The sequence below is a fragment of the Elizabethkingia argenteiflava genome (assembly GCF_009904105.1).
GTDB classification, from domain to species: Bacteria; Bacteroidota; Bacteroidia; order Flavobacteriales; family Weeksellaceae; genus Elizabethkingia; species Elizabethkingia argenteiflava.
In genome coordinates this window covers 1-46,254 of sequence record NZ_JAAABJ010000610.1, presented here as the reverse complement: position 1 = coordinate 46,254, position 46,254 = coordinate 1, and the positions used below count along the sequence as shown (strand labels likewise).

34 protein-coding genes and 3 pseudogenes are annotated in these 46,254 nt (G+C 36.7%); 15 read left to right on the top strand and 22 right to left on the bottom strand.

Features of this window, described 5'->3' with window-relative positions; translation table 11 throughout:
• From GNY06_RS10405 to GNY06_RS10375, 7 genes are all read right to left on the bottom strand, one after another.
• On the bottom strand, positions 1–289 hold a 289-nt coding region (locus tag GNY06_RS10405; RefSeq protein WP_317163785.1), incomplete at its 3' end, for a glycoside hydrolase family 19 protein.
• 58 nt (positions 290–347) lie between these two features.
• Entirely contained in the window at positions 348–494 is a 147-nt protein-coding gene (locus GNY06_RS10400) for a hypothetical protein (RefSeq protein ID WP_166520012.1), read from the bottom strand.
• A 793-nt stretch (positions 495–1,287) separates the two neighbouring features.
• Positions 1,288–3,018, bottom strand: coding sequence for an acyltransferase family protein (locus GNY06_RS14905; protein ID WP_317163787.1), 1,731 nt, complete (start codon positions 3,016–3,018; stop codon positions 1,288–1,290).
• 348 nt (positions 3,019–3,366) lie between these two features.
• The gene (locus GNY06_RS10390) at positions 3,367–3,507 is read right to left on the bottom strand and encodes a hypothetical protein (RefSeq protein ID WP_166520010.1); all 141 of its coding nucleotides are present in this window, start codon (positions 3,505–3,507) and stop codon (positions 3,367–3,369) included.
• Between the two features lie 381 nt (positions 3,508–3,888).
• Complete coding sequence (gene carB, locus GNY06_RS10385) at positions 3,889–7,074, bottom strand: carbamoyl-phosphate synthase large subunit (RefSeq protein WP_166520009.1); 3,186 nt, start codon at positions 7,072–7,074, stop codon at positions 3,889–3,891.
• A gap of 5 nt (positions 7,075–7,079) precedes the next feature.
• A complete protein-coding gene (gene carA / locus GNY06_RS10380; protein WP_166520008.1) occupies positions 7,080–8,168 on the bottom strand; it encodes a glutamine-hydrolyzing carbamoyl-phosphate synthase small subunit in 1,089 nt (362 codons plus the stop codon).
• Positions 8,169–8,252: 84 nt separating this feature from the next.
• Positions 8,253–9,143, bottom strand: a complete 891-nt coding sequence (locus GNY06_RS10375) for an aspartate carbamoyltransferase catalytic subunit (protein ID WP_166520007.1) — start codon at positions 9,141–9,143, stop codon at positions 8,253–8,255.
• A 336-nt stretch (positions 9,144–9,479) separates the two neighbouring features.
• Between GNY06_RS10375 and acs the strand changes: the two genes are divergently transcribed.
• A complete protein-coding gene (gene acs, locus GNY06_RS10370; RefSeq protein ID WP_166520006.1) occupies positions 9,480–11,396 on the top strand; it encodes an acetate--CoA ligase in 1,917 nt (638 codons plus the stop codon).
• 407 nt (positions 11,397–11,803) lie between these two features.
• On the opposite strand, the gene GNY06_RS10365 is transcribed toward acs, so the two are convergent.
• Positions 11,804–12,916 carry a M12 family metallopeptidase gene (locus tag GNY06_RS10365; protein WP_166520005.1) on the bottom strand — a complete coding sequence of 371 codons (1,113 nt, stop codon included), beginning with the start codon at positions 12,914–12,916 and terminating at the stop codon, positions 11,804–11,806.
• Between the two features lie 1,258 nt (positions 12,917–14,174).
• On the opposite strand from GNY06_RS10365, the gene pheA reads away from it, so the two are divergent.
• Positions 14,175–15,023 (top strand): prephenate dehydratase, encoded by an 849-nt coding sequence (pheA, locus tag GNY06_RS10360; RefSeq protein WP_166520004.1) that lies wholly within the window; start codon positions 14,175–14,177, stop codon positions 15,021–15,023.
• 251 nt (positions 15,024–15,274) lie between these two features.
• Here pheA and GNY06_RS14330 read toward each other — a convergent pair whose 3' ends face one another.
• From GNY06_RS14330 to GNY06_RS10340, 5 genes are all read right to left on the bottom strand, one after another.
• Positions 15,275–15,463, bottom strand: coding sequence for a T6SS effector amidase Tae4 family protein (locus GNY06_RS14330; protein WP_166520003.1), 189 nt, complete (start codon positions 15,461–15,463; stop codon positions 15,275–15,277).
• A 5-nt stretch (positions 15,464–15,468) separates the two neighbouring features.
• Positions 15,469–15,699: a T6SS effector amidase Tae4 family protein gene (locus GNY06_RS15295; protein WP_166520002.1), complete on the bottom strand. Its 231-nt coding sequence runs from the start codon at positions 15,697–15,699 to the stop codon at positions 15,469–15,471.
• Positions 15,700–15,701: 2 nt separating this feature from the next.
• A complete protein-coding gene (locus tag GNY06_RS10345) occupies positions 15,702–16,286 on the bottom strand; it encodes a hypothetical protein (protein WP_166520001.1) in 585 nt (194 codons plus the stop codon).
• Positions 16,287–16,497: 211 nt separating this feature from the next.
• On the bottom strand, positions 16,498–16,623 hold the full coding sequence (locus tag GNY06_RS14675; protein WP_262885040.1) for a hypothetical protein: 126 nt from the start codon (positions 16,621–16,623) through the stop codon (positions 16,498–16,500).
• Between the two features lie 276 nt (positions 16,624–16,899).
• Complete coding sequence (locus GNY06_RS10340; RefSeq protein WP_166520000.1) at positions 16,900–18,180, bottom strand: replication-associated recombination protein A; 1,281 nt, start codon at positions 18,178–18,180, stop codon at positions 16,900–16,902.
• A gap of 89 nt (positions 18,181–18,269) precedes the next feature.
• On the opposite strand from GNY06_RS10340, the gene yidD reads away from it, so the two are divergent.
• The 3 genes from yidD (at position 18,270) to mscL (ending at position 20,232) form a co-directional block, all read left to right on the top strand.
• Positions 18,270–18,512: a membrane protein insertion efficiency factor YidD gene (yidD, locus tag GNY06_RS10335; RefSeq protein WP_166519999.1), complete on the top strand. Its 243-nt coding sequence runs from the start codon at positions 18,270–18,272 to the stop codon at positions 18,510–18,512.
• A 418-nt stretch (positions 18,513–18,930) separates the two neighbouring features.
• Complete coding sequence (gene lgt / locus GNY06_RS10330; RefSeq protein ID WP_317163786.1) at positions 18,931–19,752, top strand: prolipoprotein diacylglyceryl transferase; 822 nt, start codon at positions 18,931–18,933, stop codon at positions 19,750–19,752.
• 42 nt (positions 19,753–19,794) lie between these two features.
• The gene (gene mscL, locus GNY06_RS10325) at positions 19,795–20,232 is read left to right on the top strand and encodes a large conductance mechanosensitive channel protein MscL (protein ID WP_166519997.1); all 438 of its coding nucleotides are present in this window, start codon (positions 19,795–19,797) and stop codon (positions 20,230–20,232) included.
• 101 nt (positions 20,233–20,333) lie between these two features.
• Here mscL and leuB read toward each other — a convergent pair whose 3' ends face one another.
• From leuB to GNY06_RS10305, 4 genes are read right to left on the bottom strand one after another with little or no spacing between them, the layout of a single operon-like run.
• Positions 20,334–21,455, bottom strand: coding sequence for a 3-isopropylmalate dehydrogenase (gene leuB, locus GNY06_RS10320; RefSeq protein WP_166519996.1), 1,122 nt, complete (start codon positions 21,453–21,455; stop codon positions 20,334–20,336).
• Positions 21,448–22,044: a 3-isopropylmalate dehydratase small subunit gene (gene leuD, locus GNY06_RS10315; protein WP_166519995.1), complete on the bottom strand. Its 597-nt coding sequence runs from the start codon at positions 22,042–22,044 to the stop codon at positions 21,448–21,450. Before leuD ends, leuB begins: the two co-directional genes overlap by 8 nt.
• A gap of 10 nt (positions 22,045–22,054) precedes the next feature.
• A complete protein-coding gene (leuC, locus tag GNY06_RS10310; protein WP_166520015.1) occupies positions 22,055–23,431 on the bottom strand; it encodes a 3-isopropylmalate dehydratase large subunit in 1,377 nt (458 codons plus the stop codon).
• Positions 23,418–24,593 carry a 2-isopropylmalate synthase gene (locus tag GNY06_RS10305; protein ID WP_166519994.1) on the bottom strand — a complete coding sequence of 392 codons (1,176 nt, stop codon included), beginning with the start codon at positions 24,591–24,593 and terminating at the stop codon, positions 23,418–23,420. The genes leuC and GNY06_RS10305 overlap by 14 nt, the downstream gene beginning before the upstream one ends.
• A gap of 145 nt (positions 24,594–24,738) precedes the next feature.
• On the opposite strand from GNY06_RS10305, the gene GNY06_RS10300 reads away from it, so the two are divergent.
• The 7 genes from GNY06_RS10300 (at position 24,739) to GNY06_RS10270 (ending at position 32,092) form a co-directional block, all read left to right on the top strand.
• On the top strand, positions 24,739–26,280 hold the full coding sequence (locus tag GNY06_RS10300; protein ID WP_166519993.1) for a hypothetical protein: 1,542 nt from the start codon (positions 24,739–24,741) through the stop codon (positions 26,278–26,280).
• 48 nt (positions 26,281–26,328) lie between these two features.
• Positions 26,329–28,260, top strand: a complete 1,932-nt coding sequence (thrS, locus tag GNY06_RS10295) for a threonine--tRNA ligase (protein ID WP_166519992.1) — start codon at positions 26,329–26,331, stop codon at positions 28,258–28,260.
• A 37-nt stretch (positions 28,261–28,297) separates the two neighbouring features.
• Positions 28,298–28,822 carry a translation initiation factor IF-3 gene (infC, locus tag GNY06_RS10290; protein WP_166519991.1) on the top strand — a complete coding sequence of 175 codons (525 nt, stop codon included), beginning with the start codon at positions 28,298–28,300 and terminating at the stop codon, positions 28,820–28,822.
• An 88-nt stretch (positions 28,823–28,910) separates the two neighbouring features.
• On the top strand, positions 28,911–29,108 hold the full coding sequence (gene rpmI / locus GNY06_RS10285) for a 50S ribosomal protein L35 (protein WP_166519990.1): 198 nt from the start codon (positions 28,911–28,913) through the stop codon (positions 29,106–29,108).
• A gap of 128 nt (positions 29,109–29,236) precedes the next feature.
• A complete protein-coding gene (gene rplT / locus GNY06_RS10280; RefSeq protein ID WP_166519989.1) occupies positions 29,237–29,581 on the top strand; it encodes a 50S ribosomal protein L20 in 345 nt (114 codons plus the stop codon).
• Between the two features lie 538 nt (positions 29,582–30,119).
• Positions 30,120–31,037: a nucleotidyltransferase family protein gene (locus tag GNY06_RS10275; protein WP_166519988.1), complete on the top strand. Its 918-nt coding sequence runs from the start codon at positions 30,120–30,122 to the stop codon at positions 31,035–31,037.
• 56 nt (positions 31,038–31,093) lie between these two features.
• A complete protein-coding gene (locus GNY06_RS10270) occupies positions 31,094–32,092 on the top strand; it encodes a phosphotransferase (RefSeq protein ID WP_317163784.1) in 999 nt (332 codons plus the stop codon).
• Positions 32,093–32,151: 59 nt separating this feature from the next.
• On the opposite strand, the gene dgt is transcribed toward GNY06_RS10270, so the two are convergent.
• The 4 genes and pseudogenes from dgt to gcvP all read right to left on the bottom strand — a co-directional run bounded on the left by dgt (position 32,152) and on the right by gcvP (position 43,118).
• Positions 32,152–33,516 (bottom strand): dGTP triphosphohydrolase, encoded by a 1,365-nt coding sequence (gene dgt, locus GNY06_RS10265; protein ID WP_166519987.1) that lies wholly within the window; start codon positions 33,514–33,516, stop codon positions 32,152–32,154.
• A 394-nt stretch (positions 33,517–33,910) separates the two neighbouring features.
• Positions 33,911–35,344: pseudogene (locus tag GNY06_RS13800) on the bottom strand (glutamate synthase subunit beta).
• Between the two features lie 2 nt (positions 35,345–35,346).
• Positions 35,347–39,835 (bottom strand): annotated as a pseudogene (gltB, locus tag GNY06_RS10245) (glutamate synthase large subunit).
• A gap of 424 nt (positions 39,836–40,259) precedes the next feature.
• Positions 40,260–43,118: an aminomethyl-transferring glycine dehydrogenase gene (gene gcvP, locus GNY06_RS10240; RefSeq protein ID WP_166519985.1), complete on the bottom strand. Its 2,859-nt coding sequence runs from the start codon at positions 43,116–43,118 to the stop codon at positions 40,260–40,262.
• A gap of 217 nt (positions 43,119–43,335) precedes the next feature.
• Between gcvP and GNY06_RS15290 the strand changes: the two are divergent.
• Positions 43,336–44,207: pseudogene (locus GNY06_RS15290) on the top strand (IS982 family transposase).
• Positions 44,208–44,452: 245 nt separating this feature from the next.
• Positions 44,453–44,914 (top strand): BlaI/MecI/CopY family transcriptional regulator, encoded by a 462-nt coding sequence (locus GNY06_RS10225; protein WP_166519983.1) that lies wholly within the window; start codon positions 44,453–44,455, stop codon positions 44,912–44,914.
• Between the two features lie 53 nt (positions 44,915–44,967).
• Here the strand turns inward: GNY06_RS10225 and GNY06_RS10220 are convergent, their stop codons facing one another.
• Positions 44,968–45,246, bottom strand: a complete 279-nt coding sequence (locus tag GNY06_RS10220) for an RNA recognition motif domain-containing protein (RefSeq protein WP_166519982.1) — start codon at positions 45,244–45,246, stop codon at positions 44,968–44,970.
• A gap of 490 nt (positions 45,247–45,736) precedes the next feature.
• Between GNY06_RS10220 and GNY06_RS10215 the strand changes: the two genes are divergently transcribed.
• On the top strand, positions 45,737–46,254 hold a 518-nt coding region (locus GNY06_RS10215; RefSeq protein ID WP_166519981.1), incomplete at its 3' end, for a transposase.

Here is a 46,254-nt window from a genome sequence, read left to right as displayed (position 1 = left end):
TGATCACCTGTCTGGTGGCTAGGAGTGAGGGCTTAGCGGATAGCTTGTTTTTTTTCCAGTAATAGAGAGCTGAAGTAAATTTATAAGGCAAGTGTTCCAATAGCTCGGGTTGGCTTACCACATCGATACCTGTGGCTTGGGCTAATTGAGTATAGTTACTCCTCCCTGTTAATTGGATGGCTCCCCTACCGATATACTTGGCTCCGTCGCCATCGTAGAGATTGCCAAGGCCTTTTTTAAACAGGCGGTCATCATAGACAAGGTTGGCTAATTTTGTGGGGTTTCTCAAATAATCGTAAGGATTATATCGAGACTTAAAAGCGCTGGGAAAAACTTTTACCAAACGCTCAGCAGAGGTATAATATAGGTTTTCCTGTATTTATTTTCTTTGCGAGCGTTAATACTTCTATTGCTTTTTGAAGCTCGGCGTTTTTATATTTTCTCCCAAATGCATCGACTATATCTTCTATTTTTGATTTTCTTTTTGCTTTCATTACTTGGATTTTATGAGCTTATTCTGAGCATTAAGAGCTTTTACTGCTGTTTACCATTTTTCAAATTTTATAGTTTCAGATGCAGAGTAAACAGTATTAGTTTCCAAAACTCTGTAAATAGAGTTATCCTCTAAAACTACTTTAGGTATAGTATCATTAGAAGTTACATATGCATAGCCCGATGCTTCTACGGTTGCATAGTTGAATGCTCTTACGGTTGCATTTCCGGAGGCTTTTACCGTGACATCGTCGTAAGCTTCGACGGTTGAATTATCCCAAGCTATTACGGTTGCATTACCCGATGCTATTGAACTTGTTTAAACTATTAGTTTTCTGAGGAATAAAATAACAAAAGCAATATAATGCAAATAATTCCATGTTATTACAGAAGTTTCAAATCGTATTAATAATGCTTTGAAACTATCCAGCCAAGAATTATATAAACGAAGGTTCAAAATAGAGAAAGTGTAATAGCCCCGACTTAATCTGACAGTTAAGTCGGGGCTATTACAGCTAAACCTATTTATAATCAAAAATATTCTGGCTGTAATCTGCATTTATGACTTGGCATGTCTTTAGAATTAGTTGTGAAATGCTTTTAAACTTTATTTTTGTGATATAGCACAACCTCAAAAGTTAATCCACTGTCAATAAAGACACTGATTTAGTTTTTAGGATAAAAAAATCGTTTTCCCCTCTTATACCTCAATATAAATTATGCTTTTTTATTTATAGTATCAAGAGCAACATAAAACATCTAAAAGATCGGAGGATTATTAGCCTTGAGAAACTTTTACTTTATTGCCCAGTTTAAGCCTTCCATAAATTTAAGTTCGTTTTTCTCTGCATATTTAAGTGAGCCAAATACATTGAGATGAGCGTTGTCATAATACATTAAGGTATCATTATGAAACGGTGCATCATTAAAAAAGCTTTTATTTTTACTAAAATCTACAAATTTCACATTTTCTCTTGCTGAGAAATTATTTAATATTGATGGGGGCATTTGATTAAACTGAATTGTGTACTTTATATTCCTTGATTGATCTTTGATGAAGTCTTTATTTGATCTGACTGGGTTTTTATCTAAAGTTGGATAATCCGAAAGCAACAAGACTCTTTGATTAGGCTTAAGATTATTTATCATTTTATTCACCGCTACCGCCCATCTATCCGCTTCTTTTGAGTAGAAACTAATAATGATGATATCCGCCATCTTAAACTCTCTACTAATGATTGGATTCAATTTTTCTTGGATTTTCCTCCTCCCTTTATCCTCAATACTTGACGGATCAATAAAAGGTATAGTAGGATAAACATTATTTGTCAATGTCCTGAAAGAAAAGCCATTCTTTTTTCCTATTGTATCAACGAAAGGTTTTAATGTTAAGGCATGGCTATCACCTACGAATAAGATTCGTTTCCCTATCTCATTTTTCCCACCATACACCTCTACCTCTTTAAAACCTCCAGCGTGTGAATTCAATCCAAAACTAGGGAAAATATAAATCGATGGAATATTCGAAACTCTTAATTTCACTTGAGATGTAAAAAAGACCATCAATACATTGAGAACGATCATAAAGGAAAATGGTAAATAAAATCTTAACCTCTCTTTACTTCTCAACGGCCTTTCGATAAGATAATAGGAAAGCAAAGAAGCTATCATAGTGGCTAATAGAATAGATACAATTTCAATAAAACTAAATTCATAGGATTGAGTATAATATCTGTAGAACGCCATGATAGGCCAATGCCATAAATATACTGAGTACGAGATCTCTCCTAAATAGCTTAAATACTTGTTGGATATATAGTGATTAATTTTACTATCCTGAGAAATAAGTATCAATACTGCACCTATACATACTACTAAAGCCAAAATTCCGGGAAAAGGTGATGCTTCATTGAAAACAATAGCAGACACAATTAATATTAGCAATCCAAAACCACTCAAATAGTTAGAATGATTCTTCACCCAACTCTTATTTTCTATTTTTGAAAAAGCTGCAATAACCCCTATAAAAAATTCAGAGGATCTAGACACCAAAGAAAAGTACATTGAAGCTTTATTAGCATTATAAATTTCCATAGTACTCCAACCTATAATTATAATTGAAGTTATATAAAGTGTGATTAATAGTGTTCTCAAATTTCTAATAACAAGCAATATTAAGGGAAGAAATAAATAAAACTGCATCTCCACTGCCAGCGTCCAAGTGTGTAAGAGAGGGTTTTCATTACTCAATGCCCCAAAGTAATCGTCTACATTAGCAAAGTGATGGTTAGAATTGAACAAAAATGTCCAAAAGTATCCCAGTTTATACTTCCCAAGATCAGAAGGAACAAATACGAAAAGAAACAACAGCCAACAAATTATTAACATGCAATAATAGGCTGGAACTATCCTCTTGATCCTGTCTATATAAAAACCTAAAAGACTAAATGTATTTTTTTGGATTTTTGAATGAATTATCTTAGAAATAAGAAACCCTGATATTACGAAAAAAATATCCACTCCAATAAAGCCTCCTGGGAGATAATTAGAAGATAAATGATTAGAACAAATAAAACGGCAAGAGCTCGCAAGCCCTGAATATCACTTCTAAATTTCATATGTAGTATTTTAGAGCCTAAAATACATAATTTAAAATGTTTCTATAATTAAGTTTTTTTTTCTAAAAAATAAAGTATTAATAACGTTTTCCAGTATTTAACACAAGTGAAGACTCCTGAAAAATCAAAAGTATTCTTGCTATAATCACCGGTCATCACCTACCGCATTGCCAATAATCAAGATTTATAGTATCATTGATGTGTTTTTCGAGTAATAGAGAAGAGGAGTAAATTTATAAGGCAAGTGTTCCAATAGCTAGGGTTGGCTTACCACATCGATACCTGTGGATTGGGCTAATTGAGTATAGTTGCTTCTCCCTGTCTCCCCTACCGATATACTTGGCTCCGTCGCCATCGTAGAGATTGCCCAGTCCTTTTTTAAACAGGCGGTCATCATACAACAGATTTGCCAGTTTGGTGGAATTTATAAGGTATCGATAACTCAAGATAAAATACCTTATGTTTATTACATGGATTAGTATAGTAATCACAGAAGAAAATGACCATAACATCTTATTTTTTTACTTCCCTATAGTTCTCCAGATTTAAATCCTAATCTAAAAAATGAAAGCAAAAGAGAAGTGTTAGAAAAAATCAGGTCTAACTCTCATAAGGTTTTTCAAAATGTATAACATCTCTAATTATAATGAAAAAAATCAAGGTGGGTACAAATCCACCTTGATTTTTTGTATGCCATTTTTTAGATAGGAGCCTATCATCTAAAATTAAAAGAGTTCCCCCTATAACAAGAGTAGCTCTTTTACAACACTTGTTGCTACTACATTTCTAACATCTGAAAGGTCATAGATTCTATTACTTTTATCAATGCTTCAACTGTATCCATAGAAGTTAAACAAGGAACCCCGTTTTCTACACTAGCTCTACGAATCCTAAAGCCATCTCTTTCGATCTCCTTGCCTTTAGTCATCGTATTCACTACAAATTGAATTCCGCCCTTTTGTATTAGATCTATAAGATCTTCCTCTGCAGAATCATCTACTTTATTGACTACCTCTGCAGAGATACCTCTTTCTTTAAAGTACCGCGAGGTTCCTTTTGTCGCATAGATTTTATATCCTATATTTAAAAATCTAGAGGCCAATTCAAAAGCTTCTTCCTTATGTTTATCCGCGACGGTAAATAATACAGATCCGTGAAGAGGCACCTTACCTCCCGCTGCAATAAGACCTTTATAAAGCGCTTTTTCCAGGGTGGTATCTTTTCCCATCACTTCGCCAGTAGATTTCATCTCAGGTCCTAAGGTAATATCTACCTTTCGTAATTTACTGAATGAAAATACGGGAACTTTTACAAATATTCCTTCTTTGCTAGGTACCAATCCATTTTTATAACCTTGTTTTTTGAGACTCTCCCCTAAGATAACTTTAGTGGCCACCTTGGCCATGGGAACCTGAGTAATTTTGCTCAAAAATGGAACCGTACGACTGGAACGCGGATTTACTTCTATCACATAAACCTTTCCCTCATTTAATACATATTGAATATTCATTAACCCCACCACATTTAGTCCCTTTGCTAAACGAATGGTATAATCTACCAAGTCATCTAGATTTTGTTGACATATATTCTGAGAGGGATATACCGCTATAGAGTCTCCTGAATGCACACCGGCTCTTTCTATATGCTCCATAATACCTGGTATCACTACCGTTTCCCCATCCGATATAGCATCTACTTCCACCTCTTTACCCGTCAGATAGCGATCTACCAATATCGGTTGTTCAGGGCTGGCATGCACGGCATTCTCCATATAAAAATTTAGATCGCTTTCATTATATACAATTTCCATCGCCCGACCTCCCAATACGTAGCTAGGTCTTACCAAAACCGGATAACCGATTTCAGCTGCTATTTTAACAGCCTCTTCTTTAGAAAAACATGTTCTTCCCAAAGGTTGGGGGATACCAAGCTGCCGAAGCGCATGTTCGAATTTATCTCTATTTTCGGCTCTATCTAAATCTTCTAATGAAGTTCCCAATATCCGAACGCCGTGTTTGGCTAATTTATCGGCTAAATTAATCGCGGTTTGCCCTCCAAACTGTACGACCACGCCTTTGGGTTTCTCTAAATCTATGATATTCATTACATCCTCTTCGGTTAAGGGCTCAAAATATAACTTATCCGAAATTGAAAAATCTGTAGAAACCGTTTCGGGATTATTATTAATAATAATCGCTTCATAGCCCATCTCTTTTATAGCCCATACAGAATGCACAGTAGCATAATCAAACTCCACTCCCTGACCAATTCGAATCGGTCCGGATCCCAATACAACAATTTTTTCTTTATGACTCACTACACTTTCATTCTCCTCCTCATAAGTACCATAAAAATAAGGTGTTTCAGATTCAAATTCGGCCGCACAGGTGTCTACCATTTTATAAACAGGGATAATCCCATTCTCTCTTCGGAATCCATAGACCTCATCGGGACTCATCTTCCAAAGGTGGGCAATATTAACATCGGAAAAACCTAATTGTTTAGCAGCTCTCAATACACTAATATTTTTAATGTTCTCTGCTATTTTTATTTCAAAATCAACCAATTTTTTAAATTTCCAAATAAAGAATTTGTCGATTTTACTCCACTCTACAATTTGTTGCCAATCATAACCCCTCCTTAAAGCTTCTCCGATGATAAACATTCTCTCATCATCTGCTATACGTATTCTTGCTTCGATTTCAGCAGGCGTTAAAGATAATGCATCTTTCGTCTTGAGTCCTAAATGCTGAATTCCTGTTTCTAGGGAACGAATAGCTTTCATAATAGATTCCTCAAAATTACGACCAATAGCCATCACCTCTCCGGTCGCTTTCATTTGGGTAGAAAGCGTTCTATCAGCCGTTTCAAATTTATCAAATGGAAAACGTGGAATTTTAGTGACTACATAATCCAATGCAGGTTCAAAACAAGCATATGTTTTTCCGGTCACCGGATTCATCATTTCATCCAAGCTGAGCCCGACAGCAATTTTAGCGGCTAATTTTGCAATAGGATAGCCTGTGGCCTTAGAGGCTAAAGCAGAAGAACGGCTAACCCTAGGATTCACTTCAATAATATAATAATTAAAAGAGTGCGGATCTAAAGCTAGTTGAACATTGCACCCACCTTCAATCCCTAAAGCCCGTATAATTTTTAGAGAAGCATTTCTCAACAGCTGATATTCTCTATCCGAAAGTGTTTGGGAAGGAGCAACTACTATGGAATCCCCCGTATGAATACCTACAGGATCTATATTCTCCATATTACATACTACAATAGCATTGTCCCGAGCATCCCTCATCACCTCATATTCTATTTCCTTAAATCCGGCAATGGATTTTTCAATAAGACACTGTGTTACGGGACTGTATTTAAGCCCATTGGCGGTAATCTCTCTCAGTTCTTCAGGCGTAGTAGCGATCCCTCCTCCTGTTCCTCCAAGCGTAAAAGCAGGTCTCACAATTACGGGATAACCTATATTCTGCGCAAAATCTAGAGCGCCTTGTACAGTGGTAACAATATCCGAATCTGGAACAGGCTCATTTAGCTCCCTCATCAATTCGCGAAACAAATCTCGATCTTCGGCCTGATTAATTGCGGAGAGTTTAGTACCCAATACCTCTACATGACACTCTTGGAGTACGCCTGCCTTTTCCAATTCTACAGCCATATTAAGACCGGTTTGTCCTCCCAAAGTAGGAAGCAAAGCATCGGGCCGTTCTTTTCGGATAATTCTACTTACAAATTCTAATGATATAGGTTCTATATAAACTTTATCTGCAACTTCGACATCGGTCATAATGGTCGCTGGATTCGAATTAACCAACAAGACGCGATAGCCCTCTTCTTTAAGCGCCAAACAGGCTTGGGTTCCAGCATAATCAAATTCAGCTGCCTGACCTATAATAATAGGTCCGGAGCCGATTACCAAAATCGTTTTTATATCTGTGCGTTTTGCCATCTTATTTAGTAAACTTCTTTTTTAGATTTAAATTTCTTCATCATGTCGATAAACTCATCAAATAGGTAATTTGCATCTTCCGGGCCCGGACTGGCTTCAGGATGGTACTGTACAGAGAAACAAGGATATCTTTTATGTCTTACTCCCTCATTCGTTCTGTCGTTAAGCGCAATGTGGGTTTCTTCCAATTCTGTATCTTTTAAAGATTCCCGATCGACGGCATATCCATGGTTTTGGGAAGTAATACTTACTTTATTGGTTCTGACATCTAAAACAGGATGGTTCCCCCCCCTGTGTCCAAACTTTAGCTTAAAAGTTTTGGCTCCACAGGCTAAACTTAACAGCTGATGCCCCATACAAATTCCAAAAATAGGAATCTCTCCGATCACGCTTCGTATCATTTCCAGAGCTTGAGGCACATCCTGAGGGTCTCCTGGTCCATTTGAGAGCATAATACCATCCGGATTCATCAATTTAATTTCCTCTGCATTTATATTTTGTGAAACAACTATCACATCGCAATCTCTTTTGGTCAACTCTCTTAAAATCCCTAATTTGGCACCGAAATCTACTAATACAACCTTCAATCCCCTTCCTGGGCTGGCATAATTATTTTTGGTGGAAACGGTTTCGATCTGATTGGTGGGAAAAACATCTGCTTTTAACGCCTCTATGACATCCTGTTCAGAAGTCTTATAGTCTACAATCTTCCCCTTTACCACCCCTTTACTACGAATTAACCTGGTCAATCGCCGGGTATCAATACCGGAAATACCCCCTAAATTTTTACGTTTAAAAAATTCATCTAAATCCATCTGACTACGGAAGTTAGAAGGCAGATCACAAATCTCCTTTACAATAAGTCCTTTTAGAGCAGGTTCAATTGCTTCATAATCATCTCTATTAATGCCGTAATTTCCAATTAAAGGATACGTCATACAAACAATCTGTCCGCAATATGAAGGATCAGAAATCAATTCCTGATAACCTGTCATGCTGGTATTAAAAACTACTTCTCCTTGAGTCTCTACAGGGGCTCCAAATCCGACTCCATGGAAGACCTCACCACTTTCTAGTATTAATTTTTTTTTCATTTTTCTCTTTTCATTATAGCTGGAATTCGCAAGTACGCTGTCTTATTTATTACTCTTATTTCAACACTACAGCTGATATAAAAATTATTTAAATGTATAACCTATAGCTTCTAATTCATTTTTTAAAATTGCCATTCTGGCGAAAACTCCATTTTTCATTTGGGTGAAAATTCTAGATCGCTTACACTCTACCAATTCACTGGCGATTTCAACACCTCTGTTGATGGGAGCAGGGTGCATAATAATAGCCGTAGGTTTCATTTTCTGCTCCCGTTCTAATGTCAATCCGTATTTCCGATGATACTCATTTTTACTATATGCCATTTTATCGGTATGCCTCTCATGTTGAATCCTAAGCAACATCAATACATCCACTTCCCTTATCAATTCATCTAAAGATTCATAAACACCATTAATAAGAACACCCTCATCAAACCAGCTGGAAGGGCCCGAAAAACTGACCTTTGCTCCTAATCTCCTTAAAGCCTGAGCATTCGAGTTAGCCACTCTACTATGTTTAATATCTCCCACTATACCGATTTTTAATCCTTCAAAAGTGGCGAACTCCTGTTTTATGGTTAATAAGTCCAACATACATTGACTGGGATGGTTTCCCTTGCCATCACCCGCATTTACGATAGGAATATTTATACCTTTCAGCTGATCGAAATAATAATTTTCTTTATGACGAATTACCGCAAGATTTACTCCGATCGCCTCCATCGTTTTGACGGTATCGTATAGACTCTCCCCTTTATTCATCGAACTGGTCATAGCTTCAAAGGGTACTACCTGTAGACCTAATTTTCGTTCCGCAACATCGAAGCTGGTTTTGGTACGGGTGCTATCTTCAAAAAACATATTGGAGCAAAAACAATCTCCTACTACTTTTGCTTGTTTTCCATCTGCAAATTGGACAGCTTCTGTAAGTATTTCTTCAATTTTTTCTGTACTTAGTTCCGCTATTGTAAGCATATTATTTGGTTATTTATATATTATATTGTTAAACATAAAAAAAACGAAGACTAAAAAAGCCTTCGTTTGAAAAAAAATATCTTTATGGCTGGTAAGCCATCAAAATTCATATATTGTACTTGCACCCGTAAAGTAGGTTTCAACGTTTCCATTGGCTGCAAATATACATTTTTTTTCACACTAAACAAGAATAAATACTGAAGAGATGAGAATTAAATTGGGCGATTTATCCCTTTATTAAAGAATTTATCAAAAAAAGTGATTTAATTTAGTTTTCTCAATTCATTATTTAAAAAAAAATAATAACTTCCTATTGTTATTTTTTAAAACACCACCATGAGTAACAATTTCAAAATCAATAATCTTCCCGAGTATTTTAAACAATATAAAAAATCGATTAAAAATCCAAAAAAATTCTGGAACGAAGTCGCTGATAATAATTTTGTATGGTACCAACGTTGGAGCAAGGTATTGAAATACAATATGGAAGAAGCTCGCATTACCTGGTTTAAAAATGCAAAATTAAACATTACCAAAAACTGTCTAGATAGACACCTCAATAAAAGAGGAGATAAAACTGCGATTATATGGGAGCCCAACAACCCTAGCGAAGAAGCTCAATATATCACTTACAAAGATTTACATCAAAGGGTATGCAAAATGGCAAATGTACTCACAGAATTAGGCGTTCAAAAAGGAGATCGAGTTTGTATTTATCTTCCCATGATACCTGAGCTTGCCATCACCATGCTCGCCTGCGCAAAAATGGGCGCTGTACATTCAGTTATTTTCGCCGGATTTTCAGCTTCTGCTATCGCTTCTCGAGTGAAAGATTGCGGCGCAAAAATCATTATATGTGCCGATGGAGGCTACAGAGGAAATAAGACCATAGACTTAAAAGGTATAGTAGATGAAGCTCTAGCTCAACATCCTTCTGGGGTAGAAAGCGTTTTAGTCGTCAGGCGTACCCACCACACGGTGAATATGAAAGATGGGAGAGATCTATGGCTAGACGACTATTATTCGAAGGCGTCCTCTGATTTTGTGACCAAAATAATGGACGCCGAAGATCCTCTATTCATTCTATATACTTCCGGATCCACGGGCAAACCTAAAGGGATGCTCCATACCTGCGCAGGCTATATGGTCTACACGGCTTACACTTTTAAAAATGTATTTGATTATCAAGAAAATGATATTTATTGGTGTAGTGCAGATATAGGTTGGATCACCGGACATTCTTATATTCTGTATGGCCCGCTCTGCAATGGGGCCACTACAATTATTTTTGAAGGCACCCCCACTTATCCACAGCCTGACAGATTTTGGGAAATCATTGATAAACATAAAGTCACACAGTTTTATACCGCACCTACAGCCATACGTTCTTTAGCGAAAGAAAATTCAGACTGGGTAAAGCAGCACAATCTCAGCACTTTAAGAATTATTGGATCTGTAGGAGAACCTATTAACGATGAGGCTTGGCATTGGTATAACGATCATGTGGGAAATAAAAAATGTCCTATTGTAGATACCTGGTGGCAAACGGAAACAGGTGGGATTCTAATCTCTCCTATTCCCTTTGTCACTCCCACCAAACCAACATATGCGACGCTACCCCTCCCCGGTATTCAACCGGTTCTTATGGATGATAAACGCAATGAAATCACAGAGAATCAGGTTAGTGGAAACCTCTGTATTCGTTTTCCATGGCCAGGTATCGCCCGCAGTATTTGGGGAGATCACCAACGTTATATAGACACTTATTTTTCAAGCTTTCCCGGAAAATATTTTACCGGAGACGGAGCCCTAAGGGATGAAGTGGGCTATTATCGCATTACCGGTCGCGTAGATGATGTTATTATTGTATCTGGTCACAACTTAGGCACTGCTCCCATAGAGGATAGTATTAACCTTCACCCCGCTGTGGCGGAATCCGCTATCGTTGGTTATCCTCACGATGTAAAAGGAAACGGATTATATGGCTATGTTATCTTAAAAGAAACTGGAGAAACCCGACATAAAGTAAATCTTAAAAAAGAAATTAATCTCTTAATCTCAGATACTATCGGACCCATCGCAAAACTGGATAAAATACAATTTGTCTCTGCGCTTCCTAAAACGCGATCTGGAAAGATTATGAGAAGGATACTCCGAAAAATTGCAGAAGGCGATTTCAACAACTTTGGCGATACCTCTACCCTACTAAACCCAGAAATTATAGAAGAAATAAAGAGAGAACGTATAGAATAAACCTTTTTTATATCGAACAATAAAGAAGCTTTAGCTTAAAAACCGAAACCTATTTTAACTGAGAAGACTACAGAAAAATATCACCCTACCATAGATAGTCATTGAATACTTTTTTATAGTAGCTGCAGAAGGTATTTTTACAAAAGTTTCATTCTTCAATTTAAGTTCAAGGACCCCTTTTTAACAGCTTCTTCACGAGAGCAAGCACTCAATAACAATGTAGCTACTGCCCATAAAATCATACTGAAATTTTTATTTTTTTCATCATCTATACAATTATGAGATTAGAATATAAAAATATTTTCTCTGTAATAGCCTAAACCTCACTTTTAGAATAAACTCACAATCTCCTCCATACAATAAGGTCCTAGATTAGAATAAACCATAGGACCTATATGATTCATCGATTAGTTTACGTGGACTCTACCTCCCAGTGGTGGTATTGGATTTCCATTATTGAGCTTAGCTTGCAAGGCTAAACGTTCTGTTGAAGACATAATCGTATTATCCGGTTTGTAAACGATATCGTCTAATTCGCGATAAGAGTCTGACCTAGGTATATACGGCAGATAAAGATGGTTAGCGAGCACTCTATCTGACATAGATAATACACGAGTAGACCCCCAAGTACTTCCATCCTTCCTGGTCATCACTGGAATATTCGGATTGTACACGAAAGCGGGATCGGATATATAAGAAGAATACATCATAATTGAACTGTAATCAACTGCTTCGAATAGAGTAGCAGGTGAAACCTTATCGAAATTATGCCATACTTCTCGGCGGAGATTTCCCCAATTAATATTCATAAAATCGTCCCTATTTGGAGCGCTTTGTTCGTGAAAAAGCCCCACAGCATGTCCTATCTCATGTATCGCTGTAGCGGCGTCTTGGTTTTGAGCCAAATTAAGCACCTGCCTACCTCCGATTCTGCCCACATACGAATTGTTAACATTTGCGTTTACAAACTCAATATAATCATGACTACTACCATCCGGTCGTCTAGTCGACTGTCCTGTCATATTGTAAAATCTGACATTGGTATGAGCTTGCCAATGAGCCATAGCTTCATTGATTATTCGATGTCTGTCCTGGGTTAGGTTAGGAGCTAATACATACCGAACCAATCCCCATTGGTTATTACCTCTGGGATATATGCCTACTGCAGCCTTAGGATCACCTGCCTTGGTACTGGCTTTTTGCCCTTGAATTGCAATAGGCAAATGGGTATTGGGATCCACATAGGTAGCAGGATTCTTTTTATCTCCTTTTAATAGGAGTCCAGAAAAATAACCTTTACTACTCACCTCTTTTACCTGAGAAGGTGAAAGAAGAATATCACCTAACCAGATATAATCATCACCTACTTTTTCTAGAGTAGCGCCAGAAGGTGTTTGAATAAGAATCTTACCCCTTTCCGAGGTATTCGTCACACTATTGGTCTCTGTTTCCTCACGAGAGCACGAACTCAAAAACAAAGACACACTCAATAATAATACCAATTTTACATTTTTTTTCATCAGATTTGTTTTTAATTGTTAAAAAAACAAATATACATATATTTATGTTATAAATAATAATAAACAAAAGTAAAAATAAGTGATAATCAATAATTCAAAAACACTATAAATTTTATGAAAAAATAAAAAAAATAGATTATTAATTAATTATATAATAAAAATATAACACTAGAATGAGTTCAAGTAAAAGGGTCGGAATTAAACTCAATAGAGCTGATCCAAAATATAAATTCAGCTTTCTGCCACGACATATAATGAAACATCGGATAAACTCCTACGAAGCGTAAGAGATTCTATGATTAGGATCTATTGCGTAAACATTTGGACTAAGCACAAAAAAACAAGGGCTATATGATGATTAAAGTAAATACCTTACCCCTCACCAGATTACACGGCTTACACCTGTAAATTATATGCCCCGTGAAAAACTGGGGAATATTCTCTTTGGACTTACTTAGTCGTAAACCCATATTTTATAAGATACAGTAGGGATAAACTTTGCTCTTATACCTCTTAAAAGAGAGGGATAAGGGCATCCAAATGCCCAACCCAATAGAATTTCATCTTTTTTTAGCGGACATCGTGCTCCTGTCTGGTACATTTCAGAGCACCTTATAAACGAATAATAGAAGTGCAATCAAAAGCGATATTGTGTTGTTATTTTTTGATCATATCTATACTCACTGGATAAAAAAAATAACAAATACATATTTTTAATTAATAAATAAATATTTATAAAAAATAAAAACAAAAATATTCTAAAAACGAACAAAAAAATATTTTCTTAGATAAAGACAGCAAATTACTTAAAAAATACATTTTCAAAGTAATTGTGAGAAAAACATCAACCTTTCCCATCAATCGTCGAGCTAAAAATAAAAAACACAAAACAAAAAAAGTAAAAAACGGAAAGACCTTAAAGCATATACAGGATAAAACAGACAGAAGGAAACAGCTTATTACAATGAGAATATAGAAATTGTGACATTTGAAAACCGGGTATATAAACCTATGGAAAGAAAAAAAAGCTTACTGCTTAAATAAATTCAACTCCAATACTGATGTATCGTAGAAGTACAAAATTTAGTACAAACTGGTAATCAGATCTATCACATCCTATGATAATCGAGAGTGTAGAAACAATAAAGCTAATCATAAAAACATATACTCTATACTCACTGTATTATAAAGGAGATCATTTTTACTTAAGAAAAGAATAAGCCTGATTATAATTCAAATAAATAATTACATTTGTGATATGAAAATAGCATTTCTAGGACCTCACGCCTCCTTCACTCAGCTGGCTGCTACGCAAATATTTCCAGATCAGCAACTCATTCCTCAGTTCAGTATTTTAGATTGTTTTCTAGCCGTAAAAAGCAATTTAGTAGACAAAGCTGTAATACCTTTAGAAAATTCTATAGAAGGTACGGTCTCCATGACCTTAGATTATTTATATGATACCCCTCAACTGACTATCGAAGCGGAGGCAATAATGCCTATCGCTCATCAGCTGATGATCCACCCCCTACAACACAATCACAATACTCTAGAAAAAATATATTCTCACCCCCAAGCTTTAGCCCAGTCCTTTCATTTTCTCAATACAAATTATGCTGGAACCCCCTTACAGGACTACGCCTCCACGGCTGCAGCTGCGAAAAAAGTATCGGAAACTCCAGAACAAAAAATAGCGGCTGTAGCCAACTCCTTTGCAGCTAAATTATATGGTCTAAAAATTATTAACCACAATATCCAAGATTTTGAACAGAATCATACTCGTTTTATCGTCATTTCTAAAAAGAAAGTGAAGTGGAACGCTGTATTGAAAAAAGTAGGAGAAAAAACAAGCATTTTAGTGACGCTTCCAGAGGATTATGCCGGAGGCTTACACCAAGTACTATCGGTATTCGCATGGAGAAAGCTCAATTTAAGTAAAATAGAATCTAGAACCTTAAAAAAAGGACTGGGTAAGTATTTTTTCTTTATTAATATTGATGGCCCCCAAAGAGAAGTACTGATTAAAAACTCTTTTGAAGAATTAAAAAGTATAGGTGTTGATGTCAAACCTTTAGGACACTATGCTGAATATATCCTAGAAAGCTAAAAACCATACTCCAGAAACCTATATTTAAATCTTCTTTTATATCATGCATGATCCAAAAGAAAAAAAGTCTATACAATAAAAAAAAATAAAATTTTTCATGGTGTTACAAACAGAATAACCAGCATGATTCTACTTCATTTTTTTGTATTCAACAGGAGTTTGAATAGGTGAAAAGTTAATTTGTTCAATACACCAAGTTTACTATCCGTATCGCTTTATTTCAAGGGTACTCATCGTCTCGGGCATACACCTCACGATAATCGCCAAAACCATATTTCTACTCCTCTGCTTAAAAATGAAGCTTCTCCACCTTGCATTTTGTAGCCGTTCCATAGATCAATATGGTCTGTTGGACCCCAACCATCTTTTATAGAAACAATGCCTTTCTTTCCGTAAAAGTCGTCACTTGACAGCTTTGGGTGATCTTTTCTTTTGTACACTCTCTTTATTCCAAATATTGTGTGTGTGTTTTTGAAATCCAGTCCGCAAGCTCCTGTGCCCGCAAAATATGTCTTGGATTATGGTCAAACCAACAGCGGGCTCCTCTGAACGAGCTTAAATCAACCTTGCTTTTTTCCAAAGCAATTCCCATTCTTATAGCACATCGATTTTGAAAATTGCAGGGATAGGATTCTCTCCCAGGGTGATTGTCCCATAAATCATAAAACTTGATCATTATTATCGGTATTTAGGGTTATGTGATTGCTTATATGTTTCTCTGGTATGGGCAAAATCCCAAAATTCTTTTTCATCTGCTCCCGGATCAGCACACGTGAATATTTCTTCCAAAACTCTTTCCGTAACAATAACACTGTCTTTCTTGATGAGGATGCCCTGAAGAGCCTCTCCACAGATCTTACTGTAATCATTAGTATCACGAAATCCAAAATATTTTTTCACATCCGTGCCTACGGTATCTCCTAAAACAATTAGGGTATGAGCTACCTTTACATCAGGATAGGCAAACGACTGAACTTTTCCATCCTGTTTTAAAAAGTAACAGGGCGGGGAAAGTTTTATATTCCCCTTCACGACACGGTCTTTTGCTTCGATTTTTATTTCTGCCTGATCTCCATTTTGCAATAATTTAAAATTGATCCCATCAAGAGAAAACGTGTCTGTCACTTTTAAGATCTTCTTATTTTCCTGTGTTGTATTTTCTTTTTGATCTTCAACTTTTGAGGTCTCTGCATCATTTTTACAGGAGGCTAATAATATTCCTACAAAAAAAAGCACCATTGTTTTTCTGCTAAATTTCATCATAAGTCTAATTTAAAATTAGATAATACAGATCGAGTCTAAAGCTTCAATGGAGAGTTAACATCCTATTAATGAAGACGCAACGAACTACAATTACTCAAATCTACAAAAAGAAACAATAGAAGAAAAGATTAAGCATTCTATTCTTGTCAAAAGATGGGGGTTTCCCAGATTGTTTAATGCAACTTATGTCTTCGATGGTATCGTTCATAAATTAAAACTGGGAGCCTATGGAGGATTGCTTATTGATGTAGAGCGCATTAAAGTCTCTTTCAGCTGGTAATGCTTTATTACGATTATCGAAAAGTGTAGTTCGGAAGTTTTCCGCAAGATGTTGCATACTTACCTGTCTATACAAAAAATCATCTGAACAAAGAACGATTGAATCTGGACAACATGCAATGCACTGTATGGTGAAACGATTAACTGAAAACAGTAGCTATACACACCGAAAAAAAAATGAGAAACTCTAGCCCCTACTGAGAGTGAAGCGCGCTCATTAAATGCATGGAAGATGAAATTGTAATGACGACTTTGCTAATGAGAGAATTTTACACCGAATGTACCCATATAAAGCCTATCAAAAAGCAAATTTCACCAAGCAAAGTCTTTCTCTCTATTTATATTTTTCCTTCCATTTCTTACTCATTTCAGTTTCAATTTTTTTCTCCGTAGAGTTATCCCCAGGGATATAAAAAGCAGTACCCACAATCTTCTCTGGCAAAAATTCTTGCTCAACAAAATTACCCTTATAATCATGCGAATATTTGTACTCCTTTCCATAATCCATTTCACTCATAAGTGGAGTGGGCGCATTTCTCAAATGCAAGGGTACGGGTAAGTCACCTGTATTTTTAGCTAACTTCATAGCGGTATTAATAGCAGTATAGGTCGAGTTACTTTTAGGAGAAACAGCTAAATAAACCGCACATTCACTTAAAATAATTCTAGCTTCAGGGTTGCCTATAACATTAATTGCCTGAAAACAGTTATTGGCCATCATCAACGCATTAGGATTGGCCAAGCCTATATCTTCCGCAGCACAGATTAACATTCGCCTCGCAATAAATTTAATATCCTCTCCTCCTACCAGCATTCTGGCTAACCAATATACGGCTGCATTGGGGTCCGAACCTCGAATAGACTTTATAAAAGCGGAAACTATATCGTAATGCTGTTCTCCATTTTTATCATAGAGCGCCATACTTTCCTGCAATACATTGAGTACATCCTCATTCTCGATTTCATGTTTTGTACTATTGATAAATTGATTTAGCACAATCTCAATCGCATTAATCAACTTACGAGCATCTCCCCCCGAGTACTGGATAAACAAAGATTTATTTTTTATGGAAAAGTGAGTCCTAAAGTCACGATTGTATTTTTCAATTGCTTTAATGGATAACTTTTCAAGTTTTTCATACTCAAGAGCTTTAAGAACATATACCTGACACCTGGACAGTAATGCTGAAACGACTTCAAAACTAGGATTCTCAGTAGTGGCTCCTATCAAGATTACCCAAGCTTTTTCTACCGCATGCAATAAGCTATCTTGCTGACTCTTACTAAAGCGGTGAATTTCATCAATAAATAAAATAGGGCTCTTCCCAGAAAAAAGATTCTGTTGCTTTGCCTGATCAATAACATCCCGTACCTCCTTTACCCCTGAAGATACAGCACTGAGTTTAAAAAATTTCCGACCAGACTGCTCGGATATAATCTCCGAAAGAGTCGTTTTCCCTGTCCCCGGAGGTCCCCAAAGGATGATAGAATTAAGGGTATCATGCTCTAACATCTTCCGTATAGGACCTTTAGGCCCAGTTAAATGTTCCTGCCCTATAACCTCATCTAAACTCTTAGGCCTTAACTTCTCGGCCAATGGTATATTTACACTCATGAAAAATCAATATAAAAGCATCAATTTCATGCTTTAATTTTCCAAATTTAAATAAATTTCATCTATTTTTGTGAGTATTAAAATTGAAAATGTTAAATAGAATTCTTATTTTCCCTTTTATCATCTTGATAAGATTTTATCAGTATGCTATATCTCCATGGTTGGGGAAAAATTGTAGATACAGCCCTACATGCTCACACTATGCACTATTAGCACTACAACAGCATGGATTCTTAAGAGGAGGCTATCTTAGCATTAAGAGAATTTTAAGATGCCACCCTTGGGGAGGCCAAGGTTATGATCCTGTGCCTGACAAGAACCGAATAAAATAATAAAATACTCAGAATGAACAAGATATTCTTTAAAATCTACCTATTTATTTTCGCACTTTTTACCCAAGGGCTTTTCTCTCAAAATTATGCTCAAGACTTGTCGGACGGTGTACTCATGCTCAATGAGAAAAAAGTATCCGTGAAAATATTTGCAACTACCTCAGGAGCTAATTTTGTAGCGTTTTTAAAAACAAGCGCTCCCTACAATACACTGGTGATTCTTAACCCTATCATTAACGAGTACGCTCATACCAACGTTTTTGAAGAATATAAAACACAAGGCTATCAGCTTTTAGATGAGCACTTTCAGCCTACCAATACGGACGATACTAAACATTATAAATATTTTTACAAAGCTCTGGCTCCTCAAGACATTATTGAATCCGGAACTTCGGCCCGACTGGAAACCCCCTACAAAATATGGAATCCCGCTATAGGTATATCTTTAGGTCCGGTGACTCTACACTATTACAGCTTAATGTTTGTACTGGCTTTTGGATGTGGGCTTTTTCTGATGAAAAAAATATTCATCATCGACGGTGTCGACTTAAAATATCTGGATTCTCTTTTCACCTGGACCGTTATCGGCACTATATTGGGGGCTCGTCTAGGCCATGTGATCTTTTACCAGCCCGAGTTATTTAAACAAGATTTCTGGTCTGTTTTTTTACCCATCCAAACAAAACCCACTTTCAAATTCACGGGTTTTTCAGGACTCGCCAGTCATGGCGCAGCCATTGCCCTGATTTTAACTACCCTTTATTATTCTTTCCGCATTATTAAAAAAAATCCTTTATGGGTTTATGATAGAGTGGGAATCACAATCGCATTGGCCGGAACCTTCATAAGAATGGGAAATTTTTTCAACTCAGAAATTATAGGAAAACGCGTCGCTGAAACGTCTCCTTTCGCTATTTTATTTCCACAACAAAGTAGTGAATATGGACTCACACTCCCTCGCTATCCAAGTCAACTTTTCGAAGCGGCTGGTTATTTATGTTTATTTATTATCCTGTGGTGTATCTATCGTTATACCAATAAAAAATACCACCAAGGTTGGTTATTCGGTTTATTTTTAATACTACTGTGGACCATCAGATTTTCTGTAGAATTTCTAAAAGAGCCTCAAGGGGACGAATTCATCCAATTTGCAGGCCTCAATACAGGACAGGTTCTAAGCATTCCTTTTATACTGGTGGGGTTTGTTATTATGATCGTTTCAAAAAGAAAAAATTATTAAAAGACATCTAATTTACTTATATTTATATTAAAAAAAGAAAAAATGAAAATTATCAATGAATTTAAAGAATTTGTGCTAAAAGGTAATGCTTTTGATCTTGCGGTAGGGGTAATTATTGGGGGTGCGTTCAATAAGATTGTGACGGCTATTACTGATGACCTCCTTTTACCTCTTGTTGCGGCCATCATAGGAAAACCAGATTTTAGCAGTTTTTATTTTGCTTTAGGAAAAGGGGCCGAACTCATTCCGGAGGGTACCAGCTTAGAAAAAGCCAGACAAATTGCCCCCGACACAGCAATCTTTGCATATGGTAATTTTATTACTGTTGTTGTAAATTTCTTACTATTGGCGATCGTAATATTTTTAATGGTAAAGAGCATCAATAAAATCAAGAAAACCCAATTCGAGGAGCAAGCTGCGGAAGCCTCTTCTACAGATCAACTTCTAATAGAAATTCGCGATGAATTAAAGAAAAAATAAGGTATAGAAAATTTATTAATTTTTCTGTAAATAATAAAAAACCTCCGAGATGCTCGGAGGTTTAAAAAATAAATCCTAATAATAAAATCGACTTTAATATATTAAACTATAGTAGATTTTCCAATCTGAATATTTTCGTAGTTATAATAACTACCTTTCTGCGAATTTCGAATAAACTCCGCCACAAAATCACCCACCTCAGCAGTAGAATAAGCCCGCTCAGGATTGAGATCCTCTGTTACGCACCCCTTAGATATAACGGTGGCTACAGCTTTTTCAACAACTCTGGATTCAGCATCGTACCCCAGATGTTCCAACATCATCGCCACACTTAAGATAGAAGCAAGAGGATTAGCAATCCCCTTTCCCGCAGCCTGAGGATAAGAGCCATGAATAGGTTCAAATAATGAATATTTTTCCCCTATCGAGGCCGAAGGCATCAGACCAATAGATCCACCGATCACGCTGGCTTCATCAGAAATGATATCACCAAACATATTCTCGGTTAAGACCACATCAAACTGCTTTGGATGCAAAATCACTTGCATTGCAGCATTATCTACGAAAATATATTCCAAGGTAACATCGGCATACTGATGGGATATTTCTTGGCATATCTTCCTCCACAATCTGGAGGTATCCAAGACGTTCGCCTTATCAATCAAGGTCAATTTTTTACGACGCTTTCTTGCGGCCTGAAAAGCCAGGTGTGCTATTCTCTGAATCTCGAATCTGTTATAACTACAAACATCATAAGCATACTCTCCTTGTTCCTCCGTAAACTTCTCTCCAAAGTAAATACCACTAATCAATTCTCTGTAGATTACCATATCGGTATCCTTAATCACTTCTTTTTTCAATGGACTGCTCTCGACTAAGGTATCAAAAATCTTCAAAGGCCGTATGTTCGCGAATAAACCTAGTTCTTTTCTCAATTTCAATAAGCCTTGCTCTGGTCGCAGCTTAGCCTTGGGATCGTTATCAAAATGAGGATCGCCTATCGCGCCAAACAAAACAGCATCTGAATTTTTACAAATTTCCAGAGTTTCATCGGGCAATGGATTACCCGCATTAAAAATAGCTTTCGCCCCCACTAAGCCCTCATTAAACAAGAATTTACACGCATAAATTTCCGAAACAGCCCCTAAAACCTTAAGACTTTCTTTAATCACTTCCGGACCTATTCCATCACCAGGAAGTACTGCAATTTTTATTTCATTCATATGTTATTTGTATGTGTTTTTTTTCAAAAGCTTCAATGTGTTTTTTCTTGCTCATTAAAAAATCGAGGTCATCATAGCCATTTATCAAACAAATTTTCTTGTAAGCATCCAGCTCAAAACGCTCAGATTTATCATTAAAACCCACCTCTTGTTTTTCTATATCCACAAAAACCTGAGTGGTAGGATTTTCGGTTATGCTTTGTAATAAGTCCGCTAAAAAATTATCAGATACTGTTACAGGTAGTAAAGCATTATTTAAAGCATTCCCTCTAAAAATATCCGCAAAATAGCTTGATATCACCACTCTAAATCCATAACCTGATAGTGCCCAAGCGGCATGCTCTCGGCTGCTACCACACCCAAAATTATGACCTGCCACCAATATCTGCCCTGAATATCGAGGATTGTTGAGAATAAAACTTTTATTAGGTTTATTATCCTTATCAAACCTCCAGTCTCTAAACAGATTTTGACCAAATCCTTTTTTATCGATACTTTTAAGAAACCTTGCAGGAATAATCTGGTCAGTGTCTATATTTTCCATAGGTAAAGGGATAGCCATAGAAGTGATATAAGTGAATTTTTGCATTTTATTCAATCTAGATGTTTAAAATTTTTCCTTTTACAGCTACCTTAGCCGCTGTTAAGGGACTTGCAAGCAAAGTTCGTGCTCCCTGCCCTTGCCTTCCTTCAAAATTTCTATTAGATGTGGATACACAATATTCTCCTTCAGGGATTTTATCCTCATTCATAGCCAAACAGGCAGAGCATCCTGGTTGACGAATCCGAAATCCTGCTTCGGCGAAAATTTTATCTAAACCCTCGCTGCACATTTGTTTTACCACTTGTTGGGATCCCGGAACTATAAGCGCGTGAATATGATCTGCCTTTCTCTTACCTTTGATATAGGCAGCTACGGAACGAAAATCCTCTATTCTAGCATTGGTACAACTCCCTATAAACACATAATTTACAGGAATGTCACTAATCGACTGACCTTCCTGAAAACCCATATATGCCAAAGCCTTTTCTTGGGATTTATTCTCTGGACGCGGAATAGATTCAGAGAGATTAATTCCCATACCGGGATTGGTTCCGTAAGTAATCATAGGCTGAATATCTTCTCCCCTAAAATGATATTCTACATCAAAAACAGCATCCTCATCAGATTTTAAACTTTTCCAATATTTTAATTGGGAATCCCATTTTTCTCCTTTAGGCGAAAATTTTCTATCTTTTAGATAGGCGTAGGTGGTTTCATCAGGAGCGATCATTCCTCCACGAGCCCCCATTTCTATACTCATGTTACATATCGTCATGCGCCCCTCCATAGACATTTCCTCAAAAACATTTCCAGCATATTCACAGAAGAAACCGGTTCCGGCATCTGTACCTATTTTTGAGATAATATAAAGAATAACATCCTTAGGCTGTACTTCTACATTTAATGTTCCATCCACCCTAATTCGCATTGATTTAGGTTTCTCCAATAACAGACACTGACTGGCCAATACCTGAGCGACCTGACTGGTGCCTATACCAAAAGCGATGGCACCAAAAGCACCATGCGTAGAAGTATGGCTATCCCCGCAAACAATACTCATACCCGGCTGGGTAATCCCCAGTTCAGGTGAAATAACATGAACAATACCCTGATAAGGATGCCCCAATCCATAAACTTCTATATGATTTTTTTCACAATTCTCCATAAGCTGTTCAATCTGTTTCTTGGATAATTGATCTCTTATAGGCTTATCCTGATTCAAAGTAGGCACGTTATGATCCACCGTAGCCGTAATCTGTTGAGGACGAAAAACCTTTAACCCCTTAGCCTCCAATTCGGCAAAGGCTTGAGGACTCGTCACTTCATGAATCAAATGCCTATCAATGTAGATCATCTGTGGACCTTGGGGAATGCTATCTACTACATGAGAATCCCAGACTTTATCAAAAAGTGTTTTCTTATCTGCGCTCACAACTGACACCTTGGTTATAATTATTTAGAATAAAATTTAAATCCTCCTCATTCACCTCTTTTTTAAGATCTGCTATTTTTAGAAATTCAATATACAGGTTGTCCAATTCGGTTTTGGTTACATTAAATCCCATATTCTTAAACTTATAGGCCAAAGCTGAGCGTCCGCTCCTGGCGGTGAGAATAATTGAGGATTCGATTAGGCCTACTTCTTCGGGATTGATAATTTCGTAAGTAACTCTATTTTTAATTACGCCATCCTGATGTATTCCCGAACTGTGAGCAAAAGCGTTAGCTCCTACAATGGCTTTATTAGGCTGCACCATCATTCCCATCATATCAGCAGTTAATAAACTGAGTTCGGTTAACATTTTGGAATTAATAGCGGTGATAAAGTTCAATTTTTTATGTTGTCTAAAAATCATAACTACCTCTTCCAAAGCTGTATTTCCGGCTCTTTCTCCTATTCCATTTATAGTACATTCTATCTGCCGCGCTCCGTTTAATACACCTGCTAGTGAATTGGCAGTTGCCAAGCCCAGGTCATTATGACAATGGCAGGATATCATCACTTCATCTATACCTTTGACATGCTCTTTTATATATTTTATTTTAGCTCCATATTCCTCTGGCAAGCAGTAACCTGTGGTGTCTGGAATATTCAATACCGTTGCACCGGCTTGTATAGCAGCTTCGCATACTTTTGCCAGATACACATTATCGGTTCTCCCCGCATCTTCTGCATAAAATGCTACATCGTCTACAAAACTTTTAGCATACTGTACAGCTTCTACGGCACGCTGTATAATTTGATCATGCGTAGCATTAAATTTATATTTTATATGGTAGTCAGACGTTCCTATGCCTGTATGAATCCGAGGGTTTTTAGCATATTTTAAAGCTTGTGCTGCGGTCTCTATATCTTTTTTATTGGCTCGGGTAAGCGCGCATACTTTTGCATTTCTTACTCGTTTTGAAATCTGATAAACCGATTGAAAATCCCCAGGACTTGAAATTGGAAACCCCGCTTCGATAACATCCACGCCCAGCTCATCAAGCTTAGATGCAATCACTAATTTCTGTTCCACATTCAATTTACATCCGGGCACCTGTTCGCCATCTCGTAAAGTTGTGTCAAAAATTTCAATCTTGTCGGCTTTCATAGGGAAGTTTTATTTACTTTTGAACCAAAAGTATAGCAATGTGATATTTAGTCTTCTTCATTTACAAAAAAATTACAATATTCATTCTTACTCCAATAACATATAACATATTGTATACCAATAAAATAATTATTTATTTTTTACAATGGCAGATTTGCAAAAAGATTTTCTCTTCGTTCTTATAAAATCTCTTTCTACCTCTGAAAAGAGACAGTTTAAACTATATGTTAATCGCTTAGGTGTAAATACTGAAGCTAAGTTTTTACTTTTGTTTTTGGAATTGGATAGAATGAATGAATACGATGAGTCTATCATATTGGCTAAAAAAATATCGACCAAACAGCAATTATCAAATCTAAAAGCACATCTGTATAAACAAATCTTAGTCAGCCTAAGAATGAACCCCAGTCTCCAAAATAACAGAATTCATCTGCGGGAACAGCTAGACTTTGCTACCATACTCTATCAAAAGGGACTTTACAGACAAGCCCTCAAAGTCTTGGATAAGGCGAAACAAAATGCCTTAGAAATGGATGAAAAAACATTAGCTATAGATATTATAGATCTTGAAAAAGTAATAGAATCCCAATATATTACGCGAAGTATTGAAGGCCGTGCAGATGAACTCATTAGGCAATCTCAAGAATTAAGCATTCAAAATACTTATTCTACCAACTTATCTAATTTGTCGTTAAAGCTATATAGCGAGATGTTGATCAATGGATATGCCCAAAATACCCAAGATGAAGAAAAAATCATCAGGCTTTTCACAGAACAGATAAAGGACATCCAATTTTCTAAACTTAATTTCCGAGAAAAACTATGGTTTTACAAGGCACATGTATGGAAAAATCTTTTGTTACAAAATTATAAAGGCGCTTATAAATATGCCAAAAAGTGGGTGGAGTTATTTTATGAAAATCCAGAAATGATTAAAAATCATCCGGTGTGGTACATTAAAGGAAACTCCAATCTGATGAAAATACTTTTTATAAATGGACAGGTACAAAAGCTAGAACAATACTTTGAAAAATTCCAGATCACCATTTGTACCCCTCCCTTTACGGTAAACGGGAATCTACAGTCCCTAACTTTTTTAAATGTTTATAATACAATAATGAATATACATTTCATTAAAGGTGAGTTTTTTAAAGGAACCAAGCTCATCCCGGAAGTGGAACTAAAAATGAAAAAATTCCGGGATAAAATAGATGATCACCATTTTCTTATTCTCTATCTTAAAATGGCAGCTTTGTTGTTTGGATCAAAACAATACGAAGCCTCCCTAAGGTACGCCCATCGAATTATTCAAACTAAATCTGGCATACAAGAAGATCTGGCATTTCATACCCGCGTGCTAATGTTAATGGCAAAGTATGAGTCGGGTATGGATGAGGATTACGATGAATTTGTTATACAAACTGAGCGTTTTGTAAGCAAAATGAAAAATCCCAATCGGCTACATCACCAAATCATCTGTTTTTTCCAACAATTGAATCAGGTTTTTTTCTCGGAACAAAACCTGATTTTTGCAGATTTTCATAATGTACTCCAAGCTTGCCACCAACACGATTTTTACAAAAGAACACTGTTGTATATAGATATCCAAAGCTGGGTAGAATCCAAGGTAAAGCATCTAGATGTTATGAACATTATAAAACAAAAGGTAAAGCCCCCAAAACCATAGTATATTTTTGCCCATTTTTTTTTAATTTTGCATACATTTTTTTCAACTATGATAAAGATAACTCTTCCGGACGGAAGCATTAAGGAATTCGAGGCTCCGATAACTCCGCTTCAAGTAGCGCAATCCATTAGTGATGGATTAGCGCGCAATACGATTTCGGCATTGGTCAATGGCAAACAAGTAGAAGTAAGTACAGCCATAACCAAAGATGCCAAGGTTCAGCTTCTGACCTGGAATGACGATATGGGTAAAAAAGCATTCTGGCACTCCTCTGCCCATCTCTTAGCACAGGCTATTTTGGATTTTTATCCCTCGGCTCATCTTACTATAGGACCCGCTATTGAAAATGGCTTTTACTACGATGTCGATTTTGGAGATCAAGCTTTTTCAGAAAAGGATTTTGAAAAGATAGAAAAGAAAATGTTGGAAAATGCAAAGAAAAATTCAACATTTAAGCTCTATCCTATTTCTAAAGCTGAAGCCTTGGAAACTTATAAAGCGAATCCTTATAAAACAGAATTAATCGAAAACCTAAATGATGGTGAAATCACTTTCTGTTCTCACGATAATTTCTTTGATCTCTGCCGTGGAGGGCATATTCCAGCTACAGGCATCGTAAAAGCAGCAAAAATTCTGAATGCTGCAGGCGCATACTGGCGTGGAAATGAAAAAAACAAGCAATTAACCCGTGTATATGGTATTACCTTCCCTAAACAAAAAGACCTTACGGAATACTTGGCACGTCTAGAAGAAGCTAAGCGTAGGGATCACAGGAAATTAGGAAAGGAATTGGGTATCTTTACTTTTTCCGAAAAAGTGGGGGCAGGTCTTCCACTGTGGTTACCGAAAGGTGCCGCTTTAAGAAAAAGATTGGAGAATTTCTTATCTGAAGCTCAAAAAAAGCAAGGTTATGAGTTCGTTATTACGCCTCATATCGGTCATAAGGAATTATATGTTACTTCAGGACATTACGAAAAATACGGAGAAGATAGCTTCCAACCTATTCATACACCGCATGAGGGAGAAGAGTTTTTATTAAAACCCATGAATTGCCCTCACCACTGTGAGATCTATAAAGCTCAGCAATGGTCGTATAAGGATTTACCTAAACGCTATGCTGAATTTGGTACAGTCTACCGCTATGAACAAAGTGGTGAACTACATGGCTTGACCAGAGTTAGGGGCTTTACTCAGGATGATGCTCACCTCTTCTGTACACCCGATCAGCTACTGGAGGAGTTTGAAAAGGTAATCGACCTGGTACTCTATGTCTTTTCTTCTTTAGGGTTTAATGATTTTACAGCACAGGTGTCCTTAAGAGATCAAGAAAACCGAGAGAAATATATTGGTACTGAATCCAATTGGGAAAAGGCAGAAACGGCTATTCTCCAAGCCGCAACTCAAAAAGGCTTAAAAACGGTTATTGAATATGGTGAAGCCGCTTTTTATGGTCCTAAACTAGATTTCATGGTTAAAGACGCCTTAGGTAGAAGCTGGCAACTGGGGACGATTCAGGTAGATTATAATTTACCCGAAAGATTTGATCTGTGGTATACAGGAGCCGATAATGAGAAACACAGACCGGTTATGATTCACAGAGCTCCCTTTGGATCTATGGAGCGGTTTATTGCCATTTTGATTGAGAATACTGCCGGAGATTTTCCTTTATGGCTTAGTCCAGAACAATTTATTATTTTGCCAATTAGCGAAAAATATGTAGATTATGCAAAAAAAGTTTCGCAATTGTTAGAAAATCACGATATTTGCGGTCTGATTGACCAGAGAAATGAGAAAACGGGTAAAAAAATCCGTGATGCAGAGCTCAGGAAGATCCCTTATATGCTTGTAGTTGGTGAAAACGAAGAACAAAGCGAGAGCATCTCTGTAAGGAGAAGAAGTCAGGGGGATTTGGGTGTCATGTCAGTCGAAGACTTCATAAAAAGAGTAAAAGAAGAAATAGCTAACCATTTAAATCAGTAATACCATAGCACTAAGAAGACCAAACAACAGACCACCGATGCGCAAAAAAGAAGATGCGCATATGATAAATGAAAAGATCAGAGCGAAAGAGGTTCGCTTGGTGGGAGACAATGTAGAGCCTGGCGTATTTCCACTTGCTACTGCTCGTAAAATGGCAGAAGAGCAAGAGTTGGATCTAGTCGTTATATCCGATAAGGCAGAGCCTTTTGTGTGTCGTATTTTAGATTATAAAAAATTCTTATACGAACAAAAGAAAAAACAGAAAGAGTTAAAGGCCAAGCAAGTTAAAGTTGTTGTAAAAGAGATTCGATTCGGTCCTCAAACCGATGATCATGACTACGAATTCAAAAAGAAACATGCAGAGAAATTCCTGGAAGAAGGCGCTAAACTAAAAACATATGTTTTCTTCAAGGGACGGTCTATTGTTTTTAAAGATCAAGGAGAGATTCTCCTCCTGAAGCTAGCTCAAGATCTAGAACACATTGGAAAAGTAGATCAGCTTCCTAAACTGGAAGGAAAGAGGATGATTATGATGATGAGCCCTAAAAAAGCTATAAAATAATTTTAGAAATGTATTAATACAGTAGCCTTTATTATTGCAAGACTGTATTTCTCTATAAAATATTGATAACAAAATAAAAAAGCAAAAAATGCCTAAATTAAAAACTAAATCAGGAGCTAAGAAACGTTTTGTTCTGACTGGTTCAGGAAAAATCAAAAGAAAACACGCTTTCAAAAGCCACATCTTGACTAAAAAAGAAACTAAGCAGAAGAGAAATCTTACGCAAACAGGTCTCGTTAGCCAAGTAGACAAAAAAAGCGTGCTTAAGCAATTAGCCATCAAGTAGTTTTTATAAATCTCAATTCGGTTTATAAGAATTCTAATCAATTCAAACACAAGTTTAACCCTGAAGCGGAGCCTATCAAGTGTAACTTATAGTTTAGTTGCCGCCCTCTTCAAAAAAACAATTAAATTATGCCTAGATCAGTAAACGCGGTAGCCAGTAGAGCACGCAGAAAAAAAATCATGAAGCAGGCTAAAGGTTTTTTCGGTAGAAGAAAAAACGTTTGGACTGTAGCTAAAAACGCGGTAGAGAAAGCCATGCAATATGCTTACCGCGGCAGAAAAGAGAAAAAGAGAAATTTTAGAGCTTTGTGGATCACCAGGATTAATGCGGGATGTAGAGAACAAGGAATTTCTTACTCTAAATTCATGGGAGACTTAAAGAAAAACAACATTGAGCTTAACAGAAAAGTTCTGGCTGACCTTGCTATGAATCACCCTGAAGCTTTTAAAGCTGTTGTAGATCAAGTAAAATAATTAATCATTATGTTATCAATAGAACTCTCAGAAAACTGAGAGTTTTTTTTGTATATTTATGGTCTAAAAGGAAATATTCATCTACAGACCACCCTTTAACGGTGAATATAAAAAAGGATAAAGTTAAAACTATAAAATAAATTATAGGCTGTAGATCTTCGAAAGAAGAGTTTTGAGTCTATTACATATATGATAGCTGTTAACCAACGAAATCAATTGCTCAGATTATTTTCTTTTGATATCCAGAATCCAATCTTGGGTAAATATTTAGGAATAGAGGAAAAAAAAGTGTTTATAGTCATCTGTAATCCTAATAGTTATTGGGATTTCTCCCTGAATCATTTCTTAAAAACAAATCCACTTTTAAAATTTAGACTACAAGAAATTACAGCTACAAGTTCTAGCATTAAAATTTTCTGGACCAATATTTGTAGTGTGATATTCGGAACAACGATTCCTCTGCTTGCGGCGGCTTTATATAGAACACATATATTAAAAACATCATATTTGCAAAAAGCAACAATACACTTACGAGATCATGACGACTAAAACGAATGCAACTTTACTGGTCCTCGCAGGGGGCTTAGGTAGTAGATACAAAGGAAGAAAACAAGTAGCACCGATGGGACCCTCTGGGGAATGTCTTATGGAATACTCCATCTACGATGCTAAAAATGCTGGTTTTAACCAGTTAGTGCTGGTTATTAATGATTATTTTAACCAGGAGACTAAAGATTATTTTCAATCCATAGCCGATAAGGCGGACATTAAATTGGATTTTATTGTACAAGCTCTGGATACTTTACTGCCTGAAAAACATCGGGATAAACTCACCAACAGAGTAAAACCATGGGGAACCGGACATGCTATATTAATAGCAAAAGACGTCATCAAAAACCCTTTTGTCGTAATAAATGCAGATGACTATTACAATAGGAAAGCCTTCGAAAAAGCTTATTTACTGATTAAAAATGGGCAGATTAATGAAGGTCAATACGGTATGGTAGCTTATCCGCTATCTGCAACTTTAAGCGATAATGGGAGCGTTTCACGAGGGGTGTGCACCATACAAAATGGTTTTCTGAAGAAAGTGGTAGAGCACACCAATATTGCTAAAGAAAATGGTATTATCTTCCATACCGATACCTCGGGAAATAAAACAGAGTTGGTTCCTTCTACACCCGTCTCTATGAATTTCTGGATTTTAGATACTTCCATTTTTAAAGTTTTAGAAGCTGAATTTGATCATTTCTTAACCCACCTGAGTTCAGAAAAAGCAGAGCTTTTTATACCTTTTGTTATTGATGATATGATACATCAACAAGACTTAAAAGTAATAGCAGAAGCCTCTGAAGATAAATGGTTTGGCGTAACCTATCCCGAAGATAAGGATTTTGTAATTAAATCCGTTCGGGAAATGGTCGATAGTTGCTACTATCCTGCTTCACTTTGGTAGTGCAGCACTACATCCGGATTTTACAATCTTTTATACCTTTAAAAGAGACTTATAATGTGTCCATCATTCCCATTAATGATGGACACATTAATATCACCCTGCGCGTAGTGATTAATGAGCAGGGAGATTACCGCCAATTTATCTTACAGAGAATTAATCGCTCCATCTTTCATAAGCCTGAGCTCATGCTGCATTCTCTGAATATAGTAAACAGGCATCTTCAAAATTCCGACTACCCCTATGAAGTTTTGGAAATTATTCCCAATCTTAATCAGCAACTTTTTACGGAAGACCAAAATGGGGACTTTTGGAGAATGACCAAATTCATCTCCCATACTTATTGCACAACAAAAGTAAGAGACTTTTCTCAAGCTTATGAAGCCGCTAAGACATTCAGTATTTTTTATTCTAAACTATTCACATTATCTCCGAAATTAATACAAGCCTCTATTCCGGAATTCGTTAATTTCAAAAAAAGAATAAATGATTACAAAAACGCTTTGAATCATGCTACAGAACAGAGAAAACATAAAGCTTCACAAGCTCTCAATTTTATCAACCACCACTTATATTTATTAGAAAGCTTTATTGAAAATCAGCAGAATGATTATTTTCCCGAACGGATTATCCACGGGGACCCAAAGATTAGTAACATATTATTTGATAATCATACGCATAAGGGGCGATGCGTAATCGATCTAGATACCCTCATGCCTGCTACTCTTTTATACGACTTCGGAGATATGGTAAGATCCTATACCAATCTAAAAGATGAAGACGACACTCAGCCCGAAGATATTTTTAGTCCAGCCTATTATGAGGCCGTAAAAACAGGCTTTCTTTCGAATACCTCAGATGTCTTAACGCCTATAGAAAAAGATAATCTGGATTATGCAGGGCAAGTCGTGGTATTTATTCAGGCCATTCGCTTCGTAACAGATTTTTTAAATGGAGATATTTATTACAAAATTAAGTACCCTAATCATAATCTAAATAGAACCAAAAATCAAATCAATTTATTAAGAGAATTATTTAAAATAAAATCTGTTTGCTAATACGCCTGTATTTATACCGCTAAGCGTACTCTGTTTTCACTATCCTATTCTGCATACAATTAAACCGTCATTCCTATATCGATCCCCTTAATTTTACGGTACAGATCTGTAGCGTAATTATCCGTCATACCAGATATATAATCGATAACCCCTAAAACTTTTTGGTAGTCGGAACCGCCTTCATACACAAACTGAGGCGGTAAAAGGCGCAATGCCATTTTATCGTAATTTTTGCGAGAAGATTCTTTTTTTAGGATGGAGGGGATAAAATGATCGAGTAATTCATACATAACGTTATAACCTGCATTCTCAATTTCGACTACGGCGCGATGCTGATAAATATTTTTAATGGAGTAATACTCAATTTTTTCTAAGGCATCACAGTTTTTACCACAAATATCCAAAAGAGATTGATTAAGGCTCCCGTCTAATATTGCCCCTATATTCTGGATATAAATTTCTTTAGTTTTGTTAATCAAAGAATTGATTGCTTTTGCCCTGAGATAGGAAATGCGTTCATTTTCATTGGTTATTTGCTCAAGTTTTCTTTTAATTCGAGGCATATCATCTGCATTTACAGATTCTATAAGGCTTTTAAAAAGGGCTTCACAAGGTTCTGTTTTTACAATGCCTAAGCGATGCGCATCCTCCATGTCGATAATATTGTAACAGATATCATCCGCCGCCTCTACCAGCCACACAAAAGGATGTCGCCTGTAAATTTTAGGTTTCTTCGACATTTGAATTAAATTAACCGAAGCAGCTATGGCTTCAAAAGTCTTTTCTTCACTTTGAAAAAAACCTATTTTTTTACGCTGCAAATCTAGTTTACTAAAATCTTTGGCCGAAGATTCACACGGATATTTAGCAATAGAAGCCAAAGTGGTATAGGTAAGTTTTAGACCGCCTTCATCTTTGCCCACCTGCTGTTGGGTTAAGACTCGAATAGCATTTGCGTTGCCCTCAAAATTAACAAGATCACTCCACTCTTTATCTGAAAAATGCGATTTTAAGCTGTTTTCGTTCCTTTCAAAATAGCTGGCAATAGCATCTTCTCCGGAATGTCCAAAAGCCGGGTTTCCGATATCGTGACACAGACAAGCCGCAGCAATAACATTATTCAAATTATATCGGTAAAAAAGCCTGCTCTCTTCTATTAATTCTTCTTTGAAACTATCTGCTAAATATTCCCCTATGACACTGCCTAGAGAACGACCTACAGAAGCCACCTCTAAAGAGTGCGTTAGTCTGTTATGAACAAAAACGCTGCCAGGTAGCGGAAATACCTGGGTTTTATTTTGAAGTCTTCTAAAGGCTGAGGAAAAAATAATTCTATCAAAATCCCGCTGGTATGCACTTCGAGGGGCTATTGTGTTCTGTTCTGCACCTGACCTTCTAGCTGTAAAAATTGTATTTAAATCCATTACAGCTCCAAAAGTAAATCTAATTTTAAATAAAAAAAATTTTTAAGACCCTATTTACATTTTATTCAACAATTCTACTCTATGAAATGCTCCATCCACTACATCATAATCCAGTCATCCTATTGTATGGAATAATAAAATTTAATCTATTAACACGGAAAAAAGTCCCAAAGCACACTTTTTAAATTTGCCTATATACAAAATATTTAGGCCTGATTTTCGATGTTTTAATTTAATAAATCGAGATTAATTTTTCTATTGAACACAAATATATTCAAATATTGAATAGAGGTGAGGTTGGTCAGCTTATTTAAACATGATATACTCATTACAAGCATAGTAAGAGTTTTTCTTAATTGCCCGCTCAATTAAGATCGGTTCTAATGCTATTATTTTATATTTTTTGAAGATAGGCATCTACCTGCTCTGCACATCGGCGCCCTTCTGAAATTGCCCATACCACTAGGGATTGTCCCCTACGGGCATCACCACAGGCAAATATTTTTTCTTTATTCGTTCTATATTCCAGCTCATTTCCTATTAAATTAAGTCTCGGATTTAATTGGATATCTAAGGATTCCACCAAACCTGTATGCTGCACATGTAAAAAGCCCATAGCTAAAAAAGCAACATCACAATCAATAATAAACTCGGAATCTGGTTTTTCTACAAAAGAGGTATAACGCTTTGTTACGGGACCCCTCATCCATTCTACTTCTGTAGCTTTTACACCTTTTAAATTTCCCTTATCATCTTTTAAAAACTCTTTACAGTTAATCATCCACTTTCTTTCACATCCTTCCTGATGAGAAGATGTCGTCTTCAATATCATGGGGAATATAGGCCATGGCATGGTCTCGTCTCTTTGTTTGGGGGGCATAGGCATAATCTCGATCTGCAAAATCTGTCTGGCTCCCTGTCGATTAGAGGTTCCTATACAGTCGGAGCCTGTATAGGAACCGCCTATTATCAATACTTTTTTATCTTCAACATAAATTTTATCTTCACTATAAGGAATACCACTAACCCTTTTATTGCTCTGCTTTAAAAACTCCATCGCAAAATAAACACCCTTGGCATCTCTATTCGGAATAGGTAAATCCCTGGGAACCGTACATCCGAGCGCTAATATAATTGCATCGAAATTCCGTTCTAATTCCTCAACCGAATAATCTACGCCCACCTCAATACCGGGTTTAAAGATCACTCCCTCCTCCTTCATTAGGTTAATTCTCCTCTGCACAATTTTTTTATCCAACTTAAAATCCGGAATTCCAAATCTCAACAATCCTCCTGCTTCTGAATCTCTCTCAAAAACGCTTACCCTATATCCCATTTTATTTAATTGATCCGCTGCCGCTAAACCAGAAGGACCTGAACCTACGACTGCCACTTTCTTATGCGTACGGGGTATCTCAATTTGCGGTTTCACATAGCCTTCAGAGAAGGCTGTTTCTACTATATTTTTTTCTATTTCTTCTATAGTAATCGGTGCATCGTGTATTCCCAATACACAAGAACCCTCACAAGGAGCGGGGCAAACTCTTCCCGTAAATTCGGGAAAATTGTTGGTGGTTTAAAGTATATCATAAGCTTTCTTCCACTGATTTTTGTATACGGCATCATTAAATTCAGGAATGATATTTCCCAAAGGACAAGCACTCTGACAAAAGGGAATTCCGCAATCCATACACCGAGCAGCCTGGTGGTTCAGTAATTCTGAAGAGGGAAGAGACTGAAACTCCCGGTAGTGCTTTAACCGGCTTTCTACAGCTTCTGGCAGGGGTAAATCCCTATCATATAATAAAAATCCGTCTATCTTTCCCATGACTAAGATTTTGTTTCTTGGTTTTCTTTTTGCTTTTGTAAAGCCTTTTTATAGTCTCTCGGATATACTTTGATAAAGTCATTCAAAGCCTGTTCTAGATCACTCAATAAGTATTGACCAATTTCGCTTTGCGTAACAGCTACATGCTCCTAAATAAGATGCTTTACCAGCTGATTATCCGATGTTTCCAAAGTTTCTAAATCAGTCATATCCGGATTAAAATTTTTGTCTAAAGCTCTATTATGATCCCATATATAAGCGACCCCACCACTCATTCCAGCCGCAAAATTCCGTCCTACATTGCCTAAAATAAGCACTACACCACCGGTCATATATTCGCAACCATGGTCGCCTACACCTTCTACCACAGCAATAGCTCCTGAATTACGCACACAAAAATGCTCTCCAGCTATCCCATTAATAAAAGCTTTTCCGCTAGTAGCTCCATACAGCGCGACATTTCTTTTCGTGCGCTTTTATACGAGAACCTTGGGGTAATTTAACTGCGAGTTTGGCCCCCGAAAGCCCCTTACCAAAATAGTCATTGGCATCTCCCTCCAGTATCATGGTAATACCTCTATTACAGAAAGCCCCAAAGCTTTGGCCTGCTGTTCCTTTAAAGGTAAATAATAAGGCATCCTCTGGCATTCCCTGAGATTTATATTTTTTAGTGACCTCATGAGAGAGTAATGTACCTACTGCCCTATCCGTATTTTTTACTGGAAAAGAAGCCTGTATCTGACCGCCATTCTGCAAGGCCTCCTGAGCAACTTCCAACATTTTCCAAGATATAGAATTCTCCAACCCATGCTGTTGATTTTCGGACTTCACCATCGGTAAATCATTTTCTATTTTTTGCAAGAAATCATGAATATCTATATTTTGATGCTTCCAATGTTTTGGTTTTTCTTTTTTAGTAAGACATTGATATTGACCTACCATCTCGTTAATTGTCCTAAATCCTAGGGTCGACATTAATTCTCTAACTTCCATTGCTAAAAAGGTAAAATAGTTCACCAGCGCTTCTACATTTCCTGAGAATTTAGCGCGCAAATTGGGATCCTGTGTAGCGATGCCTACTGGACAAGTATTGAGTTGACATTTTCTCATCAAAATACAACCCTGCACGATAAGTGTAGAGGTGGCCACCCCCCATTCCTCAGCTCCTAATAGCGTGGCTATTACAATATCCCTGCCCGTCTTTATCTGACCATCGGCTTGCAGCGTGATACGCTGTCTGAGTTTATTTTTAATTAAGGTCTGATGGGTTTCTGCCAAGCCCAATTCCCAAGGTAAACCAGCATGTCGTATAGAACCTAAAGGGGACGCACCGGTGCCTCCGTCATATCCTGAGATTAAAATATGATCAGCTTTTGCTTTGGCTACCCCTGAGGCGATGGTACCTACCCCTGCTTTAGATACCAGCTTAACGCTAATTCGAGCATGCCTATTGGCATTTTTAAGATCATAAATCAATTGTGCTAAATCTTCTATCGAATAAATATCATGATGTGGTGGTGGAGAAATTAACCCCACCCCCGGAGTCGCATAACGCGTTTTTCCTATCCATTCATCTACTTTGTCTCCAGGGAGTTGTCCGCCTTCTCCAGGCTTAGCCCCTTGGCCCATTTTAATTTGGATTTCATCTGCCTCAGAAAGATATCTACTGGTAACCCCAAATCTCCCTGAAGCTACCTGCTTGATAGCCGAACGCATACTATCACCATTTGGCAAACTTTCATAGCGCTGTTCATCCTCTCCACCTTCCCCCGTATTGCTTTTTGCACCAATACGGTTCATGGCAATGGCAATGGTAGTGTGCACTTCCCAGGAGATTGATCCAAAGGACATCGCCCCTGTAGCAAAACGCTTCATGATGTTTTCAATGGGCTCGACTTCCTCAAGAGCTATAGGAGTTCTATCATTCTTAAATTCTAGCAATGCTCTTAAACTTATGGGACTATCACTTCCTTTATTAATGGCTCTGGAATATTTTTTAAAAATTTCATAGTCATTACGCCATGTCGCTTGTTGTAATAGATGAATTGTATTGGGGTTATACTGATGTTTCTCTCCGGTGCTTCTCCACTGATAAACCCCTCCTTCAGGTAATAAACCGCTTTTGGTTACAGTATGAAAAGCTTGTGGATGTTTGATCAATGCTTCTCTGGCAATCTCATCAAAACCTATACCTTCGATTCTAGAGACAGCCCCTGTGAAGCAACTATGAACGACCGTTTTATTAATTCCTATAATCTCAAAAATTTGAGCCGCTTGGTAAGACTGCAAAGTTGAAATTCCCATTTTAGAAAATATTTTGAGTAATCCATCGCCTATGCCTTGTATATAATTCTTCTGAAGTTGTTCTAGACACCCCTCTATTTCTCCAGAAGAATGGAGTTTTCGAATAGAGGCTAACGCCAGATAAGGGTTAATGGCTGTAGCTCCAAATCCCAATAAAACTGCGAAATGGTGAACTTCCCAAATGTCTCCCCCCTCAATTAATATTCCTATTTTGCGACGAACTCCTTTACGCACCAAATGATGGTGCACTGCAGAACAAGCCAATAAAGTAGGAATAGCCGCATGATCTGAGTCTATAGCTCTATCAGACAGGATAAGCACATCAAATCCATCCTCTACTGCATCCATAGCATATCTACAGATGCGGTCGACACCTCGTTTGAGGCTACCGGGCTTTCCATCTGCTTTAAAATAGGTATGGATTGTTTTAGCCTGAAAATTTTGAATATCTATACTTCGAAGTTTTTCTAACTGCTCATTATTTAGAATGGGTTGTGTCAGTATGATAGAATAGGCAAATCTTTTATCTTCCCAGAGAATATTTCCCTTTCCTCCAATAATCGTCGTTAAAGACATTACCATACGCTCTCGAATGGAGTCAATAGGCGGGTTGGTGACCTGTGCAAAGAGCTGTTTAAAATAGGCGCTTAAATGCTGCGGCTTTTCACTTAATACGGCTAAAGGCACATCAAAACCCATAGATCCTACAGGTTCTTTTCCCGTAAGCGCCATAGGTTTTATAATTTGATTTATATCTTCACGAGCATAACCAAACGCATATTGATATTTAAAAATATATTCGGGAGGTAGTTTGGTAAAACGTATTCTAGGATCAGGTAATTCTTCTAAGTGAATCTTATAGCTCTCCAGCCATTCTCTATAAGGTTGAGAATGGCAAATCTCTTTTTTTAGAGTCTCATCACTAATGATAGCCCCTTTAACGAGATCCACCAAAAACATTTTTTCAGGCTGTAGCCGCCCTCTTTTTATAATTTTTGAAGGATCTACAGCTAAAGCACCTGATTCAGACGCCATAATGACCATTCCATCTGAAGTCACACAGAATCTAGAAGGTCGCAAGCCGTTCCTATCCAGAGTAGCACCAATGACTTTTCCATCCGTAAAAGAAATAGATGCGGGCCCATCCCAAGGCTCCATGACACAAGCATGAAATTCGTAAAAATATTTTTTATAGGCCTGCATCGTCTCATTTCCGTCCCATGCTTCGGGAATTAACATCATCATCACATGGGGTAGTGATCTGCCTGCATGCACCAGCATTTCGACCATATTATCCAAGCAAGCTGAATCTTACTGTTGAGGGGTCACACAAGGTAAGAGCATATCGATTTCCTGAGCGGTAAAATAAGGACTTGTAAAAGTTTTCTGTAAAGACTTCAGCCAGTTTAAATTTCCCTGTACAGTATTAATCTCTCCATTATGCGAGATATACCTAAAAGGTTGGGCCAAACTCCAGGAGGGAGAGGTATTGGTAGCAAATCGGGAATGTACCATACCGAAAGCAGATGTAAGCTTAGGATTGGTTAAATCTATAAAATAATGGCGAATCTGAATACTTCTTAATTGCCCCTTATATATTAATTTCTTACAAGAAAGCGAGGCTATATAAAAACCTATAGGATGGTTTTGTAAAATATTGTTAATTTGGGTTGTGATATAATTTCGGAAAACAAATAATTTTCTTTCAAACGTATCTGCATCATCAGCATCAAAAGGTTTTTCAACAAACATCATTTCCATTATAGGCTCTGCTTCTATTGCCAATTGCCCCAATTCGATGTTGTTTACAGGCACAGGTATATACCCTAAAATATTTATATTCAAGCGTTCTGAAGCACGTTGAATAATATTTTTACATTCATCTACTAAGACTTTATTTTTTGGAAAGAAGAGCATTCCCACTCCATAGTCCTCCAATTGTGGCAAATTTATTCCATAAGTGAAAGCTGCTTCTTTAAGAAATTCATGAGGGATCTGAATTTGTATACCCGCCCCATCTCCTGTATTACTCTCATAGCCGGTAGCGCCTCTATGCTCCATATTCTCGAGCATGGTGAGGGCATCTGTAATCACCTGGTGACTCTTGATCCCCTTAATATTAGCTATAAAACCAACCCCACAAGAATCAAATTCAAATTCAGGTCTATATAGTCCATAATTCTCCATCGCTATTAATTTTCACAACTAAAATTAAGGATTATATCCTATAAATATATTTTTTTTATATTTAAAACTCATTTAACACACTTAGATTATTAATTTTGCTTTGAAAAATGTTTTTTAAAGCAAAATTAATATACGGATGTTTTGTTTAAACATTTTTAAAAACTCCCTGGCTACATGGATTGTATAAAATACTGATTATCAATATTAAAGCATAGATGAATCTCGCAAAGAATAAAATAATGATTTGAACAACAACGCTCTATATACTTTCTTTTATTATAAAAATGAACCCTGAAAACACTGGAAGGATCTACTTCTCTATCTAATTAAAAATATTTTTTAAATGAACGAATTAAATAGATCTAAGTCTCCATAAAAAAAGCCTAAAACTAGGTTTTAGGCTTTTTTTGTTTCATTCCTGAGCTTATATATAAGCTTCTATAGGGGTACAAGTACAAATTAAATTTCGATCTCCATACGCTTCCTCAATCCTAGCCGTAGCAGCAAAAAATTTATTATCTCTTACCCATTCCAATGGATAAGCTGCTTTTTCTCTGGTATAAGGTTGATCCCATTTATCTGAAATCATCAGTTCCATAGTATGGGGCGCATTTTTAAGAACGTTGTTCTTAGGGTCTGCCACTCCTTCTGCAATTTCATCAATCTCTTTTCTGATGGAAATCAAAGCTTCTGCAAAACGATCTATTTCTCTTTTACTTTCGCTTTCGGTAGGTTCAATCATCAAAGTTCCAGCAACCGGAAAAGAAACGGTAGAAGCGTGAAAACCATAATCCATCAAACGCTTTGCAACATCTGCGACTTCTATACCCAAGGATTTGAAAGGTCTAAAATCGACAATGCATTCATGGGCCACACGTCCATTTTGATTGCTATACAATATAGAATAGTGTTCTTTTAATATATCCTTAAGATAATTGGCGTTTAGTATAGCGTGTTCTGTTACTTTCTTAAGGCCTTTAGCTCCTAACATTTTAATATAAGCATAGGATATATTTAAAACCAAGGACGATCCGTAAGGAGCAGCTGAAATGGCCGCAATAGCCTTATTCCCTCCTGTTTTAATATTGGGATTAGAGGGTAAAAAATCGACCAAGTGCTTCGCTACACATATAGGCCCCACTCCTGGGCCCCCACCTCCATGAGGAATAGCAAAAGTCTTGTGAAGATTTAGGTGACAAACATCTGCCCCGATGCTTCCAGGGCTTGTAAAGCCTACTTGAGCATTCATATTAGCCCCGTCCATATAAACCTGTCCCCCATTATCATGAATAAGCTGAATAATATCCTTTACATTCTCATCAAAGAAGCCATAGGTAGATGGATAGGTAATCATAATAGCCGCAAGATGGTTCTTATGCTGTTCTACTTTCATTTTTAAATCTTCAAAATCAATTTCTCCATTTTCAAGATTTTTTACCACGACCACCTTCATCCCTGCCATAGCAGCAGAGGCCGGATTGGTGCCATGAGCAGATTGGGGAATGACCACTACATTTCTATGGGCTTCACCTCTGGACTGATGGTATTCCCGAATTACCATAAGCCCTGCATACTCACCTTGTGCACCTGAATTGGGTTGAAGCGAAGTTGCCGCAAAACCAGTAATTTCAGCTAAATCTCGCTCTAATTCTTCAATCAACTGCTGATAACCTAAAGCTTGTCCTTTAGGTACAAAAGGGTGAACAGCGCCCCATTCTCTCCAGGAAAGCGGAAGCATTTCAGCCGCTGCATTTAGTTTCATCGTACAAGAACCCAAAGATATCATCGAGTGGGTTAGAGAAAGGTCCTTTCTTTCTAGTTTCTTAATATACCGCATGAGCTCTGTCTCGGTATGATAAGTATTGAAAACCTCATCCTGAAGTATTTCAGTCGTCCGGATGAGATTTTCTGGTGTAGACCACTCTTCGGTAAATATTAGTTTTACAGAGGCTAAACCTCTAAATCTCGCGAACTCATCTACCAACACCTGCAGATTGCTTAAAGTAGATGTTTCATTAAGAGCTGCACTTAGGTATCCGGGCGTAAAGTAATTAAGATTAATTCCTACTTCCTCTAACTGGGTTTTTAAACGTTGTTTTTCTTCTTCCTCCATTTTAACTTTAACGGTATCAAAGAAAGGAGCCTTCACCACATCATACCCCAATTGATCCAAAGCTTTATAGAGAGCGTTCGCTTTATAATGTACTTGGCTAGCTATAAAATCCAATCCTTTAGGTCCATGGTATACCGCATACATACCGGCCATTACCGCTAATAAAACTTGGGCAGTACAAATATTAGACGTTGCTTTTTCGCGCTTAATATGTTGTTCTCTGGTTTGCAAAGCCATCCTCAGTGCAGGTTTGCCATACATATCCTGAGAAATCCCTATAATTCTACCCGGGATATCTCTTTTATATTCTTCTCTACATGTAAAGAAGGCCGCATGAGGTCCCCCATATCCCATTGGAATTCCAAAACGTTGGGAGGTTCCTACCGCACAATCCGCTCCCATCTCGCAAGGCGACTTTAGTTTAACCAAGGCTAATGGATCACACGCCATGACCACTTGGATATTCAAAGTTTTAGAATGGAAAATCAATTCAGTATAATCCCCCACTTCTCCATTTTTACCAGGATACTGCAATAATATTCCATAGAAAGTCTCATCTAGGGTAGTAGATTTCTCATCCCCTTGAATAATCTCTATGCCTAAGCCAGATGCTTTTGTTTTCAGAACGGCTAGTGTCTGAGGTAATACCAGCTCCGAAACGAAAAACTTATTTATTCCTGCTTTTTTCTGCTCTTTTGTTCTATTGGAAAAAAACATATGCATTGCCTCCGCTGCTGCGGTACTCTCGTCTAGTAAAGAGGCATTGGAAAGAGGGAAACCTGTAAGTTGAGCCATTAGGGTCTGAAAGTTAAGCAGCGCCTCCAAACGCCCTTGAGCAATTTCAGCTTGATAAGGAGTATAAGCGGTATACCATCCCGGATTTTCAAAAATATTTCTTTGAATGGCGGCTGGTAAAATAGTGTCGTGATACCCATACCCGATATAATTGTCAAACTGTGCATTTTGCCCGGCCAAAGCTTTAGAGTGACCCAGCATTTCATATTCTGAAAGCGCCGGAGATATATCCAAATCCTTTTTTAAGCGTATCGGCTGAGGGATGGTTTGTGAGATGAGCTCCTCAATGCTTTTGACCCCAATTTTCTTCAACATTTCGGATTTGTCTTTTTCGCTCATGCTAATATGGCGGTTGACAAATTGTTGTGTGTCCATATAACTTTTATTAGATTTATTTTCGAACCTCAAAGGTTCGTAAAATTACAAATTTTTCGAGCTATATTCAATACCTATTTATAGAGGGTAACTAAACTAGTTTTTATTGATTTGATTAAATTTTAACCTGTTGTGCATTTAGGGAATAAAAAAAGAAAAAGATTGTTCATTTGATTAAAAGACCATATATTTAATTGATTACCATTATATTAAATATATGAACAATCTTATTCAAAACTACAAAATTATTTTAAAAGAATTAACCAATATCTGTACACATATTGATTCATCCAGGCAAATCAGGATTCCCAAATGGTCTGATCTGGAGCTTGTAGCGCTTAATATTACTGCGGAATATAGGTCTATTAACTTTGAATTACAACTATTTAGATGTATTTCGGGAACAGATTTGGAAGATAAAATAGAAAGAAGTGTATACAATAGAAGAAAAAGAAAACTTTTCTGCTACATAGAGGAAATAAGAGAGACCCTAAGTTGTAAATTTTCAGGTTTCACAGCTATTTTTGTAGTGGATTCCACCCCTGTTGCAATTGGTAAAATGAGTCGGGCAAAATAATTTGTTCCACCGAGCCAATAAAGCCCGAATTTGGATATGCTACGGCACAGAAAATAGGTTACTTTGGCTTTAAACTTCATGCAGTTTGCGATAAAAATGTCATCTTGCATTCGTTTGATTTTTCACCAGCAAATGTTCATGATGTAAATGACCTGCACCATATAAAAGAAACTTTCCAAAACTGCCTTTGAATAGGAGACAGGGCTTATATAAGCAAAACTCTTCAGGTGAATTTATTCCATCATTCCAACATCAGTCGTTCAGTACCTAGGCGTAAAAACCAACAGCATGTTGCCCAGTTTTCAACCACAAAAGCAAAGATTAGAAAACGAATTGAAACCAATATTTCACAACTCTGCGGACAATTTTCCATTCATATCCATTTTGCAAAAACATTTCAGGGTTTATCCACCAGAATAGCTTCAAAAATAACTTATTTTACCCTGATTCAATACCTCCATTTTTTTGTCTTTAACAGAAGATTAAACAGGTTAAAAGTGAATCTGTTCTAAATGTACAACAGGTTAAATTTGAAAAAGATTACTAGCAGGTGAAGCCTCTTTGACTCTATTTCTTTGCTAATGAGTTTGACCTGTAGGAAATAAAAATCATTCTATTCACGAGGTTATAGGGCGAATATTTGCTGGGTTTTAAAGAAATGAAAATAGAGGAGATAATCGTCTATTATATGGGAATAATCACTCTTATAGCTTTTATTTATTAGAATTAATCCCTACTTTTGATTAAAATATTTTTTATGAAAAGTCTGACACCTGCGGAGGAAACACTTATGCATACTTTATGGACCATAGAACAGGGTTTTCTTAAAGATGTTATGAAAGCCTACCCGGAACCAAAACCTCATCACAATACCATTGCTACTGTATTGAAAATTTTAGTTGAAAAAGGGTTTTTAAAGGTAAAAGCATTTGGAAGACTACACCGATATGAAATAAAAGTTACAAAAGAACAATACTATCAACAACTCCTACGTCTTTTTATAGATGAATACTTTCAATCGTCTCCCCAACTTTTATTAGCAGAAATGTTTAAACTTGAACTTCTGGTAGAAGATCATCTTCATCCTTATTTATCGGCAAGTATAGAAGGCGGGACTTCAAAAAAAACAGAGAAGAAAAAAGAACAGAAGAAAAACAGCAAAACAACAGACAAGAAGAAAAAAGAAAAATTGAAGAAAAAGAAAAAAATAAAATCCTAGAAATTTTATAAAATAAAGAAGCGGCAATTAAATTGCCGCTTCTTTATTTTAGCTTAGTATCTATTGTTAAATGATCTTCTTGGCTTTTCCTCTTTAGGTCTAGCCTCAGATACATTTAGATTCTTTCCCTGGAACAGCGCTCCATCTAAAGATTCAATTGCCGATCTAGCTTCATCACTATCAGGCATTTCCACAAACCCAAAACCCCGAGAACGACCGGTTTCTCTATCCATAATAATCTTTGTAGATTCAATGCTTCCGTATGAAGAAAAAAGTTCTTGTAACTGAGTCTCTTTAACTGAATAGTTAATGTTAGAAATAAAAATGTTCATTATAAAAAAAATTAAAATTGTCGATTAATAAAATTTAAAGTAATCAACAAACGAATGAACATCGTATTGATTTCCATAAATAATGTGGGCAAGATACAACAATTTTATCGAAAATGATAAATTACTTCCAAAAGATTAAAAGATTGTTTTCAAAAGAATATATTCGAAAGCTTATTTTTGATTACTCATTTTATAGACAAAGTTATAATGTGCTTATTATAGCGGTTTTATAAGTTTATTTTTAAAAATATCATAAGCTTTACTATTTAAAATTTCGGATAAAACATGACCTTGACGTGAAGCCGAAATATAAATTTCTGTATTATTAGCTTCTCATACTCTAGGGGGTACTCCTTTTCAATCCAAGAATAGATCAATCTAGCTTTTTTATATAGGTTTACCTGTTGTGCATTTAGAGAATATACTGGAAAAAGATTGTTCATTGGATTGAAGAACGGTATATTTAATTGGATGTCAATTAGTTAAATATATGAACAATCTTATTCAAAATTACGAAACTATTTTAAGAGAATTGACAAAAATCTGCAGTCATATCAAAACTACTAAGAAAATAAGAGTTCCAAAACTCTCTGATTTGGAAATTTTTGCACTCAATATCACTGCGGAATATAGGTCTATAAACTCTGAATTATCACTATTTAGAACCATTGAAGGGACAAAATTGGACGCAAAAATAGAAAGAAGTGTGTTTAATAAAATAAAAAGAAGACTTTTTCCTTTTATTGAAAAAATAAGAGAAACATTAAGTGGAAAATTCTCTGATTTTACAGATGTCTTTATTGTAGATTCTACGCCCATAGAGATCTGTAAAATCAGTAGAGCCAATCGTTCTGGGATTTGTTCTACAGAAGATCTTAAATCCACTTTTGGCTATTGTGCAGCACAGAAAACACGGTATTTTGGCTATAAACTTCATGCCGTATGTGACAAAAACGGGATCTTTCATTCGTATGATTTTTCCCCTGCAAATGTCCATGATGTGAACGA

What these genes read in the sequence shown, in the direction of transcription:
- pheA (WP_166520004.1), top strand. Translation starts at nt 14,175, where the DNA reads ATGAAAATAGCATTTCTAGGACCTCACGCCTCCTTCACTCAGCTGGCT.
- gcvP (WP_166519985.1), bottom strand. Translation starts at nt 43,118, where the DNA reads ATGGACACACAACAATTTGTCAACCGCCATATTAGCATGAGCGAAAAA.
- GNY06_RS10400 (WP_166520012.1), bottom strand. Translation starts at nt 494, where the DNA reads ATGAAAGCAAAAAGAAAATCAAAAATAGAAGATATAGTCGATGCATTT.
- rplT (WP_166519989.1), top strand. Translation starts at nt 29,237, where the DNA reads ATGCCTAGATCAGTAAACGCGGTAGCCAGTAGAGCACGCAGAAAAAAA.
- GNY06_RS10365 (WP_166520005.1), bottom strand. Translation starts at nt 12,916, where the DNA reads ATGAAAAAAAATGTAAAATTGGTATTATTATTGAGTGTGTCTTTGTTT.
- GNY06_RS15295 (WP_166520002.1), bottom strand. Translation starts at nt 15,699, where the DNA reads ATGATCAAGTTTTATGATTTATGGGACAATCACCCTGGGAGAGAATCC.
- yidD (WP_166519999.1), top strand. Translation starts at nt 18,270, where the DNA reads ATGTTAAATAGAATTCTTATTTTCCCTTTTATCATCTTGATAAGATTT.
- GNY06_RS10275 (WP_166519988.1), top strand. Translation starts at nt 30,120, where the DNA reads ATGACGACTAAAACGAATGCAACTTTACTGGTCCTCGCAGGGGGCTTA.
- acs (WP_166520006.1), top strand. Translation starts at nt 9,480, where the DNA reads ATGAGTAACAATTTCAAAATCAATAATCTTCCCGAGTATTTTAAACAA.
- thrS (WP_166519992.1), top strand. Translation starts at nt 26,329, where the DNA reads ATGATAAAGATAACTCTTCCGGACGGAAGCATTAAGGAATTCGAGGCT.
- GNY06_RS10340 (WP_166520000.1), bottom strand. Translation starts at nt 18,180, where the DNA reads ATGAGTGTAAATATACCATTGGCCGAGAAGTTAAGGCCTAAGAGTTTA.
- mscL (WP_166519997.1), top strand. Translation starts at nt 19,795, where the DNA reads ATGAAAATTATCAATGAATTTAAAGAATTTGTGCTAAAAGGTAATGCT.
- GNY06_RS10305 (WP_166519994.1), bottom strand. Translation starts at nt 24,593, where the DNA reads ATGAAAGCCGACAAGATTGAAATTTTTGACACAACTTTACGAGATGGC.
- GNY06_RS14675 (WP_262885040.1), bottom strand. Translation starts at nt 16,623, where the DNA reads ATGCAACATCTTGCGGAAAACTTCCGAACTACACTTTTCGATAATCGT.
- rpmI (WP_166519990.1), top strand. Translation starts at nt 28,911, where the DNA reads ATGCCTAAATTAAAAACTAAATCAGGAGCTAAGAAACGTTTTGTTCTG.
- infC (WP_166519991.1), top strand. Translation starts at nt 28,298, where the DNA reads ATGCGCAAAAAAGAAGATGCGCATATGATAAATGAAAAGATCAGAGCG.
- GNY06_RS10220 (WP_166519982.1), bottom strand. Translation starts at nt 45,246, where the DNA reads ATGAACATTTTTATTTCTAACATTAACTATTCAGTTAAAGAGACTCAG.
- GNY06_RS10345 (WP_166520001.1), bottom strand. Translation starts at nt 16,286, where the DNA reads ATGATGAAATTTAGCAGAAAAACAATGGTGCTTTTTTTTGTAGGAATA.
- leuD (WP_166519995.1), bottom strand. Translation starts at nt 22,044, where the DNA reads ATGCAAAAATTCACTTATATCACTTCTATGGCTATCCCTTTACCTATG.
- GNY06_RS10390 (WP_166520010.1), bottom strand. Translation starts at nt 3,507, where the DNA reads ATGATGACCGCCTGTTTAAAAAAGGACTGGGCAATCTCTACGATGGCG.
- GNY06_RS10225 (WP_166519983.1), top strand. Translation starts at nt 44,453, where the DNA reads ATGAAAAGTCTGACACCTGCGGAGGAAACACTTATGCATACTTTATGG.
- carA (WP_166520008.1), bottom strand. Translation starts at nt 8,168, where the DNA reads ATGAAAAAAAAATTAATACTAGAAAGTGGTGAGGTCTTCCATGGAGTC.
- GNY06_RS10375 (WP_166520007.1), bottom strand. Translation starts at nt 9,143, where the DNA reads ATGCTTACAATAGCGGAACTAAGTACAGAAAAAATTGAAGAAATACTT.
- carB (WP_166520009.1), bottom strand. Translation starts at nt 7,074, where the DNA reads ATGGCAAAACGCACAGATATAAAAACGATTTTGGTAATCGGCTCCGGA.
- GNY06_RS10300 (WP_166519993.1), top strand. Translation starts at nt 24,739, where the DNA reads ATGGCAGATTTGCAAAAAGATTTTCTCTTCGTTCTTATAAAATCTCTT.
- leuB (WP_166519996.1), bottom strand. Translation starts at nt 21,455, where the DNA reads ATGAATGAAATAAAAATTGCAGTACTTCCTGGTGATGGAATAGGTCCG.
- dgt (WP_166519987.1), bottom strand. Translation starts at nt 33,516, where the DNA reads ATGGATTTAAATACAATTTTTACAGCTAGAAGGTCAGGTGCAGAACAG.